Source organism: Streptomyces sp. NPDC032745 (genome assembly GCF_055579465.1).
The window spans coordinates 112713-168355 of the sequence record NZ_JBVING010000003.1 but is presented as its reverse complement, the minus strand read 5'-3'; the positions used below and the strand labels follow the sequence as shown (position 1 = coordinate 168355).

The window sequence follows — 55643 nt, the reverse complement described above, 5'->3', positions numbered from 1 at the left end:
CCGCCGACCGGGGCCTGGAGGTCGGCGACTTCGACAACAGCTGGTACCGGGCCTTCCATGGCGGCTGACCCGAGTCACGCCGACATCCGCACCCTCCGCGCGGCGTACGGGGACGGCAGCCTGCTGCCCTCGGAGCACCTGGCCGCCACCTTCGCGCTGCTGGACCGGTGGGAGCCGCGGATCGGGGCCTTCCTCACCCTGGCCCGCGAGCGCGCCACGGCCGAGGCCGAGGCCGCGGACCGGCTGCTGCACCGGTACGGCAAGGCCGTCTGGGAGGACCGGCCGCTGCTCGGCATGCCCGTCTCGGTCAAGGACCTGACCCCGACGGAGGGAATCCGGACCACCCGCGGCTCCCTGCTGCACGCCGATGCCGTGCCCGACCGGGACGCACCGGCCGTGGCCCGGCTGCGGGCCGCGGGCGCCGTGGTCATCGGCAAGACCAACACCACCGAGGGCGGCTGGAGCGCGGCCGGGGTGAACCGGCTGCAGGGTCCGACGCGCAATCCGTGGGATCCCGCCCGCACCCCCGGCGGCTCCAGCGCCGGTGCGGCCGCCTCGGTGGCCGTGGGCATCGGCGTGGGCGCCACCGGCACCGACGGCGCCGGGTCGATCCGCATCCCCGCGTCGTTCTGCGGGGTCGTCGGGTTCAAGCCATCGCTGGGCCGGATCCCGTACGTGCCGCAGAGCCCGGAGGAGCTGTCCCATCTGGGGCCGCTGACCCGGACGGTGGCCGACGCGGCCCTGCTCACCCAGGTGATGTCCGGCTACGACGCGGGCGATCCGCTGTCCTTCGGGGTCCCCGGCGAGCCGACCGGGGACCCGGAGGCCGCGGCCGGGCGGCTCCCGCGGCTGCGCATCGGCTGGATCCCCTCGCTCGGCGATCCCGCGCCGCACCCCGGCATCGCGGCCGCCGCCCGGCGGGCGGTGGAGGCGCTGGCCGCCCGGGGGCACACGGTCGAGGAGATCCCGCCGCCGTTCGAGGACCCGTACCCGGCGCTGGAGACGATCCTGGCGGGCTGGGAGGCGGTCGCCCACGCGGGCGACCTGGACGAGGTCGCAGACCGCCTCGACCCGGGCCGGCTCGAGGTCATCCGGTACGGGCGCGGGCTGAGCGCCGCCCGGCTGGCCCGGGCGTACGAGGCGCGTGCCGTGCTGCGGGCCCGCAGCCAGGCCCTGATGGAGCGGTACGACCTGCTGGCCATGCCGACCGTGGCCATCGAGCCGTTCGCCGCCGAGCTCCACGAGCCGCCGGACCCGGTGCGCAAGGGCGCCCTGTCCTGGCTGGCGTGGGCGCCCGAGGCCTACACGTTCAACCTGACCGGCCAGCCCGCGGTGTCCGTCCCGGCGGGGCACTCGCCCGGGGGCCTGCCCGTCGGCCTGCAACTGGTGGGCGGGCGCCACGACGACCTGCGGGTCCTGGCCGCCGCGTACCAGCTGGAGCAGGCGCACCCCTGGCACCACCAGTACGCGGCACTCACCGCACAACGCCCGGAAACCGAAGGGGAACCGACATGACGAGGCCCACCACCGCGCGGGAAGCCGGCGAGCGCCGCTACGCCCGCTTCGCCACCGGCAGCGTCGGCTTCGTCGAGCGGCACGGCCTGTGGAACGCGGACCAGCGGGCCGCGGCGGACGCCCTGGAGGAGGACCTGTCGGGGCTCGAGTTCGTCCGGGTCGGCTTCGGCGACCCGCACGGGCTGATGCGCTCCAAGACCCTGACGGTCGAAGCCTTCCGCACGGCGCTGCGCAACGGGATCGACATGAGCCCGGGGCCCTTCGTGTTCGACACCGGGCACGCGGTGGGCGTCGACTTCTTCGCACCCGGCGGCGGCATCGGCATCCCCGAGCTGACCGGCGCCGGCGACTTCCTGATCGTCCCCGACCCGCTCACCTTCAAGGTGCTGCCGTACACCGAGGCGGCCACCGGCTGGGTCATCGCCGACGAGTACCTGCGCGACGGCAGCGCGCACCCGCTCTCCAGCCGCGCCGTCCTGCGCCGCCAGTGCGCCCGCGCCGCCGAGCGCGGCCTGAGTTACGTCGTCGGCCTGGAGGTCGAGTGGTACGTGACCCGGCTGGCCGGTGCCGCGGAGCACGGTCCGGCGGCCGCCTCGGCCACGGCCGCCGCGGCGGTCGGCGGGTTCGGCGTGCAGGGCGAACCGCCCGCCGTCGAACCGGTCAACAGCGGCTACCAGTTCAACCTCGACACCTTCACCGACGGCCTCATGCACGTCATCACCCCGCTGGCGCGCGCCCTGCGCGAGCTCGGCCTGCCGCTGCGCACCGTCGAGCACGAATCGGGGCCGGGGCAGCTGGAGTTCACCTTCAGCCCGATGAACGGCCTCGACGCCGCCGACGCCATGCTGCTGTTCCGTACGGTCGCCAAGCAGATCTGCGCCCGCCTCGGCCACCACGCCTCCTTCATGGCGCTGCCCCGGCTGGAGCGCTTCGACCCGAGCGGCTGGCACCTGCACCAGTCGCTGTTCGACGCGGCGGCCGACCGCAACGCCTTCGTACCGCAGGAGGGCACGGCCCTGCTGTCGGACGAGGGGCTCGGCTACGTCGCCGGACTGCTCGAACACGTCGCGGACATCGCGCTGTTCGCCATCCCGACCGTCAACGGATACCGCCGGCTCGACGAGCAGTTCTCGCTCTCCCCGGACCGGGCCGTGTGGAGCGCCGAGAACCGGGGCGCCCTGGTGCGCGTGCTCGGCGGCCCCGGCGAGGAGTCCACGCACCTCGAGAACCGGCTCGGCGAGCCCTGCGCCAACCCGTACCTCTACCTCGGCTCGCAGCTCGCCGCGGGGCTCGACGGCATCGAGCGGGGGCTGCGGCCGGGCGGTCCCGCACAGGACCCGCACGGCCCCGCGGAGGCGGCCCTGCCGCGCGACCTGGCCGAGGCGGTGGCCGCGATGGAGGGCAGCGCCCTGGCCCGGGAACTGCTGGGCAAGCCGCTCCACGACTGCCTCGCGCAGCTCAAGCGCAGCGAGGTGTCCCGGTTCGGGGACTGGCTGGCCGCATCGGGGCCCGCCGGACCGGGCGAGACCACCGTATGGGAGCACCGTGAGTACTTCGGCGCCTACTGACGCCCGCCCGCCCGGGGACCGCTGGTGGACCGTCTGCATCGTCGGGTCCGGGCCGCGGGGGCTGTCCGTCCTCGAACGGCTCGCGGCCAACGCGGACGAGCTGCTGCCGGCCGGGGTGCGGCTGCGGGTCCACCTCGTGGACCCGCGGCCCGGCAGCGGGCAGGTGTGGCGCTCCGACCAGTCGGAGCTCCTGCTCATGAACACCGTCGCCTCCCAGGTGACCCTCTTCACCGACGACAGCGTGACGATGGACGGCCCCGTGCGGCCCGGCCCCAGCCTGGCCGCATGGGCCGCGGCCGAGGAGGGGCCGGGCCCCGACTCCTATCCCACCCGGGCCCTGTACGGGCGCTACCTGGAGTGGGTGCTGCGCAGCGTGGTCCGGCGGGCCCCGGCGGACATCCGTACGCACGCCGCGCGCGCCGTCAGGCTCGACGCGGACCCGGACGCCCGCGCGGACGGCCGGGACCGGGTGACCCTGGACGACGGCACGGTGCTGTCCGGGCTGGACGCGGTCGTCCTGGCCCAGGGGCACCTGCCGGTCTCCCCGACCCCGGCCGAGGCCGCGTTCGCGCGGTTCGCGGCCCGCCGGGGGCTGTTCTACCTGCCCCCGGGGAACCCGGCCGAGGCCGGGCTGGACGGGATCGGGGCGGGCGAGCCGGTCCTGCTGCGCGGTCTCGGACTCAACTTCTTCGACCACATGTCCCTGCTGACGGAGGGCCGCGGCGGCGCCTTCGAGGCCAAGGACGCCGGGCTGGTCTACCACCGCTCCGGGCACGAGCCCGTGCTGTACGCCGGATCGCGCCGCGGTGTGCCGTACCAGGCCCGCGGGGAGAACCAGAAGGGCGCGCACGGCCGGCACGTCCCCCTCGTCCTGACCCCGGCCGTGCTGGACCGGCTGCGCCGGGGGCCGGGGCCGGCGTTCCGGCGCGACATCTGGCCGCTGGTGTCCCAGGAGGTGGAGACGGTCTACTACGCGGCGCTGCTGCGGGCCGACGGCCGCCCCGGGGCCGCGGCGCGGCTGCTCGCGCTGAGCGCCTCCGGGCCCTGGACCGCGTACGCCCGCGACCGGATGCTCGACGCGCTGGGCGTGGCACCCGGACGGCGCTGGGACTGGGACCGCGTCGCCCGGCCCTGCGCCGACCGCGTCTTCACCGACCGCGCCGAGTTCACCGGCTGGCTGCTGGAACACCTGCGCCGGGACGTCGCCGAGGCGCGTGCGGGCAACGTCGACGGGCCGTACAAGGCCGCCCTCGACGTACTGCGGGACCTGCGCAACGAGGTGCGGCTGCTGGTCGACCACGGGGGGATATCCGGTGCGGACTACCGCGACGAACTGACCGGCTCGTACGGGCCGTTGAACGCCTACCTGTCCATCGGCCCGCCGCCGCGCCGGATCGAGGAGGCGATCGCGCTGATCGAGGCCGGCGTGCTGACCGTGCTCGGCCCCGGAGCGGAGTTCGCCGCGGACGAGGCCACCGGCCGTTTCACGGCCCGCTCGCCGCGGGTGGGCGAAGACGCCGTGCACGCCGGGGCGTTCATCGAGGCGCGGCTGCCGGAACCCGATCTGGTGCGCACCGAGGATCCGCTGCTGGGGTACCTGTACGCGACGGGCCAGTGCACCCCGTACGTGATCGGCGACGAGCGCGGCCCGTACCGGACCGGCGGGATCGCGGTCACGCAGCGCCCGTACCGGATCATCGACGCGGCGGGTGCGCCGCACGAGCGGCGCTTCGCGTACGGGGTGCCCACCGAGGGCGTGCACTGGGTGACGGCCGCCGGGGCGCGGCCGGGCGTCGACTCGGTGATCCTCGGCGACTCCGACGCGATCGCCCGCAGCATCCTCGGCCTCGCCTCCCGGGCCGGCCGCCCTTTCGACACCCTGACGAGGAGCACGTGATGGACGGCCCGAAGAAGTCGCCGGACCGCGGACCCGGCACCGGAGCGGCGGCCGCAGCGGACACCGGCCTGCTCTCGCCCGTCCGGGCCGGTACCGCCACCGAGGCGGCCCTGACCGACAGCGCCTGGGCCCAGGCGATGCTCGACGCGGAGGCCGCCCTGGCCCGGGCACAGTCCCGGCTGGGCACCGTGCCCGCGAAGGCGGCCGAGACCATCACGGCGTGCGCCCGGGCCGAGGCGGTCGACCTGCCCGCGCTGGCCGTACGGGCGCGCGGCGCCGGGAACCCGGTGGTCGCCCTGGTCGAGGAGCTGACGGCGGTGGTCGCGGCCGCCGACCCGGCGGCGGCGGAGTACGTGCACCGCGGCTCCACCAGCCAGGACATCCTCGACACGGGCGCGATGCTGGTCACGGCCCGCACCCTGCGCCTCGTCCGCGCCGAGCTCGACCGGACCGCCGTGGCCCTGGCCCGGCTGGCCGACGAGCACCGGGGCACGCCGGCGGCGGCCCGCACGCTCGGCCAGCACGCCGTCCCCACCACGTTCGGCCTCAAGGCGGCGGGCTGGCTCGTCGCCGTGCTCGACGTACGGCGCCGGGTCGGGGCCCTCCTCGACGGGGGGCTGCCGGTCCAGCTCGGCGGGGCCGCGGGCACCCTCGCGGGCTACCTCGCCTACGCGCAGCAGGCCCCCGCCGAGGGGGACGGCGGCAGCCGGCCCGACAGGGACCCCGCTGCGTACACCGGGGAGCTGATCAGACTCTTCGCCGCCGAGACGGGCCTCGCGGAGCCCGTCCTGCCCTGGCACACCCTGCGCACCCCGATCACCGACACCGGTGCCGTCCTCGCGCACGCCGCGGTGGCGCTCGGCAAGTTCGCCACCGACGTGCAGACCCTGGCCCGCACGGAGCTCGCCGAGGTGGCCGAGCCCGCCGGGGTCGGCCGGGGCGTCTCCTCCGCCATGCCGCAGAAGCGCAACCCGGTGCTCGCAGCGATGATCCGCTCGGCCGCGCTCCAGGTGCCCTCGCTGGTCCTCACGCTGACGCACTGCGCGGCCGCCGCCGAGGACGAGCGGCCCGCCGGTGCCTGGCACGGCGAATGGCAGCCTCTGCGCGAGGCCCTGCGGCTGGTCGGCGGGGCCGCCTGCACGGCGGCTGAGCTGGCCGAGGGGCTGGAGGTGCACCCGGCCCGGATGGAGGCCAACCTGCGGCTCACCGGCGGGGCCGTGGTCACCGAGCGGCTGGCCGCCGTACTGGCCGCCGTGCTCGGCAAGGCCGGCGCCAAGCGGCTGGTGAGCCGGGTGGCCGTGGGCGCCGGGGGTTCCGGGACCGCTGGCGCCGGGGACGCGGACTCCCTCGTGGACAAGCTCCTCGCCGACGCGCCCGAGCTGGCCGGGGAGTTCACCGCCGGCGAGCTGGCGCGTCTGCTCAGTCCGGCCGAGTACACCGGCGCCGCCGAGGCGCTGATCGAGCGTGCCCTCGCGTACCACCGCAGCACGCTCGGCACCACCGCATGACTTCCGTACGGCGACGGCCCGTGGCGGACCTTCCGAAGGGATTTGAACAGTGATCGTTGCGATGGACGGACCCGACGGCGCGGGCAAGAGCACGCAGGTCAAGCGGCTGCAGAGCTGGGCCGAGAGCCAGGGCCTGTCGTTCCGCGTCGTGGGCAAGTGGCAGGTCTTCGCGGAGGCGGAGGTACCGCAGGCCCGCTTCCTGCGCGGCACCACCCTCGACGAACTGCGCGTCTGCATCGCCGAGATGCCGAACCCGGCCCGGATGCTCTTCCTCGGCTGGCTCAACACCCTGGCCGCGGAACGTGCCCGCGCCGCCGAGGCGGACCTCGTCGTCCTCGACGGCTACTGGGTCAAGCACGCCGCCACCGAACTGCTGGCGGGCTGCCCCCAGGCCCTCGTGGACGCGATCGTCGACGCCATGGCCCCGGTGGACACCGTCGTCTTCTTCGACGTCACGCCCGAGGAGGCGCTGCGCCGCAAGAAGGGGGACATCACCCCGTACGAGTGCGGCCGGGACCCGCAGTGCCGCCCGGAGCGTTTCCTGTCCCACCAGGCTGCCACCCGGGAGGTCATGCTCGACTGGGCGGACCGGCGCGGCTGGGACGTCGTACGGGCGAACACGGCCGAGGCCGCGGCGCAGCAGCTGCGCAAGCTCCTCGCGCCCAAGCTGGGAGTCGAGGTCAACCCCCGTCCCGCGGCCGCCGACACCCCGGCCGGACACTGATGCTCCGCGACGGGCAGGGCCTGCGGCGCGGCCTGGCGGCCGCGCTGTTCGTGCGCTACCTCGGGGCGGGCAGCTGGGCACCCCTCCAAGTCCTGTTCTTCGTCCGCTCCGTGGGCCTGTCCACCGGCAACGTCGTCATGGGGCTGACGGCGGCCGGGCTGGCGGGCCTGGTCGCCGGGCCCGTCGTCGGCCGGCTCGCCGACCGGTTCGGGCCGCGCGAGGTGGGAATCGCCGGGCTGGTCGCGCAGGCGGGCGCCGCGGGCGCGCTGCTGCTGGTGGAGGGAATGCCCGGGTTCCTCGTGGTGATCACCCTGATCGCCCTGGGGCGCGGCGCCTTCCCCGCGATCAGCGGGGCGCTGATCGCGTACGTCGGCGGCGAGGACCGGGTCGCGTACCGGGCCCGGATCTACTCCCTGCAGAACCTCGCCATGGTCTCCGGCTCGCTGCTCGGCGGGCTGGCGCTGCAGGCCGACACCCGTACCGCCTATGTGATCGCGATCTGCGCCGACGTCGTCTCGTACCTCGTCGCCGCGCTGCTGGTGGCCCGGCTGCCGCACCTGCCGCCGGTGCCCAGGGACGCCGGGGGCGGCCGGCGCTACGCCCTGGCCGACCGCCCGTTCCTCGCCGTCAGCATGCTCGCGGGGACCCTCGTCATGTTCGACGTCTTCATGACCGTGCTGATGCCGGTGTGGATCGCCGAGTACACGAAGGCGCCGCGCTGGACGGTGTCGCTGGTCTTCGCACTCAGCTGCGCGCTCGTGGTCCTGCTCCAGACCAAGGTCGCCAAGGGGGTCGAGACCCCGCGCGACGGGGCGCTGGCCATGCGGCGCAGCGGTCCGGTCATCGCGCTGGCGATGGGGCTGGTCTTCGCCGCCGCGCACGTCCCGGTGTACGCGGCGATGGGGCTGATCCTGATCGGCACGGCGGCGCTGACCTTCGGGGAGATGCTGTTCACGGCGGGGGAGTACGCGCTGTCGTTCGGGCTGGCCCCCGAGCACGCCCAGGGCGAGTACCAGGGCGTGTTCTCCGTCGGGGTCGGCATCGGCGGGGCCGTGGCGCCGGCCGTGCTGAACGCGCTGTGCCTGAGCGCGGGCCCGCTGGGGTGGGTCGCGCTCGTCGCGATCATGGTCACGGCCGGGGCGGCGGTGCCGCCGGTGGCGGCGATCGCCGAACGCGGCCGGCCCCTGCGGGACAAGGAGCGGGAGCCCAGACCGGCCGGGTGAGCGTCGCGGCCGGCCTGGGCCGTCTTCGGTGGGTACGGCCTTAGGGGGTGTCTTGCCGATCAGGCCGGGCTCGCGGCGTCCGGCACGCACGCTCGCCGCGTTCTCGTCGCTCGCCGACACTCCGCGTCGACTCCCTCCTCGGCCTTGCGATCGCACGCACCGGACGCCGCTCCCTGATCCGGCCCGATCGACAAGACACCCCCTACCGGCCGCGCGCGTCCACCAGCTGCGCCACCCGCGACTCGATCCCCGGGTCGTGGGAGGCGAACTCCGTGCGCCGGGCCTTCTCCTCGGCGCGTACGCGGTCCAGCACCGGCCCGGTCCACGGGGCGTCGAGGACGATGCCCCACAGGGGCCGGAGGCGGGCGGCCCGGGACACCTTGGCCTGGAAGGCGTCGCAGCTCAGGTCCACGGAGCGGTAGCCGTGGGCCGCTGCGTACTGCACCGCCTCGTAGTAGGTGAGGTTGAAGTAGAGCTTGGCCTCGCGGGCGATGGAGTCGTCCAGCCCGTGCGAGCGGGCGTACATGGTGTCGCCCCAGAAGAAGTACTGGGTGAAGCCCACCATCCGGTCGCCCTGGTAGGCCGCCAGGATCCGGCAGTTGTCGTCGAACAGCGTGGCCTGCTGGGCGAAGCGCTCCGACTCGCTCGCGTCGGTGACGGGATGGCCGTAGCGGATCAGGACCTGCGCGGAGAGCGGGCCGAGCAGCTGGTGGCACTCGGAGAGGCGCTTGACCTCGGTACGGCAGCCGGCGTCCGTGTAGCGGCGCATCTCCCGGCGGATGGACGTGAACTGGTGCGAGGTGAACCGCCTGCGGTACCCCTCCAGGCCGTCGGGGTCGACGGGCAGGACCGCGGTCGCGTCCATCATCACCACCTGGTCCCGGGGGCCGAGCAGCGGCAGCAGCCGCTCCACCGACTCGTCGGTGAGGTAGAGCAGGGCGGACAGCCCGCCGTCGGCGGCGCCCAGGGCGCGGAAGCGGTCCAGTACGGTGCGCAGGCCCGCCAGGGCGAGCGGCTCGGCGGTGCCCGGGGCGACGATCACCTCGCTGGTGTAGCCGAGGCGGGTGCCGCCGAGGAGCAGCGGGCGCTCGGGCGTGGCGGGCTCGGCCGCGCCGGGGAACAGGACGGCGGGATCGTAGAAGTGCGGGACCTTGCCGGTGAAGCGGTGGGTGGGCAGGCCGGCGACGTACGAGCCGCCCGAGGAGGCGACCAGGTGGCGGGAGCCGGAGTCGTGCAGCTCCTCGCCGTAGAGCAGCCAGCGGTGGCTCGAGTAGAGGGCGGCGCCACCGGCGAGTGCGTTCCACTCGTCGACGTCCGCGTCGCGTATCGAGGCGAGCTCGACGAGCTCCGGGTCCCGCGGGTCCTGCGTACCGTCGGCCACGCCGTCCGTCCCTGCCGTCACGCTGTGCGTCCTTCCCGATCGTCAACGAATGCGCTGGTCATACAGGTCAGCTTCACCCGGGCGCCCGGTCGAGGATGCGAAAGTCGGCCATTCCTTCGTCGATGCGCAGATAGGCGAGCCGGGCGGCGGTCGCGCCGCGGCAGGCGTACATGCCGGCGGCGGCGGCGGTGAGTTCCTCGGGGTCGGCCTGCGGCTCGGTCTCCAGGTGGTCCGACACGGTCGTCTGGACGAGGTCGGAGTCGGCGTCCACCGCCATGCGCTCGGTCAGCGTGAGCGTGAGGCCGTAGCCGTTCTCCGCTGCCCAGGAGCGCAGTTCGCCGTCGATGACGAGCTCCTGGCCGGCCTGGAGGAGGAGCCCGGTCAGATGGGCCGTGCCGCCCGCGCCCAGGTGCCGGGGCAGTCCGGCGAGGACCCGGCGGCCGATGCTGAACCCGTCCTCGCCGCCTTCGTGGGCGGCCTCCTCGCCCCGGGCGGAGAGGGTCGGCAGGAAGGGGATGTTGGCGATGACGTGGTCGTACGGCTCCACCCCGGCCGGGAGCGGGTCGTACAGGTCGCCGACGAGGACCTCGATCCGGTCGCCCATCCCGTTGATCTCCGCGTTGAGCCGGGCCACTTCGGCCGTCTCGGGCAGCAGTTCCACCAGCGTGGCCCCGGCCCCCCGCTGCGCGGCCACCAGCCCCTGGAAGCCCGGCCCGGAGCAGAGGTCGAGGACGCGGTCCCCGGCCCGGCAGCCGGTGCGCCTGGCCAGGGCGACGGAGTCCCGGCCGAAGTAGTGGCGTACGGGGAAGGGGCTCGGCGGCTCCGCGAAGAGCCACACCCCGGCGGAGCGGAACAGGCTGACGTCGACCAGCCGGACCTCGTCCCCGCGCCGGACGGCGACACCGCTCTCGACCAGGGCCGGCAGCGCCCCGGCGAGGGCGGGAGGCAGCCGGTCGGCCGCCACGGGCTCCCCGAGCAGCAGGAACCCGGCGAGGGCGCGCAGCTCCCCGTCGAGGCCGCGGGCGGCGGCGGCCCACTGGAGGCGGTCCACCGAGTCGCCGGGGAAATCGGCCAGGAACTCGGCCAGTCCGGACCGTTCGAGCGCGGTGACGAACCGCGTCACAGGACGGCCCCGGCCCCGGCCGTGTCCTCGCCGTGTTCCGGGAGCCCGATCCAGGTGCGGAGCATCAGCCGGCCGCCGCCGGCCGGCTCCTCGTCGTCGAACGCGGTCCGGCCGTGCACGATCGACCGGTTGTCGATGAAGATCATCTCGCCGGGTGCCAGCCGCCCGTGCGTCTGCAGATCCCGCCGGTCCAGCAGCGAGTCCAGCAGGTCCAGCGCCTTGACCTGCTCGGGCGTCAACTGCGGTACGTGCGGGTGCCGGTGCCCGATCTCGATGTAGTCCCGCAGGTAGTACATGCGCTCCCGGCCGCCCCTGAACTCCAGGACGGGACGCTCGGTCGTCAGCGGCACCCCCGGGGTGTCGTCCCGGGTGTCGAAGTGGACGGGCAGCCGCAGCGCCGCGAGCTCCTCGGGGTGGGCCCGCAGGATCTCCAGCAGATCGCTCACGTGCACCGTGACCAGTGCTCCGCCGTTGGAGGCCTGCCGGAAGCAGAACAGCGTGAAAATGTCCGGAAGCCGCCCCGGCCGGTGCGCCGCGTCCGTGTGCAGGCTGCCGCCCTGCCGGCTGTCCGAGTAGCGGCCCGTCGCACCCTCGCCGAGCCGCACGCCACGGTCCCGTACGTCCCGCAGCAGGGCTCCCGCACCGTCCTGCGGCAGCAGGTCCCCGGCCAGCCGGGAGACGGCCACCGTGAACCGGCGCGCCTGCTCCTCGGTGAGGTGGTCCAGGCCGCCGAGCACGAAGTACCCGGGCCGGGCGTCGAGGTGGCGCCGTACGTACTGCCGGATGCCCTCCCCGAACTCCCGGTACCAGTCCGTGCGCACGTCGTCCTCCCCGCTCTCGGCGACGGCCGTCGCCAGCGCGCGGTCGACGGGGTGGCGGACGGCCGAGAACGGATCGTTGCTGTTCATTCAGACTCCCAAGGCCTGGCTGCCGAGACGCTCCGGGACCAGTCCCGAACCGCGCAGCCACACGGCTATCTCTTCCGCGCAGTGCGCGACCCCCGAAACCCCGCTGCCCCCGACGGCCCGGAACACCGCCCCGGCGGTCGCGCCGCGGCTGTCCCCGCAGGCCAGGACCTGGGTGACGATGTTGTCGAGCACGACGGGCCTGCGCAGGTCGAGGGCGCAGTTGTACGTCACCCCCGGCTCCGGGGCCAGCTCCAGGGCGGTGATCAGGCCGGGCGCCCCGCCCGCCGCCGGCTCGATGAACAGGCGGGCCTCCAGACAGTGCGTGTCCCGGTCGACGCGGATCCGGCCGGGGGCGGGCACCGCGCCCTGTGCCAGCTCCATCTGGAGGGCCACCACGTCCAGTCCGGTCTGCGCCTCGCACATCCGGTAGGCCAGCGGCAGCCGGCCGTTGACCTCCAGGAAGTAGTGGCCCCGGGCGCCGACGATGAACTCGACCGTCGCCACGCCCCGCAGCCCCATCCCGGTGACGAGCCGGGCCGTGTCCCTGCGCATCCGCTCCAGCAGCTCCGGCGCCACGCCCTGCACCGGGGAGGCCTCCAGCAGCTTCATGCTGCCGTCGACCAGCAGGCTCTCCCGCTCGCCGAGCGGGTGCACGGTCCCGGCGTCGTCGACGGCGACGGTGACTCCGACCACCCGTCCCCGCTCCACGTACCGCTCCGCGTACCAGTCGGTGCCCTCGCCGTCGGCCGGGCCCGCGTGCCCGCCCGGGTCCTCGTCCTCGGCGATCAGGGCGAGTGCCCGCTCCGCCTCGGCCTCCGTCTGCACGATGCGCACGCCGAGGCCGCCGCAGCCGGTGACCGGCTTGAGGATGACGGGCAGCCCGATCTCCTCGACCAGCTCGGATATCGGCCCGTGCCCCGTCGCGTGCGGCAGCACGGGCAGGCCGAGCCGGGCGGCGGTGGCGACCGCGTGGTCCTTGTCGCGGGCCGCCGCGAGCACCTCGGCCGTCGGCCCTATGAAGGCGATCCCGGCCGCGGCGAGCTGCCGGGGCAGCTCCGGATCCTCCGCAAGAGCCCCGTAGCCCGGGTAGACCGCGTCGGCGCCGCAGCGCCGGGCCGCCTCGACGATCCGGCCCACGTGGTCGTACGTCTCCGCGAGCCCGGTGCCCTCGAGGTACTCGCACCCGTCCGCGGCGAGCGTGTGGAGCCGCTGGGGGTCCGACAGGGCGACGACGGCGATCGGTGACCATCCCAGCGTGCGGAAGGTGTCGACGGCCCGGGCCGCGATCGCACCACGGTTGGCGATCAGGACTCTTTTCATGGCCTTCTCTCAGCCTTCTCTCAGTGGTCGGGATGCGGCCGGCCGAGCGCCCGGTAGTGCGTGACCAGCCGCCGCCGGTCGTCGAGCACGTGGAACGCCAGCGCCGGGGCCAGCTCGTAGTCCACGGCGGGCCGGCCCTCGAAGGGCAGCGGGACGGTCGAGGCCACCCCGGGCGCCACCAGCAGCGGAAGGCCCGCGAACGTCGTGGCCGCGGCGACGTGCGCATGACCGCACAGCAGGGCCACGACCTGCGGGTGCCGTTCCAGCACCGCCGCGAGGCGCTCCTCGCCGAACTGCCGGACCCGGTCCACGTACGGGGTGTGCAGGTCGACCGGCGGGTGGTGGAAGCAGACGAAGACGGGCAGTTCGCCGCCCTCGGCGGTCAGCGTCTCGTCGAGCCACCGCAGGGTGAGGTCGCTGAGCAGGCCCTCGTCGCTGCCCGGGATCGTCGAGTCGCACAAGACGAAGACGGCACCGGGCGTGCGGACGACCTGGTTCAGCTCCTGGTCCTGCGGCTCGCCGTCGAGCAGGCCGCTGCGGAACGCACCGCGCTTGTCGTGGTTGCCGGGCAGCATCAGCACCGGGTACGGCAGGTCGAACAGCTTGCGGGCCTGCGCGTACTCGTCCGCCGTCCCGTGGTCGGCGATGTCCCCGGAGACCAGGACGGCGTCGAGGGGACCGGGGAGGTCGCGCAGGTAGTTCATGACGGTCAGCGCGCGCTCCGTGGCGCGCTCCGAGAGGTCCAGGTGCAGATCGCTCACGTGGGCGATGACGGTGTTCACGGCAGGTCGTCCTTCCGGGATGCGGTCGCCGCGGCCTGGAAGCGGGCCCTGACCTCGGCGTTGGTGTGCGCCGACGTTACCCGCGGAGGAGTGGCCCCACCCCTGCCGATGTGCAGGGCCACCAGGTGCGGACCGGGCAGCCCCTCGATCTCGGCCAGATGCGCGGTGACTTCCCCGGCCGTGCGGCAGACCCGTCCCGTGCGGTATCCGGCCGCGAGCGCCAACTCGTCCCAGCGCATGGCCACATCGCGGGTGCGCTGCCCGCCGGTGGAGTCGTACGCGCCGTTGTCGAGCACGAAGTGGGTCAGGTTCGCGGGGCGCCGCTCGCCGACGAGCGCGAGCCCGCCGAGGTGCATCACCGCCGCGCCGTCACCGTCGATGACCACGACCTGCTGGTCGGGGCGGTTCAGGGCCGTGCCCAGGCCGAGACCGATGGCGTGCCCCATGGAGCCCTGCATGTAGAAGTTCCGCGGGTTGTCGACGATCCCGAACAGCTCCCGGCTGATCATGCCGGTGGTGCTGTAGACCAGCGCGTCGCCCACGTGCCCGGCGATGACGGACACCGCTTCCCGCCGGTCCATCTGCGCGTCCGGGGCGGCCGCCGGCACCGGGTGGGCGTCGACGGTCTTCGCCGGTACGAGGACGACGAACGAACGGTTCTCGCGGCGGGCCTCCTCCGCGCGGTCCAGGAGCCCGCCCAGGCTCTCCTCGGCCGGGTCGAGGATGCCGTGGGCGACCCCGACGGACTCCAGTACCCCGATGGTGCCGGCGCCCATGGCCGCGTGGTGCGGCTCGTCGTCCTCGGCTTTCGGCCAGCCCCGCAGGCTGACGAAGAGCAGCAGCGGGATCTCGTACGCCATGGTGAGCGAGGTGAGCGGGTCGAGGAGGTTGCCCAGCCCCGAGTTCTGGGCCAGCACCACGGCCTTGGTCCCGCCCAGCTCGGCGCCGGCGGCCATGGACAGCGCGATCCCCTCGTTGGGCGCCGGTACGTAGCTGCCGCGCTGCTCCAGCAGCGCGAACGGGCCCTTGAGGAAGGAGCACGGCACCCCGCTGAAGAACCCGTACCCCCGGCGGTCCAGCTCCGCGCAGAAGAACTCGGCGCTGATCATGCGCTCCACTCCTCCCACCGGTTGACCTGCGTGAGCCCGAACAGCTCCTTCATCGGGGCGATGGCGTCCTCGACCCCGCCGGTCCCGCCCTGCAGCCGGATCTCCCCGAGGACGTCGCGCATGGCGGAGACCGAGGCGCGCAGCGCGTGGTTGGCGTAGATCACCATCGAGACGCCCGCCGCCTGCGCCTCGGCGAGGTCCCAGTGCGGATACGTGGTCGGTACGACGACCACGGGCGTACGGGCCTGCCAGGCCTGGAGGAACTCCAGGATCTCGGCCGGCGTGGACTCCTTGGAGTGGATCAGGATGGCGTCGGCGCCCGCGTCCGCGTACAGGTGGGCGCGGCGCAGCGCCTCCTCGAGCCCGGCCCCGGCGATGAGCGCCTCGACCCGGGCGACGACGGTGAAGTCCCCGGTGGTGCGGGCCCGTACGGCGGCCTGGATCCGGCCGGCGAACTCGCCTGCGTCCTCGAGGTTCTGGCCGCCGCCGAGGAAGCTGTTCCGCTTGGGGAACACCTTGTCCTCGAGGCAGATGCCGCCGATGTCCGCCGCCTCGAACTGGCGGACCGTACGGACGACGTTGATGTTGCCGCCGAAGCCGGTGTCGCAGTCCGCCAGCAGCGGCAGCGAGGTCGCCTGGTTCACGTGCGAGGAGGCCTCGAGCAGCTCGGACATGGTCAGCAGGCCCAGGTCGGGCAGGGCCCGGGACGCGGAGATCTCGAAACTCGACGCCCACAGGCCGTCGAAGCCCGCCTCCTCGACGAGCAGGGCCGTCAGCGCGTCCCTGGACCCGACGATCCGCGCTATCTCTTTACGCTCCAGCAACTCGCGCAGTCGCGCCGCCTTCGACACTATTCCCCGGCCCTCTGCGCGAAGCGGCCGTGGTTGGTGCCGGCCACGTCCTCCCCGGGCAACTCGAACACGCAGTGCCAGTGGAAGGAGCCGGGCTTGGCGTGCTCGGCGTCGGTGGCGCTGAGCAGCCGGAATCCCGGGTGCAGGCGCAGCAGGTCGGCCGCGTCCACGTACATGTGCGGGTGCACCTTGTCGTCGGCGGCCCCGGGCTGGCGGAAGGTGTTCGGGCTCACCTCGTTGCCGCGCCCGTACTCGCCGTTGCGCTTGGAGAGCATCGTGGACTGGTAGACGCCGCCCGGGCGCAGCACGCGCCGGACCTCGTCGAGCACCCTCGCGAGCCCGGCCTCGTCGTTGTGGTAGACCACGTTGAAGGCGAGGACGTAGTCGAAACTGTCGTCCGCGTACGGAAGTTCGCCGAAGTCGCCGACCTCGAGGCCGACCTGCACCCCGCGTTTGACGCTCTCGTCCCGGGCTGCCTGGACGGCCGCCTCGCTGGCGTCGGTGCCGGAGCTGGTGAACCCCGCCTCCGCGAACCAGAGGGCGTGCCGGCCGACGCCGCAGCCGAGGTCCAGTACGTCCACGGCGCCGAGCTTCTGCAGCCGGGCGGCCTCGTCCACGACCCACGGGTGCGGCCGCGACCAGTCGCCTGTGCGCCCGCTGTCGGTGCGCCAGACCTCGTCCCAGTAGAGATGGGCTGTCATCGGGGTGACCTCACTCGTGATTACTTCCGTACATCCACATCCGGATGCCGATTTCCAATGGGGGGACCGAACCGCGCGGTGCCGGCACCGCGCTTTCAGGCGCTGTCGACGGTCTCCAGCAGGCCCGCCTCGAGCGATCCGTCCAGCAGCGGACGCATCGCGTCGAGCTCACAGCCGGCGGCGGCGAGCGCCTCCGACAGCGGCCGGCGCCCGTCGAATCCACGCAGCAGCCGCAGCCAGTCCGCGTGGGTCAGGTGGTCGATGACGAACCGGATCCCGCCGTCGACCAGGACGTACGAGGTGTTCGCCTCCGCCGCGTCGTCGAGTACGAGCACGCCCTCGGCGAGGCGGAACACCGAGGTGTCCTCGATCCGCACCTGCGGGAACAGCTCCTGGACCTCGGGGCCCTCGAAGTCCGTGACGCGCAGCTCGTACGGGGCGGGCCCGGACGGGGCCCGGCTGCCCGGGACGTCCACGGCCATCAGGTCGAGGATGCCCAGGTTGACCACGCGCAGCAGCAGTTCGACGTGCCCGGAGCTCTGGTCCCGCTCCAGCCTGCGCAGGGCGCGGTGGATGTTCGCGCCGTCGAGGTACTGGGCGGCACGCGGCGAGGACAGGGCCTGCTCCACGAGCTCGTCGCCGTTCCGGGCCAGCATCCGGGTGAAGGTCCGGTGCGTGTGGCGCACGCCCTCGCCCTCGTAGAAGGCGAGCTTGGGCCGGCTGATCACCTCGGCGGGCAGGATGTCCCGTACGGCCTCGCGGATGACCTGCTTGTCCCAGAACAGCCGCTTGCGGTAGGCGCGCGGCACGGTCGCCAGGAGCTCGATGATCCGGTGGTCCAGGAAGGGGACGCGGGCCTCGACGCCGTTGCCGGAGGCGGTGCGGTCCTCGACCCAGAAGTTGTACTGCTGCATGTCCCGGAACTTCCAGGCCAGGTAGGAGCCGTACGGGTCGTCCACCGCGCCGGGGGCGTACGCGCCGACGGCGTCGTCGCTGAGCAGCGGCAGGTCGGTGCCCTCCCACCAGACGGAGACGGAGGACTGCGAGCCCAGGGCCTTGCGGCGGGCCATCGTCCGCAGGTTGCCCTCGAAGTCCTCCCAGTCGCCGCCGCCGGAGAGGGCGACGCTGTAGCCGCCGCTGAACTCGTCGGCGCCGGAGCCGAGCAGGATCGCCTTGAGCTCGGGCCGCTCGGCGCGGGCGAAACGATACATCTCACTCTTGTAGAACTGCTCCGGGCCGCACTGCGGCGTCTCCATCAGCCACAGCAGGCGCCGCCACTCGTCGGGCGAGGGCACGCGGTCGGCCCCGAAGGCCACCTGGTGGTTGGGCAGTCCGAGCAGGTCGGCGGTGGCGCGGGCGTACTGCGCGTCCTTGTTGACGACGGTGGCGCCGGTCAGCGCGGAGAAGGTGTGCAGCCCGGTGTGCGCCGACAGGGCGGTGATGGCCGCGGAGTCGAGGCCGCCGCTGAGGAAGACGCCGATCTCGGCGTCGGCGATCAGACACTCCCGTACGGAGGAGGCGAGCAGGTCGCCCATGCTCTGCACGAAGAAGCTCTCGGGGAGCGCGCCGGCCTCGGCCGGCGCGGGCAGCTCCCAGTACCGGTGCACGCGGGTGGCCCCGCCACGCAGGCTGATGTCGACGATCGCCCCGGACGGCACGTGATCCACGCCCTTGAACCAGCTGACGGGCTCGTCGTCGGTCATCACCGGCGCGGAGCTGAGCCCCTGGTCGGCGAGGGCGCGCGCCCAGTCGAGCTCGCGCGGGCAGTCGGGGTGCGCGAAGAGCGCCTTGACCTCGGAGCCGAAGAGCACGGTGTCGCGGTTGCGGTGGACGAACAGCGGCTTGATGCCGAGCCGGTCGCGGGCGAGCAGCAGCCGCTGCTCGCGCAGGTCGATGACGGCGATGCCGAACATCCCGCGCACGTCGTCGAGAAAGGCAAGCCCCTTCTCGAGATAGAGGTGCAGCAGCACCTCGCAGTCGGACTCACTCCGGAACTTGACCCGCCCCTCGAACCCCTTCCGCAACTCCCGGTAGTTGTAGATCTCGCCGTTCGCCGCGAGGATGACGTTCCCGTCCTCGCTGATGAACGGCTGCCGCCCGCCCTCGGGGTCGATCAGCGCGAGCCGCGTGAAGGACATGCACGCCTGCTCGGTGTGGTGGAACTGCATGTCGTCCGGCCCGCGCGGCCGCAGGGCATGGGCCATGTCGCGGAGAATCGCGTCGGCCGACCCCGCGAGGGCGCTTCCGTCGGTGTGGGCGAATCCTGCAATTCCGCACATATGGCTTCCGATTCCCCTGTGACGTGGTGACTGGAGCGGACATGCCACGCCCCCCGGTCCGGGAGGCGTGGCATGTGGGTCGCTACTAGCGGACAGCGGCGACGATGGTGCCCTGGTCGACCTTCTTGGCCTCCGGCTTGATGTAAACCTTCATTTCTTTCACCTCCGCTCGGCGTCAGTGGTCATTTGCTGTTGAAGAGCATCCACCGCCCCGGTGTTGCCCCGGTGGCGCGAGGGTGGCGCCCAGGCGTCCCGGGCTGCGTGGGTGGCTCGCTGCCCGGCCACAGGGGGGCGGGCCGCACGGTGCTCGCTCAGCACCGCGCAGCCCGCTCCGTTCGTCAGGAGTCGTTGTTACTGGGGTAGACAGGCCTTCACCCCGCCGCGCAGGCCTTGTGTGAAGAAGCCCATTCGCTGAGATGCGTCACCGTGGTCAGCAGGATTTGACCATGGAGTGGTATCGCCGAATTTTTGAAGCGCACTGACGATTTCGTCAGTGTCCCCCGGCTCCCACACGAGGGTGCCGTCGTCGGTGGCGCCTTGGAGCGTCGCGCCGGAAAGGCAATCGGCCTGCAACTCCTTTTCTATGGCCTGCAGGTTTGAATTCAGCCTGGCCTGGATGGCGTGACCCCATTCGTGAGATACGACAAGGTAGACCCACGAGTCGCCGATCATGTTGAACCCCAAGTCCATGATCTGTGCACTCCAAGCGAGGTAATCCCCATCGGGGCAATAGTATGCGTTATATTTATCCGGGTCTTTGTCGTTGCATCGTTGGAAATCTCCGGTTTCTACGTCATAGAAACCCAGGGGGCCGTAGATTTTGGGCGGCTGGTAGGTTTTGGTGAAGAGATCGGGCCAATGTTTTACCCAGAACCCATCGGTGACCTCGATGGCATCGCGGGTCTCCGCGGCCAGGTCAGCATCGATGACGGCCGGTAGGGCTGGTTGCGAGGCGGCACCCCTAGAGGCGAGGGGCACACCCAGCGCCGTGCCGCTGAGGGATGCACACACAAGAAAGGCGATCGAAAAGAGAAGACGCACAAGGCGGCGCATGGCTTCGCCCCTTATCTGCTGCGCTGCACCCGAACTGACCTCTGGTAGTCCGGCGGCAGCTTCAAGAGGTGGCGGCCGACAGGAAAATGCCGACGTGCTGTGACGGTCGTTGCCCCACGATCAACGAGCCGGTGAAACTGTGGGCGGTCCACCCACCCCGGATGCTGCCCAGAAATGGCTGCTATTTCTTTCAGCGTACGCTCGCAACTCTGTGGTGTCCTGGCGAGGATGGTCGTGCGTTTTGTTGTCCGCTCTATCAAAAGGCCGAGGCGGACAAGGGTGATGAGACCGGAAATCCATCGACCAACTCGACTGGATCCGAGAGGAATTTGAGGAACGATGGTTCTGCGGGAGGGAATTGGCGAGCCGCCACGATGCCACGAACGGACCGGAGGTACCGAGGGGCCTGCGAGCTGCGCTACCTGTTCAGCGGGCATGCCGCAGCGAACGGGGCGGCGCGCGGCCCAGGGGCGAAGCCGGTGGACGTCGCGCGCTGCGGGAGTCTCCGCTGGCACGGTCTCCAACGTGCTCAACCGCCCAGGGGCGGTGGCCGAGAGCACGCGGGCCGCAGTCGAGCAGGCCATCGCCGCTCTCGGGTACATCCGGCACTGGTCTTCCAGTGAGAACGCCGCGCACTGGCGCCGGAACGGATTCGCCATGTGGCTCATCCAGCCCGCCGCGACCGGCTGGTGCCCGAAGAAGGCGCCGCAGGAGGCGCGCCCGGTGCCGCTGGTGGTGGAACCCTGGCCGGGCATCCCCGCCCGCGGGCGGGGCGCCGCCGGCCGCGCTGAGGCGTCATGGCTGCCGATCGCGCGCGGCCTCTCGCCGCACGGGTTGCGGCACAGCCACAAGACGATGACGGACGAGCTTCGGACCCCTCCGAAGCTCAAGGACGAGCGGATGGGTCACGAGGACGGTTCGGTCCAGGCCCGCTACCCCACATCACGCCGGAGATGCGGCGAGAGCTTCTCGCAGGCCTGACAGGCATGTGGGAGCAGTCACTCGCCGCGCGTCGGCGGATGTCGCCGGGGTCGCCCGTGGCCGTCCTCGACACCCTGCTGAGCCCCGGTCGCTAGGGGTTTCAGGCGGATCAGGCATGTAGCCCGGTCGGCTCCCGTCACCGTGCGGAGCGTTGTGCGGACTGCTCGACTGGAGGAGTCCCCCTTCCGACCTCACGGGAGCAGCACCGTGGCCATCATCGCCATCATCGAGTTGCCGGGCGTCACCAATGAGCAGTACCAGGTCAACCACGCGAACATCCACGCGGCACCGTGGTGGCCGGCGGCGGGCTTCATCTCCCACGCGGGGGCCCCGGCGGACGGCGGTTGGCTCGTGGTCGACCTCTGGGAGACGAAGGAGGCTCTCGGGGCGTTCATGGAGAAGGCGGCGACGATCTTCGAGGCAAACGGTATGCCGAGGGCCGAGCCGAAGATCTACGAAGCGTCGAACGTGGACATCGGCTAGGCGGGCGCGAGGAGCCGTTTCGGCAGAGGTTTCTCCCGAGAGCCAGGGGAGAAACAGTCAGAGCCGGCGTCCTTGGAAGGACACCGGCTCTGAGCTGGTCTTACGAAGTCGGGGTGGCGGGATTTGAACCCACGACCTCTTCGTCCCGAACGAAGCGCGCTGCCAAGCTGCGCTACACCCCGATCGCCGCCTTGCAGCATTGCTGTCCTGGCGACATCGATTACTTTAGCGGACCCTCGGCCGGAGACGAAATCCGGTTTTCGCGAGGGGCCGGGCGCGGGCCGTCCGCCGTGACCCGCGCCGGGCCCGGCCCGGGCGGCTAGGCCTTCGGGGTCAGGGTCAGGAGGGTGGCTTCCGGGGGGCAGGCGAAGCGGACCGGCGTGTAGCGGTTCGTGCCGCAGCCCGCCGAGACGTGGAGGTAGGCACGCTTGCCGTCCGCCTCGTACGTGGAGAGCCCCTTCACCCGCTTCGTGTCCAGGTCGCAGTTGGTGACGAGCGCCCCGTAGAAGGGGATGCACAGCTGACCGCCGTGCGTGTGCCCGGCCAGGATCAGCGGGTACCGGTCCGCGGTGAAGGACTCGAGGACGCGCAGGTAGGGGGCGTGCACGACGGCCATCGAGAAGTCGGCGTCCGCCTCCGGCCCGCCCGCCACCCGCTCGTAGCGGTCGCGCTTGATGTGCGGGTCGTCCAGGCCGGTGAAGGCCAGTTCCAGGTCGGGCAGTTTCAGGCGCCCGCGCGTGTTGGTGAGGTTCACCCAGCCCGCGGCGTCGAAGGCGTCCCGCATCTCCTCCCACGGGTTGTGCACGGCGCCGACGACCGGCTTGTTGCCGTTCAGCCCGTGCCGCCCCTGGACCTTCTCGATCAGGTAGCGCCCGGGATTGCGCAGCCGCGGCCCGTAGTAGTCGTTCGACCCGAAGACGTACACGCCGGGGAAGGACATCAGCGGGCCCAGGGCGTCCAGTACCTCCGGGACGCCCTCGGTGTCGGAGAGGTTGTCGCCCGTGTTCACGACGAAGTCCGGGCGCAGGCCGGCGAGCGACTGGAGCCAGGCGCGCTTCTTGTGCTGCCCGCGGACCATGTGGATGTCGGAGACCTGGAGTACGCGCAGCGGGCGCATCCCGGCAGGAAGGACCGGCACGGTGATCCGGCGCAGTCGGAACGACCGCGCCTCGAAACCGGCGGCATAGGCCACACCGGCGGCCCCGACCGCCGCGATCGAAGCGGTGACCTTCAGGGGTACTCCGTAACGCGCACGCATGGCCCCATCGTCTCAGACCCGGAAAACCGGCGGGCGCCACTGCCCCTCCACCTGGCAGACTCAGGTCATGACCACGCTCAAGGCCAAGCTCCAGGAAGACCTCACCACCGCCATCAGGGCGCGCGACGAGCTGCACTCGTCCACGCTGCGCCTGACCCTCGCCGCCATCACCAAGGAGGAGGTCGCGGGCAAGGAGGCGCGCGTGCTCTCCGACGACGAGGTCCTCAAGGTGATCGCCAAGGAGGCGAAGAAGCGTCGCGAGGCCGCGGACGCCTTCGCGCAGGGCGGTCGTCCCGAGCAGGCCGCGCGCGAGACGGCGGAGGGCGAGTTCCTCGACACCTACCTGCCCAAGCAGCTCAGCGACGAGGAGCTCGGCGCGATCGTGGCGCAGGCCGTCGAGGAGGCCAAGGCCGCGGGTGCCGAGGGGCCGAGGGCCATGGGCGCCGTCATGAAGATCGTGAACCCGAAGGTGGCCGGGCTGGCGGAGGGCGGCCGCGTCGCCGCCGCCGTCAAGAAGCACCTCGCATAAGCAGGACGGAAGTGACGAGGGCCCCCGCCCGCGCATCGCGCGGGCGGGGGCCCTCCTTCTTGTCCGTGCCGCCTGCGGGCTCCGTGCCGCCTACGGGCCCTCCGGGCCGCCGATCAAGCCCGGTTCCAGGCTGATGTCCGGGAACGGGTTCGTCGGGGTGTTGCCACCCGTCGCGCCGCCCGTGGCCCCGGCTGCCGTCTGGCCGCCGGGGCGGCCGCCGGGCTTGCCGTCGCCGCCCGGCTTGCCGGGCTTCCCCGGCTTGTGCGGGCTCTGGTTCGGGTTCGGGGTGGGACGGCCGCCACCGGCCGGCATCCCGCTCTCCGGAATGGTCACCGTGGTGAAGGGCGGCGCCTCCCGGCCTTCCAGCGCGCCCGAGACCGCCTGCTTCCAGATCGGGCCGGGCAGTCCGCCGCCGTAGACCTTGTCGTAGTACTGGCCGCCGATGGTGATGTTCTCCATCGACACCTGCTTCGAGCCGCCCGAGCCGACCCACGTCGCGCCCGCCATGTTCGGCGTGTACCCGACGAACCAGGCGTTGTAGCGGCTGTCGGTGGTGCCGGTCTTGCCCGCGTTCTGCCGGTCGGTCAGACCCGCGGCGGTACCCGTACCGGAGTCGATCACGCCGAGCAGCAGCGTGTTGACGGTGTCGGCGGTCTTCTCCGCCATCACGCGGTCGCACTGGGACTTCGGCACGGCCAGGGCCTTGCCGTGCGCGTCGGTGATGGACTCCAGGGCGACGGGGGTGCAGTACACGCCGCGGTTGGCGAAGGTCGCGTACGCGTTCGCCATGGTCAGCGGGGACATGCCCTCGGTGCCGAGCGCGATCGCCGGGACCTCGGGGAGCTTCGTGCCGTCGGCCGGGATCACGCCGAGCTTGGTGGTCATCTCGGTCACGGGGCAGAGCCCGAGGGCGTTGTCGGAGATCATCTCCACGAAGTACGTGTTGACCGACTTGGCCATCGCGTCCCTCATGCCGTACGGGCCGACCTCGGACTCCGACTCGTTCTCGACCCGGTCGTGCGAGGTGTTGACCCAGGGCTTGTCGCCGCAGGTCTGCACCGGGCTCGGGTACTCCATGTCGTGCGGGGACTGGTACGTCTTGCCCGCCGACACGCCCCGCTCCAGGGCCGCCGCCGCGACGAACGGCTTGAAGGTCGAGCCGGTCGGGAAGCCGAAGTTCGATCCGCCCATCCGCTTGTCCACGGAGAAGTTGATCTGCGTCTCGTTCTTGCCGAAGCCGTACGGCTTGGACTGGCCCATGGCGAGCACCCGGCCGGTGCCCGGCTGCACCAGGGTGACGGCCGTGGCGACCTTGTCGTCCTGGTTGACGTGGTCCTTGATCGACTCGTTGACGGACTCCTGCGACTGCGGGTCCAGCGTCGTACGCACGGTCAGGCCGCCCTGGTTCCAGAGCTTGGCCCGCTCCTCGCGGGTCTTGCCGAACACCGGGTCGGTCAGGAACGTGTTGCGGACGTAGTCGCAGAAGAAGCCCGCGCCCTTGACCGCGGTGATGCAGCCGTTCTTCGGCCGCGTCACCTTCAGCGTCACCGGCTTCTTCTTCGCCTCGTCCGCCTCGGCCTGCGAGACGTCCTTCATGTCGGCCATCCGCTGGAGGACGACGTTCCGGCGCTTCGTCGCCTCCTGCGCGTCGTTCACCGGGTCGAACCGGCTCGGCGACTGCACGACGCCCGCCAGCAGCGCCGACTCGTCCAGGGTCAGGTCCTTGGCCGGCTTGCTGAAGTAGCGCTGAGCGGCGGATTCGATTCCGTATGCCTGCTGGCCGAAGTAAGTGATGTTGAGGTAGTTCTCGAGGATCTTCTTCTTCCCGAGCTCCTCCTCGACCTGGATCGAGTACTTCAGCTCGCGGATCTTGCGGCCCAGGCTCTTCTCCTGGGCCTCGCGCACCTTGGTCTCGTCGTCGCCGGCCTCTTCGACGAACACGTTCTTCACGTACTGCTGCGTCAGCGTCGACGCGCCCTGCGCGGCTCCGCCCTCCTGCGCGTTGCGGTTGACCGCGCGCAGGATGCCCTTCAGGTCGATCGCGCCGTGCTCGTAGAAACGCGAGTCCTCGATCGCGACGATCGCCTTCTGCATGTACGGGGAGATGGCCGTGAGGGGCACCACCTGCCGGTCTCGTGAATAGACCGTGGCGATCAAGCCACCCTCGGCGTCCAGAATCGTCGTGCGCTGGCTCAGCGGCGGTGTCTTGAGATTGGCCGGGATCTCGTCGAATCCCTCGACCGTGCCCTTGGCGGCGAGCCCCAGGGCGCCTGCGCCCGGGATCGCGATGCCGGCCAGCACAACTCCGGCGAGAACGGACACCCCGAGGAACTTGGCGGCCTGCTGTGGCCCCGTGAGCCCGGCGCCCGAGCGCTTCTTTCCCATAGAGGGCAGCCTACGTTCTCATTCGCCGGACACGCGCGAATGCCTTGGCCTAAGCTGTCCCCAACTGTCACAGCAGTGTGGTGCGACATCAACCCCTCGGCTTGATTTTCACCCTTCCCGAATGGGGTGGACTTACGTCCGAATCTCGCCCCTCACCCTGACGGTCGCTCGTCCATGGTCCGCCGATTCCACCCGAATTGCCGGAATGGTCGGGCATGTCGCCGGATCACTCCGTCGGGTGATCTGCCGCTTACCCATAGTCCGTTCGGACCATTCAAGATTGGGCCCGTCGGGGGTGTTGCACTGTCCCCGCCTTCCGTAACGTCCTCAACTGGCAGCGGTGAATATGCCGCTACCGCCGTGGGGGAGCCTCGATTCGGGAGAGGACGGCGCCGGGATGGGCTGGGTTACCGACTGGAGTGCGCAGGCAGCCTGCCGCACTACCGATCCGGATGAACTGTTCGTTCAAGGAGCGGCACAGAACAGGGCCAAGGCGGTGTGCACCGGATGTCCGGTGCGGACCGAGTGCCTGGCCGACGCGCTCGACAATCGTGTCGAGTTCGGAGTATGGGGCGGAATGACCGAGCGGGAGCGTCGCGCATTGCTGCGCCGGCGTCCCACCGTCACCTCGTGGCGACGGCTGCTCGAAACCGCCCGCACCGAGTACGAGCGCAGTACAGGCATCCTCACCGTGGATGTCGATGCGGAGATCGACGTTCCGTACGAGACGTACGCGGCAGCCGGGTAGACCTACCCGCGCGGTCCCGCGTACGAATGCCCCCTCACCCGGAGGCAGTCGTCGTACGAACGCCTACGCTCCGGCCGGAACCCCGGCCGCGAGTTGCTCTCCGATGGCCCGCAGCCCGGCGAGGTCGTGCACATCGCCGGGCAGGGCGGCCACCTCGGCCACCGCCACCTCGGGGTGCAGCGAGGTGAAGCGATCGCGTGTGCGCTGTTCGCGCGCGATCACCTGCATCCGTTCCGCGTGCAGGCGCAACAGTCCTGCGGTGATCTCGTCCACGCCGGCATCGGCGTCGGGGTCGGCTTCGGGGTCTGAGTCTGCGTGGGCATGGGCGTCGGCACGGGTATCGGCATCGGGGGAGCCGGTCTCGGTCCCGCTCCCGGGAGTTTCCCTGGCGTCGGCGGCCTCCGCGGCCGAGTCACGAAGTCCAGCTTTCCCGGACTCCTGATCGACAATGCCGCCTTCTTCAAGATTCTCTGCGGCGGCCAACGCCCGCTCTGCGGACAGCTGGTCGGCACCGCTGCCGTGCACCCGGTTCAGTACGAGCCCGGCCAGCGGCATCTGCTCCGCGGCCAGCCGCTCCACGAAGTACGCCGCCTCCCGCAGCGCGTCCGGCTCGGGCGCCGCGACCACCAGGAAGGCCGTGCCCGGAGCCTGCAGCAGACGGAACGTCGCGTCCGCGCGGGTGCGGAAACCGCCGAACATCGTGTCCATCGCCGCCACGAACGTCTGCACGTCCTTCAGCAGCGAGGCACCCATCAGCTTGCTGAGCGTGCCGGTCATCAGGGACATGCCGACGTTGAGGAACTTCATCCCCGCCCGGCCGCCCACCTTCGCCGGAGCCATCAGCACCCGGATGAACTTCCCGTCCAGGAAGGACCCCAGCCGCTTCGGTGCGTCGAGGAAGTCCAGCGCGGACCGGCTCGGCGGGGTGTCCACGACGATCAGGTCCCAGTCGTCCCGGGCCCGCAGCTGGCCCAGCTTCTCCATCGCCATGTACTCCTGCGTGCCCGCGAACCCGGCCGACAGGGACTGGTAGAAGGGGTTGGCGAGGATGGCCTCCGCCCGCTCGGCGTCCGCATGACCCTCGACGATCTCGTCGAAGGTCCGCTTCATGTCGAGCATCATGGCGTGCAGTTCGCCGCCGTCGACCCCCTTCACCTTGCGCGGGGTGTTGTCCAGCGAGTCGATCCCCATCGACTGGGCGAGCCGCCGCGCCGGGTCGATGGTCAGCACGACCACCTTCCGCCCGCGCTCCGCCGCCCGTACGCCCAGGGCCGCGGCGGTGGTCGTCTTGCCGACCCCGCCCGCACCGCAGCAGACGATGATCCGCGTCCCGGGGTCGTCCAGCAGCCGGTCCACGGCCAGCCGCGGCGGAGTGTCCATGCCGATGCCCCCCTTCATGCCCGCGCTCACGGTCGTACCCGTGCCCGTGCCCGTGCCCGTACCCGTACCCGTGCCCGTGCCCATACGCGTGGTGGCCCCGCTCATTCCTCGCCCGCCTGCTTCCGCAGCTCCGAGGCCAGCTCGTACAGCCCGGCCAGATCCATCCCCGCGCCGAGCAGGGGGAGTTCGTACGTCGGCACGTCCAGCTGCCCCAGTACGGTGCGCTGCGCGCGCTCCAGCTCCACCCGGCTCGCGTGCTCGGCGGCCTGCGCGAGCAGCGGGTCCACCAGCCGCTCCGCGAGCCCGCCGCGGCGCGCGCCGCCCAGACCCGCCCGGGACAGGGCCTTGGCCACGTCCGCGCGGCGCTCGCCGGCGGCGGCGCGCAGGGCGTCCTCGTCCAGGTGGTGCGGGCGCACCATGTTGACCACGACCCGCCCCACGGGCAGTCCGGCCTCCTCGAGTTCGGCGATCCCGTCCGCGGTCTCCTGCACGGGCATCTCCTCGAGCAGCGTGACCAGGTGGACGGCCGTCTCGGGGGACTTGAGCACCTTCATGACGGCCTGCGCCTGGTTGTGGATCGGCCCGAACCGGGCCAGCCCCGCCACCTCGTCGTTGACGTTCAGGAAGCGGGTGATCCGCCCGGTCGGCGGGGCGTCCATGATCACGTGGTCGTAGACGTACCGGCCGGCCTTGTCCTTGCGCCGGACGGCCTCGCACGCCTTGCCCGTCAGCAGTACGTCCCGCAGCCCGGGCGCGATGGTCGTCGCGAAGTCGATGGCGCCGAGCTTCTTGAGGGCGCGGCCGGCGGAGCCGAGCTTGTAGAACATCTGGAGGTAGTCCAGCAGGGCCCGCTCGGCATCGATGGCCAGGGCGAACACCTCCCCGCCGCCCGAGGCCACGGCGATCTTCCGCTCCTCGTACGGGAGCGCCTCCGCCCCGAAGAGCTGCGCGATCCCCTGCCTGCCCTCGACCTCCACCAGAAGCGTCCGCCCGCCCTCGCGCGCGAGGGCGAGCGCGAGTGCCGCGGCGACCGTGGTCTTTCCGGTTCCGCCCTTGCCGCTGACCACCTGGAGCCTGCTCACAGCGTCTGAGCCTAACCACTCGCCCCTCGGGCTGTGCATGAGCCTCCCCCAACCTTCGGCCGGGCGGACCCCTGGCCTGTCAGGCGTTACGCTCGCCTCCATGACCAAGAAGTTCGAATACGCGACGGTCCCGCTGCTGGTCCACGCCACCAAGCAGATCCTGGACACCTGGGGCGAGGACGGCTGGGAGCTCGTCCAGGTCGTACCCGGCCCGAACAACCCCGAGCAGCTCGTGGCCTACCTCAAGCGGGAGAAGGCATGAGCGGCGCTGTCGAGGCGAAGCTGGCCGAGCTCGGCCTGACCCTGCCCGAGGTCGTCCCGCCGCTGGCCACGTACCAGCCGGCCGTGCGGTCGGGCGCGTACGTGTTCACCGCGGGGCAGCTCCCGATGGTCAAGGGCAGCCTGTCGCTCACCGGCAAGGTCGGTGCGGAGGTCTCCGCGGAGCAGGCCAAGGAGCTGGCCGCGACCTGCGCGCTGAACGCCCTGGCCGCGGTGAAGTCCGTGATCGGCGACCTCGACAAGATCGCGCGTGTCGTGAAGGTCGTCGGCTTCATCGCCTCGGCCCCGGACTTCACGGGCCAGCCGGGCGTGCTGAACGGTGCGAGCGAGCTGCTGGGTGCGGTGCTCGGCGAGAAGGGCGTCCACGCCCGCAGCGCCGTCGGCGTGGCGGTGCTCCCGCTGGACGCCCCGGTCGAGGTCGAGATCCAGGTGGAGCTCGTTCCCGGAGCCTGACCCGTACGACTTCCCGTGCAGCCCCCGCCGACTCCCGGCGGGGGCTGCACGCGTTTCCGGGTGCTCGGTTGCGGGCCCGGTCGGGCGGGACGCGGCTCGGGCAGGGGAGTGGGCCTCGAACATCGGGCCGGATGGCCGTAGCATCCCGCCATGCCCAACGGTGAGCAGGGACAGCAGCAGACACCCGGAGTTTCCGGTGCGCACGGCGCCACCCCCGCCGGGGGCCAGTGGTACCCGCCCGAGTGGCCCGACCGGATCCGCGCACTCATGGACGGCTCCCTCACCCCGGTGGAGCCCAGACGCGCCGCCACCGTCATGCTGCTCCGCGACGCCCCCGACGGCCCCGTCGTGCACATGCTGCGCCGCAAGGCCTCCATGGCCTTCGCGGGCGGCGCGTACGCCTACCCCGGCGGCGGGGTCGACCCCCGCGACGAGGACCACCTCGTCGGCTGGGCCGGCCCGAGCCGGGAGGAGTGGGCCGCCCGCCTCGCCACCGACCCCCGGACCGCCCAGGCCATCGTCTGCGGCGCCGTCCGCGAGACCTTCGAGGAGGCGGGCGTCCTGCTCGCCGGCGAGACCGCCGACACGGTCGTCGGCGACACCACCGGCGACGACTGGGAGGCCGACCGTGCGGCCCTCGTCGCCCGCGAGCTGTCCTTCGCCGAGTTCCTCGACCGCCGCGGCCTGCGGCTGCGCTCCGACCTGCTCGGTGCCTGGGCCCGCTGGATCACCCCGGAGTTCGAGCCCCGCCGCTACGACACCTGGTTCTTCGTCGCCGCCCTCCCGGAGGGCCAGCGCACCCGCAACGCCTCCACCGAGGCCGACCGGACCGTCTGGATCCGCCCCGCGGACGCCGCCGACGGCTACGACAAGGGCGAGCTGCTGATGATGCCGCCCACCATCTCCACCCTGCGCTCCCTCGAGCCGTACGGGAGCGCGGCCGAGGCCCTCACGGCGGCCGCCGCCCAGGATCTGACGCCTGTGCTCGCCCGGGCCTCGCTGGAGAACGGCGAAGTGGTGCTCAGCTGGCCGGGCCACGACGAGTTCACCAAGCGCGTCCGCCCCGGAGGTACCCCGTGACGAATGCTGCCGCTCTTCCCGGACAGCCCCGCGGAACCGTCACCTCAGGGCCCGCCACCGCCCGCGCGGTCAACATCCTGGCCCCCAACGCCTCGGCGATGACCCTGGACGGCACCAATACCTGGCTCGTCTCGGAACCCGGCTCCACGGAAGCCGTCGTCATCGATCCCGGCCCCCTCGACGACGTCCACCTGCGCGCGGTCGTGGAGACCGCAGAGCAGGCGGGCAAGCGGATCGCCCTGACCCTCCTCACCCACGGCCATCCCGACCACGCCGAGGGTGCGGGCCGGTTCGCCGAGCTCACCGGTACCAAGGTCCGCGCCCTGGACCCCGCGCTGCGCCTCGGGGACGAGGGGCTGGCCGCCGGTGACGTGGTCCGGACGGGCGGGCTGGAGCTGCGCGTCGTCCCGACCCCCGGCCACACCGCCGACTCGCTCAGTTTCCACCTGCCCGCCGACCGGGCCGTCCTGACCGGCGACACGATCCTCGGCCGCGGCACCACCGTCGTCGCGCACCCCGACGGCCGCCTCGGCGACTACCTGGACTCCCTGCGCCGGCTGCGCTCGCTGACGGTCGACGACGGCGTGCACACGGTGCTCCCGGGGCACGGACCGGTCCTGGACGACGCGCAGGGCGCGGTGGAGTTCTACCTGGCCCACCGCGCGCACCGGCTCGCCCAGGTCGAGACCGCGGTGGAGAACGGCTTCGTCACCCCCGAGGCGGTCGTCGCCCAGGTCTACGCGGACGTGGACCGTTCGCTGTGGCCGGCGGCGGAATGGTCCGTGCGCGCGCAGCTCGAGTACCTTCAAGATCACGGACTGATCCCGGGAGGGCCCGAATGACCACGCTGTTCTTGCTGCTCGCGCTCATCGCCACGGCCTCGTGGATCACTTCGACGGTGACCCTGCGCATGAAGGCCCTCGAACGGCGCTCGGAGCGCCTGGAGCGGCGGCTGGGGCTGGTCCTGGACCACTTCGGCATAGAGGAGCCGGAGCCGGCCGGGCTGGACGAGGTACGGGCGCTGGTGCGCGACGGCCGCACGGTCGAGGCCATCCGCGTCTACCGGCGGATCACCGGGGCGGGCCTGCTCGAGGCGAAGCAGGCGGTCGAGGCCCTGACGGCCGTCTGAGCCCGCCTTCAGCGGGGCGTCTTGGTGCCGTGCCGGGCCGTGTACTCGTCCGCGAGCCACGGGCCGAGGTCTTCCAGGTACGCGTGCAGCACGGCCGGGTCCTCGGCCGGATCCAGCGCCACCGCGGCCGCGGCCCGCATCTGCGCGGCGCGCTCCGGGTAGTACCGCCCGAAGATCTCCGCGGACTCGGCGAGATCGCTCGTCCAGCCGCCCCACCGGGGCATCACGAGGGTGAACCCGGTGCGCACCAGGTGCCGCGAGAAGTGCCGGCTGAGCCTGCGGTACTCGGCGGGGGCCGACGCGGCTTCCAGCCGGGCCCGCCAGCGGGGTAGTACGGCGGCCAGGTCGCCGTTGGTCTCACGGGCGAGCAGGCTGTCCGGGCGGTAGCGCGGGAGGTGCTCGGCCAGGTCCGCGCCGAGCAGCGGGGTGCACAGGCAGGCGAGGAACCAGCCCAGGTCGTCCCGTTCCTGCTCGCTCAGCAGGGTGTTCTTGCCGTAGAGCAGGATGCCGACGCCGTCGATCTCGGCGAAGTCCTGGTCGAGCCCGCGCGCCAGCACCTCGGCGGTGTCCCGGTCCTCGTCGGCGGCTTCGTGGTGCAGGGCGAGCAGCAGGTCGAGGTCGGAGCGTCCCGGGCGGGCCGTCCCGCGCGGCACGGACCCGTACAGGTACGCGCTGTGCAGCCGCTGCCCGTACGCCTCGCCGATCCGCTCGCGCGCCGCGGCGACGACCGGCCCGAAGGCGCCCTGGACCCGGCCGAGCGACCCCTCGCGCTCGAAGTACCCGTCCGCATCCAGCCCTCTGCGCTCCATGGCCCACCTTCCTCGTCCAGCCCCGCCGGCGTTCGAGGCGCGGGGTTCGGGGCGGACCCCCGACACGCCCGGCGCGGCCGGGGCCCGCTCGCGCACCGGCGCCGTACCCGGAAACGGCGGAGGGGCCCCGCCCGACCGGGCAGGACCCCTCCGCGCGAAGCCGAAGGCGTCAGCGGGACCGCTTCGCGAGGCGCTCCACGTCCAGCAGGATCACCGCGCGCGCCTCCAGGCGGAGCCAGCCGCGGCCCGCGAAGTCGGCCAGGGCCTTGTTCACGGTCTCGCGCGAGGCGCCGACGAGCTGTGCGAGCTCCTCCTGCGTCAGGTCGTGCACCACGTGGATGCCCTCCTCCGACTGCACGCCGAACCGGCGCGACAGGTCGAGGAGCGCCCGCGCCACACGGCCCGGGACATCGGAGAAGACCAGGTCGGACATCTGGTCGTTGGTCTTGCGCAGGCGCCGTGCCACCGCACGCAGCAGCGCGGTCGCGACCTCGGGCCGGGCGTTGAGCCACGGCTGCAGGTCGCCGTGGCCGAGGCCGAGCAGCTTGACCTCGGTCAGGGCGGTGGCGGTGGCGGTGCGCGGGCCGGGGTCGAAGAGCGACAGCTCGCCGATCAGCTCACCGGGGCCGAGGACGGCCAGCATGTTCTCGCGGCCGTCGGGGGAGGTGCGGTGCAGCTTCACCTTGCCCTCGGTCACTACATACAGCCGGTCGCCGGGGTCGCCCTCGTGGAACAGGGCGTCACCGCGTGCGAGGGTCACCTCGCCCATGGAGGCGCGGAGCTCCGCGGCCTGCTCGTCATCGAGCGCCGCGAAGAGCGGGGCGCGCCGCAGAACGTCGTCCACGAGTCTCTCTCCTATGTCGACCAGCTCAGGGGACCGTGCTCCCCATTTTGCCGGACGGCTCAAACAGTGCGATCAATCACAAGGATGCCGGACGTACGGGCGTGCTGTGCGGCGAGAGGCCAATCAGAGTGGTGTTACCTGAGGTCCAGGCGGGTGTCAGCGCCCGGCCTTAGGCTGGCCGGGTGTCCAATAAGCCGGTGAGAGCACAGGCCAAGGGGTCCGCAGGAGTGACGGACGCCCCCGATTCAGCTGTGGGCGAACAAGCCCCCAAGAAGGTGTCCGGGAAGCCCCGGAAGGCCCCGCCGAGCCCCCAGGGCAAAGCTTCGGCCAAGAAAACGGAATCGCGCCTGGCGATGGTGCGCCGGGCCCGCCGCATCAACCGTGAGCTGGCCGAGCTCTACCCGTACGCCCATCCCGAGCTCGACTTCCGGAATCCCTTCGAGCTGCTGGTCGCCACGGTGCTCTCCGCCCAGACCACCGACCTGCGCGTGAACCAGACGACCCCGGCCCTGTTCGCCGCCTACCCGACTCCCGAGGACATGGCCGCGGCCGTTCCCGAGGATCTGGAGGAGCTCATCCGGCCGACCGGGTTCTTCCGGGCCAAGTCGCGGTCCCTCCTCGGCCTCTCGCAGGCCCTGCGGGACAACTTCGGCGGTGAGGTCCCGGGCCGGATCGAGGACCTCGTGACGCTGCCCGGAGTCGGCCGGAAGACGGCCAACGTGGTGCTCGGCAATGCGTTCGGCGTCCCGGGGATCACCGTGGACACCCACTTCGGCCGGCTGGTCCGCCGCTGGAAGTGGACCGAGCAGGAGGACCCGGAGAAGGTCGAGGCGGAGATCTGCGCGATCTTCCCGAAGAGCGAGTGGACGATGCTCTCGCACCGCGTCGTCTTCCACGGCCGCCGGATCTGCCACGCCCGCAAGCCCGCCTGCGGCGCCTGCCCGATCGCCCCGCTCTGCCCGGCGTACGGGGAGGGCGAGACCGACCCGGAGAAGGCGAAGAAGCTGCTCAAGTACGAGAAGGGCGGACAGCCCGGCCAGCGGCTGAGCCCGCCGCCGGACTACCCGGGCCTGCCGGCCCTGCCGCTGGGCGGCGGCCAGGCGGCCTCCACCGCCTCCTGAGCAAAGGGCGCGAGCACGCGGCACGAGCACGCAGTACGAGCACGCATCACGGCCGTGGGCCGCCGCACAGCGGCCCGCGGAGGAACGAATCCGGCCCGGGGCTGCGTTGTCCCCGTATCGGGACGGCGACGGTGTCGGCAACGGCAGGGAGCAGGGGTGCCTATGACGCGCGGAGCGCGGGACGACAGCAGCGTGGCCCAGGCGGCCGCGCCGCCGCAGCAGGGCAAGCACGGCACGACGCCGGGCGCGTCGCAGGCCGCGCCGCGGGGCAACCGGTACGAGGACCACGGCGCCCCGCGCGTGAGCAGCCAGGGGCTGCCCGGCTGGCTCGATCCCGTCGTGGAGGCCGCGCGGACGGTCCGGCCGACCCAGCTCAGCCGTTTCCTGCCGCCCGAGGACGGCCGGGGCCGCCAGTCCGCGGTGCTGATCCTGTTCGGCGAGGGCCCGCGCGGCCCCGAGCTGCTGCTCATGGAGCGCGCCGGGAGCCTGCGCTCGCATCCCGGCCAGCCCTCGTTCCCCGGCGGCGCCCTCGATCCGGAGGACGGCGATCCGCATGCCGCCGGCCCGCTGCGCGCCGCCCTGCGCGAGGCCGAGGAGGAGACCGGGCTCGACCCCGCCGGCGTCCAGCTCTTCGGTGTCCTGCCGCGGCTGTACATCCCGGTCAGCGAGTTCGTCGTGACCCCGGTGCTCGGCTGGTGGCGCGATCCCAGCCCGGTCGGCGCCGTGGACCCGGCCGAGACCGCCCGCGTCTTCACGGTTCCCGTGGCCGATCTCACGGATCCCGATCATCGGGTCACGGCCGTCCACCCGAGCGGCCACCTGGGCCCCGCTTTCACCGTCGAATCGGCTCTGGTCTGGGGCTTTACCGCCGGAGTGATCGACCGGCTGCTGCATTTCGCGGGGTGGGAGCGCCCATGGGACCGGTCCAGGCAGGTCCCGCTCGACTGGCGCGCATGAGACGGTGACCCTCGTGAACGTGCTGGACATCCTGTTGCTGGTCGCCGCCGTCTGGTTTGCGATCGTCGGCTACCGCCAGGGGTTCGTCGTCGGCATCCTGTCGGTGATCGGCTTCCTCGGCGGTGGTCTCATCGCCGTGTCCCTGCTCCCGCTGATCTGGGACCGGGTGACCGACAACGGCACCCAGGTGTCCACCACGGTCGTCGTGATCGCCGTGGTCGTGATCATCGTCTGTGCCTCGATCGGGCAGGCCTTCACCACCCATCTGGGCAACCGGCTGCGCCGCCACATCACGTGGTCGCCGGCCCGCGTGGTCGACGCGACCGGCGGGGCCCTGGTCAACGTCGTCGCGATGCTGCTGGTGGCGTGGCTGATCGGCTCGGCGCTCGCCGGGACGTCACTTCCCACGCTGGGCAAGGAAGTCCGCAATTCCAAGGTGCTGCTGGGCGTCTCGCGGGTGCTGCCCGCGCAGGCCAACACCTGGTTCTCGGACTTCAGCTCCACCCTTGCGCGCAGCGGCTTCCCGCAGGTGTTCAGCCCGTTCTCCAACGAGCCGATCACCGAGGTGAAGGCGCCCGACCCCGCGCTCGCCCGCAGCCCCGTCGCCGAGGCGGCCAAGCGCTCGATCGTGAAGGTCGTCGGTACCGCGCCGAGCTGCAGCAAGGTGCTGGAGGGCACCGGCTTCGTCTTCGCGCCCGGCAAGGTGATGACCAACGCGCATGTCGTCGGCGGGGTCGGCGAGCCGACCGTGCAGATCGGCGGCGAGGGCAAGCTCTACGACGGCAAGGTCGTGCTCTACGACTGGGAGCGCGACATCGCCGTCCTGGACGTGCCCAAGCTGAAGGCGCCCGCGCTGGAGTTCACCGACAAGGACGCGGCGAGCAGCAGCGACGCGATCGTCGCCGGCTTCCCGGAGAACGGCTCGTACGACGTCCGCGCGGCGCGCGTCCGCGGCCGGATCAACGCCAACGGCCCGGACATCTACCACCGCGGCACCGTCCGGCGCGACGTCTACTCGCTGTACGCGACGGTCCGCCAGGGCAACTCCGGCGGCCCGCTGCTCACGCCCGACGGCAAGGTGTACGGGGTCGTCTTCGCGAAGTCGCTCGACGACCCGAACACCGGGTACGCGCTGACGGCGGACGAGGTCCGCGACGACATCCGGATCGGCAAGGTCTCCGACCGGCGGGTCGACAGCCAGGGCTGCGCCCTCTGATCCGTACGGGCACCTTGCCCGTACGGAAGGGGCGCCGCGCCCGGCTACGTCCGTGGATGCCGCAGGCGGGCCGAGACCCAGCGGGCCCGGCGGCGCAGGATGCGTGGGATCCCGAGGCGGGGGTCGTGGCCGTCCCGGCCCGGCCTCCCGTGTGCGCCCGGCGTCGCTGCCGGGCGGCGTTCGCGTGCGGTGTCACCGTAGTCGTGCGTCCAGCCCATACAACGAGCTGTGCCCGGGCCCCAAGGTCCGTAACCCCGTCCGGGGCGGCCAATTGGCCTATGCGCCAGGCAATTGAATGGTCGTAAGACAGTCGTACCGGCTGCCGTGTTGACGGTCGGTCAGACGCTCAGCGGTCCGGCTCGGGGTCCTTGAGCCAGTTCACCAGCTCGGTCGAGAACGCGGCGGGATCCTCCTCGTGGGGGAAGTGCCCGAGGCCGTCGAACAGCCGCCACCGGTACGGGGCTTCGACGTACTCCCCGGAGCCGGCCGCGCTCCGGGTCCGCATCACCGGGTCGAGCGAGCCGTGCAGATGCAGCGTCGGTACCCGCACCGGCCGCTTCATCCGGCGGTTGAACTGGAGCCCGTCCGGCCGCGCCATCGACCGCATCATCCAGCGGTACGGCTCGATCGAGCAGTGCGCGGTGGACGGGATGCACATCGCCCGCCGGTACACGTCGAGGTCCTCCGGATCGGGGGGCACGGGCCCGGACCAGTCCCGGATCAGCTCCCCCACGAGCGCCCCGTCGTCGGCGACCAGCTGCCGCTCGGGGATGAACGGCCGCTGGAAGCCCCAGATGTGCGAACTGGCCCGGGTCTGCCCGAAGTCGGACAGCATCGCCGAGCGCCAGCGCCGCGGGTGCGGCATCGAGGAGACCACGAGCCGGCGCACCAGCTTGGGCCGCATCACGGCCGCGGTCCAGGCGAGGTAGCCGCCCAAGTCGTGTCCCACGAGGGCGGCGTCCGGCTCGCCGAGGGACCGTACGACCCCGGTGATGTCGAGCGCCAGGTTCGCGGGGTCGTAGCCGCGCGGGGTGCGGTCGCTGCCGCCCACCCCGCGCAGGTCCATCGCGACCGCCCGGTACCCGGCGTCGGCGAGCGCGGTCAGCTGGTGCCGCCACGTCCACCAGAACTGCGGGAAGCCGTGCAGCAGCAGCACCAGCGGTCCGTCGCCGAGCTCGGCGACGTGGAACCGGGCCCCGTTGGCCGCGACGTCCCGGTGGGTCACCGCCCTCCCGCCGGGCACATCGATCCGGACCGCCGTCGCGGCGGTGGGCGGAGTGCTGGAGTCCGGTGAGGGCGCTGTCATGAGGACGAGCGTGCCACACCCACGGCCTGGTCACTCACCGACCGCGGGTGCGGCTTGACGGTCCCGACGAGTGCCGCGGTCTGCTTGACGGAGGCGATGGTCTTCTCCGGCGGCTTGACCTTCTTGAACTTCGACATGGCGATCAGCGCCAGCAGGCCCGCGAGCAGCAGGAACGCCACGCCGACGATGAGGAAGGACCATGCGAGCCCGAGCCCGAGGTTGTGGATCCCGTACGCCGCGGCGAAGCTCAGCACGGGCAGGGAGAACAGGGCGAACACTCCTGCGATCCCGATGGCGGTGCCGCCGACGCCCACGCGCTTGACGTCCTGGCGGATCTCCGCCTTGGCGAGGGCGATCTCGTCGTGCACCAGGGCGGACATCTCGGCGGTGGCCGAGGCGACCAGCTGGCCGAGTGTGCGCTCGGCTCCTTGCGCCCCTTGGTCCACTGCGCTCATCGCTCTCTCCCTCTGTCATCTGCCGTCGTCTGACGTCGTCTGCTGGCGACGCCGTGGGCGGTGGCTGTCCTGCGCCCGTCACAGCGTCAGTTCAGATCATGCCGGACGGTCGCCCTCGGCGCTGGACCCGGTGGCCGCTTCGACCGCGGCGGCCGCGGCGGTCTCGGCCTTGCGCCGGTGCTCCGCGGCCTTCTCCTCGTAGATCTTCGCCATCCGCAGGTGGTACTCCGGCTTGTCCTGCTCGTAGATGTCCGGGATGCCGTCGAGGTCCTCGTCGCGCTCCTCGTCCTCGGTGAGCGTCCGGTACGTGCGGTTGCGCAGCTTGAGCATCACGCCCGCGACGACGGCGGCGATGAGGGAGCCGAACAGGACGGCGGCCTTGACCTCGTCGGTGAGGGTCTGGTCGTCGGTGAAGGCGAGTTCGCCGATGAGGAGCGAGACGGTGAAGCCGATGCCGGCGAGGGAGGCCACGGCGAGTACGTCCGGCCAGGCCAGGTCCTCGTTGAGCTCCGCCCGGGTGAAGCGGGCGGCCAGCCAGGTGCCGCCGAAGATGCCCACGGCCTTGCCGACGACCAGGCCGAGGACGACGCCGAGGGTCTCGGCCCGGGTGAAGACCTGGGCGATCGCATGGTCGGAGAGCGAGACCCCGGCGGAGAACAGCGCGAAGAGCGGGACGGCGAGGCCGGCCGAGACGGGCCGGACCAGGTGCTCGATGTGCTCGCCGGGGGACGTGCTCTCGCCTTCCTTGCGGGAGCAGCGGAGCATCAGGCCCATGGCGACGCCGGCGATGGTGGCGTGGACGCCGCTGTTGTACATCAGGCCCCAGATGACCAGGGCGAGCGGGATGTAGACGTACCAGCCGCGGACGCCCTTGCGGAGCAGGAACCAGAAGAGGACCAGGCCCACGACCGCGCCGCCGAGGGCCGGGAAGTCGATCTCGCTGGTGAAGAACACCGCGATGATCATGATGGCGAAGAGGTCGTCGACGACCGCGAGGGTCAGCAGGAAGGCGCGCAGGGCGGACGGCAGCGAGGTGCCGATGACCGCGAGGACCGCGAGGGCGAAGGCGATGTCGGTGGCGGTCGGGACCGCCCAGCCGTTCATCGAGCCGCCGCCGATGGTGTTGACCAGTACGTAGACCAGTGCGGGTACGGCCATGCCGCAGACGGCGGCGATCACCGGGAGGGCGGCGGCCTTGGGGTCGCGCAGATCGCCCGCGACGAGCTCGCGCTTGAGCTCGATGCCGGCGACGAAGAAGAAGATGGCGAGCAGGCCGTCGGCCGCCCAGTGCTGGAGCGAGAGGTCCAGGCCGAGGGCGGCGGGGCCGATGTGGAAGTCGAGGACGCTGGCGTAGCTGTCCGAGAGGGCGGGGATGTTCGCCCAGAGCAGGGCGGCGATGGCGGCCACGAGGAGGAGCACGCCGCCGACGGTCTCGGCGCGCAGGGCGTCGGCCACGAAACGCCGCTCGGGCAGCGAGAGCATGCCGAGGAACTTGCGGCTGTGGCGGTCGGTGGGGCTGGGCGCGGCCACGAGGGGACACCTCCGGGGTGGGTTGGACGGCATGGCGAAGCTCGTTGCCGACCAGACTTCCCGGCGCACCCTGAGAGATTGAGTACGTCAAATATTGACGTTTCTCCTACTTTACAGGGTCCGCGCCGTCGTATCCGGTGATCTTCACCTTAAACGGGCGGAGGGTGTCCGGCGCGCCATGCGCCGGACACCCTCCGCCACCCGGGACCGGGCCCGTCAGTCCTCGCTGGAAGCGCTGGGCAGCTTGTTCTGGATCAGGTCCATGACCGAGGAGTCCGCGAGCGTGGTGACGTCGCCGACCGCCCGGTTCTCGGCGACATCGCGCAGCAGACGCCGCATGATCTTGCCGGAGCGGGTCTTCGGCAGCTCCTGCACCGGCAGGATCCGCTTCGGCTTGGCGATCGGGCCGAGCGTGGCGCCCACGTGGTCGCGCAGTTCGGAGACCAGGCCGTTGGTCTCCGAGGCGCTGCCGCGCAGGATCACGAAGGCCACGATGGCCTGGCCGGTCGTCTCGTCGGCCGCGCCCACGACGGCCGCCTCGGCGACCGACGGGTGGGAGACGAGCGCCGACTCGACCTCGGTGGTCGAGATGTTGTGGCCGGACACCAGCATCACGTCGTCCACCCGGCCCAGCAGCCAGATGTCGCCGTCCTCGTCCTTCTTGGCGCCGTCGCCCGCGAAGTACTTGCCCTCGAAGCGGGACCAGTAGGTGTCGATGAACCGCTGGTCGTCGCCCCAGATGGTGCGCAGCATCGACGGCCACGGCTGGGTGAGGACCAGGTAGCCGCCACCGCCGTTCGGGACCTCGTGGCCCTCGTCGTCCACCACCGTGGCGCCGATCCCGGGCAGCGCGCGCTGCGCCGAGCCGGGCTTGGTCTCGGTGACACCGGGCAGCGGGGAGATCATCATCGCGCCGGTCTCGGTCTGCCACCAGGTGTCCACGATCGGGCAGCGGTCGCCGCCGATGTGCTTGCGGTACCAGATCCAGGCCTCGGGGTTGATCGGCTCGCCGACCGAGCCCAGCACGCGCAGGCTCGACAGGTCGAACTTCGCGGGGATGTCGTCGCCCCACTTCATGAACGTACGGATCGCCGTGGGCGCGGTGTACAGGATGGTGACGCCGTACTTCTGCACGACCTCCCAGAACCGGCCCTGGTGCGGGGTGTCCGGCGTGCCCTCGTACATCACCTGGGTGGCGCCGTTGGCGAGGGGCCCGTAGACGATGTACGAGTGCCCGGTCACCCAGCCGATGTCGGCGGTGCACCAGTAGACGTCGGTCTCCGGCTTGAGGTCGAAGACCGCGTGGTGCGTGTACGCGGCCTGCGTGAGGTAGCCGCCGGAGGTGTGCAGGATGCCCTTGGGCTTACCCGTGGTCCCCGAGGTGTAGAGGATGAACAGCGGGTGCTCGGCGTCGAAGGCCTGCGGGGTGTGCTCGGCGGACTGGCGTCCGACGATCTCGTGCCACCAGACGTCGCGGCCCTCGGTGAAGGCGGTGTCCTGGCCGGTGCGCTGCACGACGAGCACGTGCTCGACCTGAGGGCACTTGGCGACGGCCTCGTCGATGGCGGGCTTGAGGGCGCTGGGCTTGCCGCGGCGGTAGCCGCCGTCGGCGGTGATGACCAGCTTGGCGTCGGCGTCCTGGATGCGGGAGGCCACGGCGTCGGCGGAGAAGCCGCCGAAGACCACCGAGTGCGCGGCGCCGACGCGGGCGCACGCGAGCATCGCGACGACGGCCTCGGGGATCATCGGCAGGTAGACCGCGACCCGGTCACCGGCCTGGACGCCCAGTTCGGTCAGGGCGTTGGCGGCCTTGGAGACCTCGTCCTTGAGCTCGGCGTAGGTGATCGCGCGGCTGTCGCCGGGCTCGCCCTCGAAGTGGATGGCGACGCGCTCGCCGTTGCCGGCCTCGACATGGCGGTCCACGCAGTTGTACGCGACGTTCAGCTTGCCGTCGGCGAACCACTTGGCGAAGGGCGGGTTGGTCCAGTCGAGCGTCTCGGTCGGCTCGACGTCCCAGGTCAGGCGACGGGCCTGGGCGGCCCAGAAACCCAGCCGGTCCGCCTCGGCCTCGGTGTACGCAGCCCGTGTCACATTGGCGGCGGCGGCCAGATCGGCAGGCGGTGCGAACCGCCGCTCCTCCTTGAGCAGATTGGCCAGGCTTTCATTGCTCACGACATCTCCCTTTCCCAGGGTGTCCGTTGTGTCCCCGGGCATAGCTCATCAGTCGGCGGCCCTGGTGACAAGGGGTAGCCGGAAATTGGTTTAGACCTATAGCACGGCCGGGCCCGTGCCGGCCCACGCGCAGAGTGGCCCCTTCCCGCTGCAGGGTGCGGAAAGGGGCCACTCTGTGGCACGGACACCGGAGGGTATCGGTTCAGCCGCGCCCTTGATCCGGATCGGCCGGTGACGGCGATTCGGTCACTGTTCGGTCATCATTCAGACGTGTAGTCCGACGCTGTCGAACACCCGGCAGTCGAAGAAGTCCTCGCCTTCGGACAGCAGGTACGCCTGCGCCTCGCCCACGTGGAAGTACATCCCGTGCAGCTCCAGCGTGCCCTCCGCGAGCCGCCGGGCCACCGATTCGTGCGCCCGCAGGTGCTCCAGCTGCTGCACCACGTTGGTCAGGCACAGCTGCTCCACGGCATCCGCCGGGAGCCGGCCCGCGATCCGGGCCCAGGCGTGGTGGCGGCTCGCCATCCGCTCCAGGCTGGGCAGCCCGTGCCGCAGCCACCGGCGCAGGGGGGTCATCGGGGCCCCGGGCGTGGAGTTCAGCAGCGCCTGCATGGCCCCGCATCCGGAGTGCCCGCACACCGTGATGCTGTCCACCTGGAGGACGTCCACGGCGTACTCGATGGCCGCCGCGACCGAATCGTCCGTGGCCTCGGCGCCCGGCAGGGGGACCAGATTGCCGACGTTGCGGACCGTGAACAGGTCGCCGGGTCCGCTGGCCGTGATCATGCTGGTCACCAGGCGGGAGTCCGCGCAGGTCAGGAAGAGCTGCGAGGGACGCTGCCCCTCCCGGGCCAGCCGGGCCAGCTCGTCGCGGACGCGCGGCGCGGTGTCCCGCTGGAAGGCGCTGATCCCGCTGGCCAGCCGGCCGGCGCCCGGGCGGCGCGGGGCCGGTGTCTCCGCAGCCGCCAGCACCTCCGCCGCGTCGGGTGCCACGGCCGCGCCGGGGATCGTACGCCCGCCGTCCGGCCGGTGGTCGCAGTGGTTCGTCCAGGGGGTCCAGGGGCGGCAGCAGTGGTGCCCGCCACGTGGAGACCTCTCGACGCGGTCCGGCCGGTCGGAGCGGTCCGCCTTCTCGGCGTGATCCGGAGCGCGATCCGCCTGGGCGGCGAGATCCGGCCGGTTCGCCCCGGCCGACCGCGTGGTGGAGCGGCCGGTGACCTCCAGCGAGCCCCCGTGCACCAGATGGGAGTCCTGCCAGTCCTGGAGCGTCTCGTACGCCGCGTGGTCCATGAACGAGCCGTCCAGCTCGACCACCACGCGCCCACCGGGCGGGATCTGGTTCAGCACCCGGCTCAGCCGCGGCACCGCGAGGAAGGTCAACTGCCCACGCGCCCACACCCGGTGGACCCCGCCCTGCACCTCGACCGTGATCCGGGTCCGGGCCAGCCGGTGCAGAGCCATCGCGACGGCCACGGCGATGCCGATGGCGACGCCCGCCAGCACACCGCCGAGGACCACCGCCGCGATCGTCGTCGCGTAGACCAGGATCTCGCGGTGCCGGGTGACCGTACGCAGATGGGTGGCGTTCACCATCTGCACGCCCAGCGCCATCACCAGGGCCGCCAGTGCGGCGAGCGGGATCAGGTCGAGGACCGGGACGAGCAGCCCGGCCGCGAGCAGGATCCAGAGCCCGTGCAGCATGACCGACCGCCGGGTGGCGGCCCCGGACTTGACGTTCGCCGTGCTGCGGACCGCCCCGCCCGCGACGGGCAGCCCGCCCAGCGCTCCGGAGAGGATGTTCGCCGCGCCCTGGCCGCGCAGCTCCCGGTCGAGGTCGGCACGCGGCGGCCGGTTGCCCGTACGCCGCTGGGAGGCGATCAGCTTGTCGGTGGCGACCGCGGACAGCAGGGATTCCACGCTGCCGACCAGGGTGACCGTCAGGACGGCCGCGATGATGCCGAGAACGGGGCCCTCGGGCAGCCCGGGCAGGGCGTGGCTGCTCCAGGACGGCAGGTCCACCCGGGGCAGGGTGAGCCCGGCCAGCGCGGCGAACGCCGTGGCCGTGGCGACGGCGGCGAGCGCGGCCGGCACCTTGCGCAGGGCGAGCCCCACCCGCCCGGGCAGCCGCGGCCAGCCGAGCAGGACGACCAGGGTCACGGCGCTGACGCCGAGCGCCGCCGGGTGCAGATGGGCCAACTGGCCCGGCAGCCCCTCGACGTTGGCGACGGCGGAGCTCTGCGGGGTGCCGCCGAGGACGATGTGCAGCTGGGCCAGCGCGATCGTGACGCCGACGCCCGCGAGCATGCCGTGCACGATGGCCGGGCTGACCATGAGCGCGGACCGGGCGGTACGCAGCGCGGCGAGCCCGAGCTGGCAGCAGCCGGCGAGCACGGTGATGGCACAGGTGGTGCGCCACCCGTAGTGCTGGATCAACTCGGCGGTGACGACGGTCAGTCCGGTCGCGGGCCCGCTCACCTGGAGCGGGGTGCCGCCCAGGCGTCCGGCCACGATCCCGCCGACGGCCGCGGCCACCAGGCCCGCCTGGAGCGGGGCGCCGGTGGCCAGGGCGATGCCGAGGGAGAGCGGCAGGGCGATCAGGAAGACGGTCAGGGAGGCGGAGAGATCGGCGTGGAAGTCGGCGCGGTGGCCCCGGCGGGGTGCGCCGCCGGCCTTGCTGCCGGTCGTACTGCAGGCCTTGTCGCCGGCGTTGCTGCCGGTCGTGCCGTCGGGCGTGCCGCATGGCTTGCCGTCGGGCGTGCTGTCGGTCGTGCTGTCGAGCTCTTCGGCGGCGGGCAGGGGGGAGGTGGCTGTCATAGGTCCCGTCTCCTCTACGGAGGGATGAAGCGGCGGGAGTCTCAACACTCAGTAAATGAAAGGTAATGGAGAGTAAAGGATCGTGGGAGGTAATGGGGGCAAACAGCCTACGAAATAGCACTCAAGGGTGATTAAGCATTTTGTACGGCTTGTCACATCATCTTCACGGCGGACCGCATGGGACGTTGCGGCGCGGAAGACCCGCAATGGAACCGCGAGGAGAGGTGGGCGGATGATCGCCGCCACGAAGAAGATCGCCGGCGGCCTGGTCGCCACGGCGCTGGCGCTGGGCGTCGCCGGGTGCAGCACCTCGGAACCCGCCAAACCCCCGTCGCCCGGGGGCCCGAACGCCAAGAAGGGCGCCGCCGCCCCGGAGGCCGCCCCCGGCAGCGTCAACCGGCTCATCGGCGACGGCTCGACCGCGTACACGGGTGCGCAGCCGAACGTGCAGAAGCCGCAGAAGCTGAAGCCCGGTGAGAAGCCGCCGCAGTTCGTGGTGTTCTCGTGGGACGGGGCCGGCGAGGACAGTCAGAAGCTCTTCTCGCACTTCCGCGAGGTCGGCAAGAAGTACAACGCCCGGATGACGTACTTCCTCAGCGGCGTGTACATGCTCCCGGAGGAGAAACGTTCCCTCTACACGGCCCCGCAGCACGAGTCCGGGCGCTCCGACATCGGCTTCGGCGATCCCCAGGGCATCAAGGACACGGCCACCCAGGTCCGCGCGGCCTGGCTCGAGGGCAACGAGATCGGCACCCACTTCAACGGCCACTTCTGCGGCCCCGACGGCGGCGTCGGCACCTGGTCCGTGCCGGAGTGGAAGAGCGAGATCAACCAGGCCAAGGCGTTCGTCAAGAACTGGAAGACCAACACGCCGGACCTGAAGGGCATGGACCCGCTCCCGTTCAACTACGACAAGGAGCTCATCGGCGCCCGGACCCCGTGCCTCGAAGGCCAGAAGAACTTCATGCTGGCGGCCAAGGACATGGGTTTCCGCTACGACTCCAGCGGCATCAGCAAGCAGATCTGGCCGAAGAAGACGGACGGGCTCTGGGACGTCCCGCTCCAGCTGGTGCCCATGCCCGGTCGCGCCTTCGACACCCTGAGCATGGACTACAACTACCTGGTCAACCAGTCCGGCACGACCACCCAGGGCGATCCCTCGCAGCACGCGTACTGGGGCGAGCAGATGCGTGAAGGCCTCCAGCAGGCCTTCGACCGGGTCTACCAGGGCAACCGCGCGCCGCTGATCATCGGCAACCACTTCGAGTCCTGGAACGGCGGCACGTACATGAAGGCCGTCGAGGACTCGATCCAGTCGATGTGCACGCAGAAGGAGGTCCGCTGCGTGCCGTTCCGCGAGCTGGTCGACTGGCTGGACGCGCAGGACCCGAAGGTCCTGGAGTGGATGCGCGGCCTCGACGTCGGCGAGGCACCCAAGGAGGGCTGGACGAAGTTCCTGACGGCGGGGCCGCCGGCCAAGCCGGCCGCCCCCGCCGGGGTCAAGCCGGCTGCGGAGCCGGCTGAAGAGGGTGCGGACGAGGACTGACGAGGTCCGGGGCCGCCGGCGCACGGTCGGCGGTCTCCCGCAGGACGAAATCGGGGTCGATCTGGGCGGCCAGGTCGACCCCGGTCTTGGCGTTGCCCCAGCTCTCCGCGTTCCGCAGGTGGAAGTGGACCATCTGCTCGGTGTACCGCTCCCAGTCGCGGTGGGCGTACGAGTCGTCGGCCGCGTCCTGGAGGGCCTGCAGGGCCAGCCGGTTGCTCGCCTCGAGCAGCTCGAACGCCGCCGGCCGGCCCTTCTCCATCGCCCGCACCCAGTCGGAGTGCCCGACGGTGACGAGCAGGTCCTCTCCGACCTCGTCCTGGAGGAACTCGATGTCGTCCGTGCCCTGCACCTTGTTGCCGATGACCTTGAGCGCGACCCCGAAGTCCCGGGCGTACTCCTTGTACTGGCGGTAGACCGAGACGCCCTTGCGGGTCGGCTCGGCGACCAGGAAGGTCACGTCGAAGCGGGTGAACATGCCCGAGGCGAAGGAGTCCGAGCCGGCGGTCATGTCGACCACGACGTACTCGTCCGGGCCGTCGACCAGGTGGTTGAGGCAGAGCTCGACCGCCCCGACCTTGGAGTGGTAGCAGGCGACGCCCAGGTCCGCCTCGGTGAACGGCCCGGTGGCCATCAGCCGTACGGGCTCCCCGTCGAGCAGCAGCGTGCGCGCGCAGGCCTCGTACACCGGGTTGTCCTCGGTGACCCGCAGCAGGCGCGATCCGGCACCGGGCGGAGTGGTCTTGATCATTGTGTCGGCGGAGGCGATGCGCGGGTTGGCCCCCCGCAGGTACTCCTTGATCAGGGGCAGGTGCGCGCCCAGGGCGGGCAGCGCGGCTGCCTCGTCCTCGCCCAGCCCGAGCGCGGCGCCCAGGTGCTGGTTGATGTCGGCGTCCACCGCGACGACGGGGGCCTCATTGGCTGCGAGGTGGCGGATGAAGAGGGAGGACAGGGTCGTCTTGCCGCTGCCGCCCTTTCCCACGAAAGCGATCTTCATGTTCACCAAGCGTAGTCTGTCGGTCGCTTTCCGTGGCGCTTGTAAGTGAAGAAGACCACTCCAAGGAGGGGTCGGTGGCGAGCAGGTCCAGTGCGTAGGCTCCTTACTTATGAGTAGCGCTTCTGACCCGCTGGCCGCCCTGGGTTCGCTCCCGGGCGTCGCCGAATCCGTGGATTCCGTACGCAAGGCAGTGGACCGCGTCTACGGGCACCGGGTGATGCGCCGGCGCAGCGGGGAGATCACATCCGAGGCCGCGCTGCGCGGGGCCCGTGGGAGTGCGGCGCTGTCCGGGGCGGACTGGGCGCTGGAAGAGGTGCGCCGCCGGACCGACTTCGGGGCGGAGGCCGAGGCGCGCACGGTGGGCGCCGCGCTGCGGCTGACGGCGGAGGCCGGGCAGCTGCTGAGCATCTGGCGCCAGTCGCCGCTGCGGGTGCTGGCGCGCCTGCACCTGGTGGCGTCGGGGTCTACGGCCGAGGGTGACGTGGTGGGCCGCCCGCGCCTGGCGGGCGAGCCGGTGGACGAGCCCCTGATCGGCCTTCCGCTCCCGAGCGCGGAGGAGGTGGCGGGCCGCCTGGACGGCCTGTCCCGGCTGATCATCGCGGGCGGCTCGGCTCCGGCGCTGGTCACGTCGGCGGTGGTGCACGGCGAACTGCTGGCGCTGCGTCCGTTCGGCTCGTACAACGGGCTGGTCGCGCGGGCGGCGGAGCGGATCGTGCTGATCAACAGCGGTCTGGACCCGAAGGCGATCTGCCCGGCGGAGGTCGGCCACGCGGAACAGGGGCGCGACGCGTACCTGGCGGCCTTCGAGGGCTACGTCTCCGGGACCGCGGAGGGAATGGCGGCCTGGATCGCGCACTGCGGCCGCGCGATCGAGCTCGGCGTCCGCGAGTCGACGGCGGTCTGCGAGGCCCTGCAGCGCGGCGCGGCGTAAAGGCTGCGCACACAGGGTTGCGGCGACACCGTCTTGCTCTGGTGTCGCCGCTGGCATTTACGCCCAGTTACCAAGCGTCCTCGAAAGTTGCCCATCAGGTCGGGGACTTTGCCCGTCACCTGGTGCGGCTGGCCCGTAATCGACGGGTCGACGTCGCGTGGGTGCTCGGCGTTCATGCTTCGGTCCGTGGGCCTTACTGCGTTTTAAAGATGATCCTCTCGGATGTTCTTTGGTCTCGCGGGCCGTTGACTCCTTTGTACTCCGCTTCGGTGACAAGCGGAACCCCTACCCACTTTTTTTACTTTCCAGGACGTCTCGGAATGAACCGGACACCCCGCATCTCCGCAGCTCAACGGCCTGAAGCCACGCCTGCCCACCCGCCTGCCCACCCCCGGCGGGGCGGCATGTCCGGCCCCGCCGGCATTTGAGCCGCGGGGGGTCCGGGGCGGGTCCCTGGGGCCTTTGGGCCGGCAGTTCGGTCCATCGGCGGAAGCACGGCCGAGCTGCCGATTAGGGCGCGGGTCCTGGCGTGGCTCTGGGGCCTTTGGGCCGGGTCGGCGATCAGGGCGTGGGTCTGGGCGGGCCCCTGGGGTCTTTTGCGTCGAGCTGGCGATTAGGGCGCGGGTCCGGGCGTGGCGCTGGGGGGCGTCGGGTCGGCGATCAGGGCGTCGGTCTGGGCGTGGCCCTGGGGTCTTTGGGCCGAGCCGGCGATTGGGCGTCGGTCCGGGCGTGGCGCTGGGGTCTTTGGGCCGAGCCGGCGATTGGGCGTCGGTCCGTGTGGAGCCCCGGGTTTTTCCAGCCCGCCCGGCGTTTGAGGGCCGGGTCCGGGCGGAGTCCGGTGAACGGGAGAAGGGCGGGGCGAGGAGAGAGCCCCGCGCAGCGGCGGCACGCAGCGGCAGCATGCAACGGCGCGCCGCCCGGCGGGAACCGGGCCTCCGCCCGGCGGGAACCGGCCCCCGCCCGGCGGGAACCGGTCGCCACCGGCGGGGTCCGGCCGTCCGGCGGGGTCCGGCGGGGTCCGGCGGGAACCCGGCCGCCCGCCGGGATCGGGGCGGCGGCCCGGGACTCGCTCAGGCAGACGCGGCGGCCCCGGGCCCGGTCAGGCAGACGCGGTGGCAGCCAGAGCACTCGCCCGCCGCCGACTGGCGTACCAGACCAGCCCGGCGGTAGCCGCAGCCGCACCCACCGCCGCCGCAGCGACCAGCGCCGGCCGCGCAGGCATCGACAGCCCGGGCAGCCGCTGCTTCAAGCGCACCGGCCGGTTGAACACCAGCACCGGCCACTCCCGCGCCACCGCCTCCTTGCGCAGCGCCCGGTCGGGATTGACCGCGTGCGGATGCCCGACCGCCTCCAGCATCGGGATGTCCGTCACCGAGTCGCTGTACGCGTAGCACCGCGAGAGGTCGTATCCCTCGGACTCCGCGAGCTCCCGTACGGCCTCGGCCTTGGTGGGTCCGTAGGCGTAGTACTCGATCTCGCCGGTGAAGCAGCCGTCCTCGCCGATGACCATGCGCGTGGCGACGACCCGGTCCGCACCGAGCATCGCGCCGATCGGCTCGACGACTTCCGCGCCTGACGTCGACACGATCACCACGTCGCGGCCCGCGGTGTGGTGCGCCTCGATCAGGGAAGCGGCCTCGTCGTAGATCAGCGGGTCGATGAGGTCGTGCAGGGTCTCGGCGACGATCTCCCGCACCTGCTGGACGTTCCACCCCTTGCAGAGGGAGGACAGGTACTCACGCATCCGCTCCATCTGATCGTGGTCGGCGCCGCCGACCAGGTAGATGAACTGGGTATACGCAGTGCGCAGCACGGCTCGCCGGTTGATCAGGCCGCCCTGGTAGAAGGACTTGCTGAACGTCAGAGTGCTTGACTTCGCAATGACCGTCTTGTCCAGGTCGAAGAAGGCTGCGGTGCGGGGCGACGAGTGCGGCAAGGGCTGGATTTCCACGCCCCGAGCATATGCGCCCACCATTCGGCGTAAGGTGTGGCGCGTGGGTTTGCCTGAGAAGGCTCTCGGGTACACCATGGAAGTCACGGATCGTTCGCGACCGTGCTAACCCGGTCTGGCTCCTCCCCCCCCGAGTCGGACCGTGGGGACGACCCCCGCTCTCCCCCCCGGCGGGGGTCGTCGCATGTCCGGACGCGGTTCGCGTCCCTGCCTTCGGCCCCAAGTGACCATTCCTGCAGCCCTCCTTCTTCGGCGGGCCCTGCGTGGCGAAGGCCCTCACCCCCTCAGACGCGTGACGCTGCGTAGTCGTTCCGCCGCGCTCTGGAACTCACCTGTTGGGGTGATGGGGTTATTCACAGGGCGACTGTTGTCCACAGTTTTGGGGCAAGATCCACTTCTTTTTCCGGATCGCTGCACGGTGATTCCAGCCGCGAAGTCCGCGGTGCTGGGATTTGCAGTGAGAAGGGGGCGGAGATCGTGGCTGGATCGAAGTCGTGTGAAGTGCCGGAGCGCGTGGAAGCAGGCGAAATCAGGCCATTGGGCGCTCCGGGCGGGCTGGTGCCCGCCGGCGGACGGCCGCTGATCATCACCGAGGACCCGCTGCTGCTCGACGATCTGCTGCGGCTGTGCGCGGCTGCGGGCGCAGAGCCGCATGTGCACCATGCGGTGCCGGAGCAAAGCGGAGGGGGTGGTGGCGGAAGCGGCGGGCGGGGTGAAAGCGGTTCCGGGGACGCCGCGGAGGCGCGCGGAAGCGTCGGATGGGAGTCCGCACCGCTCGTGCTCGTCGGGGACGATGCCGCGTGCCGGGTGCGCGGTGCTCCGCGCCGTGGTGGGGTGCTGCTCGTCGGCCGGGATCTGGACGACCCCCTCGTATGGCAGCGGGCGGTGGAGATCGGCGCTGAGGAGGTCCTCCGCCTGCCCGACGCGGAGAGCCGACTCGTCGACCGCATCGCCGATGTGGTGGAAGGGGCCGGGAAACCCGCCCTCGCCGTCGGGGTGATCGGCGGCAGCGGCGGGGCCGGGGCCTCCACCCTCGCGTGCGCACTCGCCCTGCGGGCCGCCCGCGCCGGGGAGCGGACCATCCTCATCGACGGGGACCCTCTCGGCGGCGGCATGGATGTGCTGCTCGGCGGCGAGAGCGCCGAAGGGCTGCGCTGGCCGGACTTCGCGGGCTCGCGGGGCCGGGTGGGCGCCGGCGCGCTGGAGGAGTCCCTGCCGGAGCTGCATGCGCTCAGGGTGCTCAGCTGGGACCGCGGGGACCGGGTGGTGGTCCCGCCCGCGGCGATGCGCTCCGTGCTGGCCGCCGCGCGCCGCCGGGGCGGGGTCGTGGTGGTCGACCTGCCCCGTCGGGTGGACGAGGCCGTGGCCGAGGCGCTGGCTCAGCTGGACCTGGTGCTGATGGTGGTGCCGGGCGAGTTGCGGGCCGTGGCCGCTGCGGGGCGGGTCGCGGCCGGGGTGCGGATGGTGGCCCGGGATGTCCGCGTGGTCGTACGGGGCCGCTGTCCGGGCGGGCTCGATGCGGAGTCGGTGGCCGGGCTGCTGGGGGTGCCGCTGGCCGGCGAAGTGCCGGTCGAGGTGGGGCTGCCGGGGCGGGTCGCCGAGGGGGAACCGCCGGGCGGGCAGGGGCGGGGCGCGCTGGCCCGGTTCTGCGACGGCTTCTGGCGGCGGGCGCTCGGCCCCGCCCAGGGGGTGGCGGTATGAGCGCCGTGCTCCTGGACGCGGTGCGGCAGCGGCTCGCCGAGAGCGGGGCGGAGCCGACCCCGGCCCGGGTGGCGGCGGCCCTGCGGGCGCAGGGCCGGCTGCTCGGGGATGCGGAAGTGCTGGGTGTGGCGGCCGAGTTGCGGTCCGAACTGGTCGGGGCCGGCCCGCTGGAGGCGCTGCTCGCCGACCCGGAGGTCACCGATGTCCTGGTGGCCGCCCCGGACCGGGTGTGGGTGGACCGTGGCGGCGGGCTGGAGCTGACCGGGGTGACGTTCGCCGACGCCGATGCCGTGCGCAGGCTCGCCCAGCGGCTGGCCGCCGTCGCGGGCCGGCGCCTGGACGACGCCCGGCCCTGGGTGGACGCCCGGATGCCGGACGGCACTCGGCTGCATGCCGTGCTGCCGCCGGTGGCGGTCGGCTCGGCCTGCCTGTCGCTGCGGGTGGTGCGGCCGCGGGCGTTCACGCTGGAGGAGCTGGTCGAGGCGGGCACGCTGCCGCCCGGCGGTCAGTCGCTGCTCCGGGACATGGTCGAGGCCCGGCTGTCGTTCCTCGTCTCCGGCGGGACCGGCACCGGCAAGACCACCCTGCTCAGCGCCCTGTTGGGGCTGGTCGGCCCCGGCGAGCGGATCGTCCTTGCGGAGGACTCGGCCGAGCTGCGGCCCGACCATCCGCATGTGGTGCGGCTGGAGACCCGACCGGCCAACCAGGAGGGGGCGGGCCTGGTCACGCTGGCGGATCTGGTCCGGCAGGCGCTGCGGATGAGGCCGGACCGGCTCGTCGTCGGCGAGGTCCGGGGCGCCGAAGTGGCCGATCTCCTGGCGGCTTTGAACACCGGCCACGAAGGAGGCTGTGGCACGGTCCACGCAAATGCAGCCGCGCATGTCCCGGCCCGGCTGGAGGCGCTCGGGACGACCGCCGGGCTCGACCGGGCCGCCCTGCACAGCCAGTTGGCGGCCGCGCTGACCCTGGTGGTCCATCTGGTCCGGGACCGGGCCGGGCGGCGCCGGGTAGCCGAGGTGCATGTGCTGGAGCGGGACGCCGCCGGGCTGGTGGTCACCGTGCCGGCGCTGCGCTGGTCCGCCCGGGGGTTCGCGCGGGAGCGGGGCTGGGAGCGGCTGCGCCCGCTGCTGCGGGGTGCGCGGTGAACGGCGTGGCCGCGGTGCCGGTGCCACTGTTCGCCGGGGCGCTGTGCGCCGGGACGGCCGCCTGGGCCCTCGCCGGAGGAGACCGGATGTCCCGGCGGGCCCGGGTGGTACTGGCCGGGGGCGGGCCCGTGGTGCCCCACGGTCCGCTGCGCCGCGAGCGGCTGCTCATCGCCGTACGGGTGCGGGCCGCTCGGTGGCGGGAGTGGTCCTGCCTCGGGGCCGGGCTCGTGGTCGCGCTGCTGGGCGGGTCGGTGATCCCGCTCGTGGTGGGCGCGGCCGCGGTGCCGCTGGTGCGCCGGTGGCTGCTGGTCCGGCAGCGGGAGCGGGAACGCAGTGCACGGGCCGCCGAGGTGATCGCGCTGTGCGGGGCCGCGGTGGGCGAGCTCCGGTCGGGGGCCCAGCCCGGGCAGGCGCTGACGGCGGCGATGCGGCGGACGGCCGCGGGCCCCGGCGGTCCGGGCGCAGCCGAGGCGGGGGTGCTGGCCGCCGCGGCGTTCGGCGGCGACGTTCCGACGGCGCTGCGGCAGGCGTCACGGGAGCCCGGCGCGGAAGGGCTGGCCGGGATGGCCGCCTGCTGGCGGATCTCAGTGGACGGAGGTGCGGGGCTCGCCGCCGGACTGGACCGGCTGGAGGGGGCGTTGCGGGCCGAGCGGGACCGGCAGGAGTCGCTGCGGGCCCAGCTTGCGGGGGCCAGATCGACGACGGCGGTGCTCGCCCTGCTGCCGCTGGTCGGCCTGCTGATCGGCACCGGGCTCGGGGCGGATCCGCTCCGCGTGCTGCTGCACACCCCGGTCGGGTGGGGCTGCCTGCTGGCGGGCGGGGTGCTGGAGGCGCTGGGGCTGCTCTGGTGCCGGCGGATCGTACGGGCGGGGGAGCGGTGATGGCGGGCTTCGCGATCCACAGGCTGGGGACGGCGTTGTGCGTCGCGGCGGCGGTGCTGTGCACGGCCTCGGCGGTGGTGGCGCAGGTCCGGGCGCGGGCAGCCCGGCACAGGATCGCCGCGCTGCTGTCGGCGAAGCCTGAGCGACGGGCGCCGGTGTTCGGGTCCGCGATACGGGCGGCGGTGGCCGCATGGGCAGGCCCAACCGGGGCGCTGCTGGCGGCCTGGGTGCTGATCGGCGGGGTACTGGGAGTGCTGGTCGGCTGCGGGGCGGCGATCGGGGTGTGGCACTGGCTGCGGCGGACGCCGCCGCCGGCCGGGGTGGATCCCCGTGAGGTGGAGCGTCAGCTGCCTTTTGCAGCAGATCTGTTGGCCGCCTGTCTGGCGGCCGGTGCGGCGCCGGTGGAGGCCGCGGAGGTGGTGGGCGAGTCGCTGGGCGGCCCGGTGGGCGAGCGGCTGGCGCTGGCCGGGGCGGAGCTCCGGCTCGGCGGCGAACCGGGGGGCGCGTGGGGGAGGTTGGCGGAGATACCGGGCGCCCGGGCGCTCGCGGAATGCCTGGAGCGGGCAGCCCGGACGGGGGCTCCGGCCGCGGAGCCGGTCTCCCGCCTGGCCACGGCCCTCCGGGAGGACCGGGCCCGGCAGGCCGGAGCCCGCGCCCAGCGGGCTGCGGTGCTCGTCACCGCTCCGGTGGGGCTGTGTTTCCTCCCCGCGTTCCTCGCGGTCGGAGTGGCCCCGGTGGTGATCGGAATGGCCTCCGGTCTCCTCTCGGGCACTTGAAGTCACTGCATGAACTCAGGCCTCAACTCCGGGCCTGAAATCACAACTGAGATCACGTCGAGAACGAAAATCAACGGGAGGTCGTCATGAGGATCATCTGGTTGCGCCTGCGGTCCGTGCTGAGCGGTCGGGCGAACGACGCGGGGATGTCCACTTCCGAATACGCCATGGGCACGATCGCGGCGTGTGCATTCGCGGCCGTTCTGTACAAGGTGGTGACGAGCGAGGTGGTCTCCACGGCACTTCAGTCGACCATCGGAAAGGCGCTCGATGTGCCGTTCTGAGGAAAAGCGCCGGCGACCGGGCGACCGGGGATATGTGACGGCGGAGGCCGCCGTGGTGATCCCCGCGCTGGTGCTGTTCGCGGCCCTGCTGGTTTGGGCGCTGATGGCGGCGGCCGCGCAGATCCGGTGTGTGGACGCGGCCCGGGCCGGAGCCCGGGCGGCGGCCCGGTCGGAGCCGCCGGGCGTGGCGGTGGCCGCGGCCCGGGCGGCCGCCCCGCCGGGGGCGGAGGTCGGAGTGGAGCGAGAGGGGGACCTGTGGCGGGTCCGGGTGGCGGCGCCGGCGCCGGGCCCGGGCGGGTTGCCGGTGCGGCTCGGGGCGCAGGCGGTGGCTCTGGCCGAAGACAGCGTGGGGCCGCCGCCATGAGCCGGGACAGGGGTTCGGCGACGGTGTGGGCGGCGCTGGTGGCCACGGCGCTGGGGGCGGTGTTCGGCGGCGTGCTGCTGCTCGGCCAGGCCGTCGTCGCCCGGCATCGCGCGGCGG

Annotated in this window: 50 protein-coding genes, 1 tRNA gene and 1 pseudogene (2 of these 52 cut by a window edge); 28 read left to right on the top strand and 24 right to left on the bottom strand. The window is 72.3% G+C overall.

Going from position 1 to position 55643, the window contains the following annotated elements:
• The 7 genes in view from ACZ5WG_RS08570 to ACZ5WG_RS08540 are tightly spaced (at most 49 nt apart) and all read left to right on the top strand, a layout consistent with a single transcriptional unit that may run on beyond the window.
• Positions 1-68, top strand: the 3' portion of a protein-coding gene (locus ACZ5WG_RS08570; protein WP_468721654.1) for a hypothetical protein. It extends 1717 nt beyond the left edge of the window; the window shows 68 of its 1785 coding nt (coding positions 1718-1785); its start codon lies off the left edge, out of view; it ends in the stop codon at positions 66-68.
• Positions 58-1515 carry an amidase gene (locus tag ACZ5WG_RS08565; RefSeq protein ID WP_468721652.1) on the top strand — a complete coding sequence of 486 codons (1458 nt, stop codon included), beginning with the start codon at positions 58-60 and terminating at the stop codon, positions 1513-1515. Before ACZ5WG_RS08570 ends, ACZ5WG_RS08565 begins: the two co-directional genes overlap by 11 nt.
• A complete protein-coding gene (locus tag ACZ5WG_RS08560) occupies positions 1512-3083 on the top strand; it encodes a glutamine synthetase family protein (protein ID WP_468721650.1) in 1572 nt (523 codons plus the stop codon). Before ACZ5WG_RS08565 ends, ACZ5WG_RS08560 begins: the two co-directional genes overlap by 4 nt.
• On the top strand, positions 3061-4980 hold the full coding sequence (locus ACZ5WG_RS08555) for an FAD/NAD(P)-binding protein (RefSeq protein WP_468721648.1): 1920 nt from the start codon (positions 3061-3063) through the stop codon (positions 4978-4980). Before ACZ5WG_RS08560 ends, ACZ5WG_RS08555 begins: the two co-directional genes overlap by 23 nt.
• Positions 4980-6488 (top strand): nitrosuccinate lyase, encoded by a 1509-nt coding sequence (locus tag ACZ5WG_RS08550; RefSeq protein WP_468721646.1) that lies wholly within the window; start codon positions 4980-4982, stop codon positions 6486-6488. The genes ACZ5WG_RS08555 and ACZ5WG_RS08550 overlap by 1 nt, the downstream gene beginning before the upstream one ends.
• Positions 6489-6537: 49 nt before the next feature.
• Positions 6538-7212 (top strand): thymidylate kinase, encoded by a 675-nt coding sequence (locus ACZ5WG_RS08545; RefSeq protein ID WP_468721645.1) that lies wholly within the window; start codon positions 6538-6540, stop codon positions 7210-7212.
• The gene (locus ACZ5WG_RS08540; protein ID WP_468721643.1) at positions 7212-8435 is read left to right on the top strand and encodes an MFS transporter; all 1224 of its coding nucleotides are present in this window, start codon (positions 7212-7214) and stop codon (positions 8433-8435) included. The genes ACZ5WG_RS08545 and ACZ5WG_RS08540 overlap by 1 nt, the downstream gene beginning before the upstream one ends.
• Positions 8436-8637: 202 nt before the next feature.
• Here the strand turns inward: ACZ5WG_RS08540 and ACZ5WG_RS08535 are convergent, their stop codons facing one another.
• The 10 genes from ACZ5WG_RS08535 to ACZ5WG_RS08490 form a co-directional block, all read right to left on the bottom strand.
• Entirely contained in the window at positions 8638-9837 is a 1200-nt protein-coding gene (locus tag ACZ5WG_RS08535; protein WP_468721642.1) for a GNAT family N-acetyltransferase, read from the bottom strand.
• 52 nt (positions 9838-9889) lie between these two features.
• Entirely contained in the window at positions 9890-10939 is a 1050-nt protein-coding gene (locus tag ACZ5WG_RS08530; RefSeq protein ID WP_468721641.1) for a methyltransferase, read from the bottom strand.
• Entirely contained in the window at positions 10936-11847 is a 912-nt protein-coding gene (locus ACZ5WG_RS08525) for a TauD/TfdA family dioxygenase (RefSeq protein ID WP_468721640.1), read from the bottom strand. Before ACZ5WG_RS08525 ends, ACZ5WG_RS08530 begins: the two co-directional genes overlap by 4 nt.
• Complete coding sequence (locus ACZ5WG_RS08520) at positions 11848-13167, bottom strand: biotin carboxylase N-terminal domain-containing protein (protein WP_468721639.1); 1320 nt, start codon at positions 13165-13167, stop codon at positions 11848-11850.
• Between the two features lie 20 nt (positions 13168-13187).
• Complete coding sequence (locus ACZ5WG_RS08515) at positions 13188-13949, bottom strand: metallophosphoesterase (RefSeq protein ID WP_468721638.1); 762 nt, start codon at positions 13947-13949, stop codon at positions 13188-13190.
• Entirely contained in the window at positions 13946-15058 is a 1113-nt protein-coding gene (gene aepY / locus ACZ5WG_RS08510) for a phosphonopyruvate decarboxylase (protein ID WP_468721637.1), read from the bottom strand. The genes ACZ5WG_RS08515 and aepY overlap by 4 nt, the downstream gene beginning before the upstream one ends.
• Complete coding sequence (locus ACZ5WG_RS08505; RefSeq protein WP_468721636.1) at positions 15055-15909, bottom strand: isocitrate lyase/phosphoenolpyruvate mutase family protein; 855 nt, start codon at positions 15907-15909, stop codon at positions 15055-15057. Before ACZ5WG_RS08505 ends, aepY begins: the two co-directional genes overlap by 4 nt.
• The gene (locus tag ACZ5WG_RS08500) at positions 15909-16610 is read right to left on the bottom strand and encodes a class I SAM-dependent methyltransferase (protein ID WP_468721635.1); all 702 of its coding nucleotides are present in this window, start codon (positions 16608-16610) and stop codon (positions 15909-15911) included. The genes ACZ5WG_RS08505 and ACZ5WG_RS08500 overlap by 1 nt, the downstream gene beginning before the upstream one ends.
• A gap of 95 nt (positions 16611-16705) precedes the next feature.
• On the bottom strand, positions 16706-18889 hold the full coding sequence (gene asnB / locus ACZ5WG_RS08495; RefSeq protein ID WP_468721634.1) for an asparagine synthase (glutamine-hydrolyzing): 2184 nt from the start codon (positions 18887-18889) through the stop codon (positions 16706-16708).
• 351 nt (positions 18890-19240) lie between these two features.
• Positions 19241-19942 carry a neutral zinc metallopeptidase gene (locus ACZ5WG_RS08490; protein WP_468721633.1) on the bottom strand — a complete coding sequence of 234 codons (702 nt, stop codon included), beginning with the start codon at positions 19940-19942 and terminating at the stop codon, positions 19241-19243.
• A 419-nt stretch (positions 19943-20361) separates the two neighbouring features.
• Between ACZ5WG_RS08490 and ACZ5WG_RS08485 the strand changes: the two are divergent.
• Together ACZ5WG_RS08485 and ACZ5WG_RS08480 are read left to right on the top strand one after the other, a co-directional pair.
• Positions 20362-21018: pseudogene (locus ACZ5WG_RS08485) on the top strand (LacI family DNA-binding transcriptional regulator); the annotation flags it as partial.
• A 112-nt stretch (positions 21019-21130) separates the two neighbouring features.
• Positions 21131-21406 (top strand): hypothetical protein, encoded by a 276-nt coding sequence (locus tag ACZ5WG_RS08480; protein WP_468721632.1) that lies wholly within the window; start codon positions 21131-21133, stop codon positions 21404-21406.
• A 108-nt stretch (positions 21407-21514) separates the two neighbouring features.
• Here the strand turns inward: ACZ5WG_RS08480 and ACZ5WG_RS08475 are convergent.
• Positions 21515-21588: transfer RNA gene (locus ACZ5WG_RS08475), tRNA-Pro, on the bottom strand.
• Positions 21589-21725: 137 nt separating this feature from the next.
• On the bottom strand, positions 21726-22664 hold the full coding sequence (locus ACZ5WG_RS08470) for a metallophosphoesterase (protein WP_389412853.1): 939 nt from the start codon (positions 22662-22664) through the stop codon (positions 21726-21728).
• A 67-nt stretch (positions 22665-22731) separates the two neighbouring features.
• Between ACZ5WG_RS08470 and ACZ5WG_RS08465 the strand changes: the two genes are divergently transcribed.
• On the top strand, positions 22732-23193 hold the full coding sequence (locus ACZ5WG_RS08465) for a GatB/YqeY domain-containing protein (protein WP_030299274.1): 462 nt from the start codon (positions 22732-22734) through the stop codon (positions 23191-23193).
• A 90-nt stretch (positions 23194-23283) separates the two neighbouring features.
• Here the strand turns inward: ACZ5WG_RS08465 and ACZ5WG_RS08460 are convergent, their stop codons facing one another.
• Positions 23284-25578 (bottom strand): transglycosylase domain-containing protein, encoded by a 2295-nt coding sequence (locus tag ACZ5WG_RS08460; RefSeq protein WP_468721630.1) that lies wholly within the window; start codon positions 25576-25578, stop codon positions 23284-23286.
• A gap of 397 nt (positions 25579-25975) precedes the next feature.
• Between ACZ5WG_RS08460 and ACZ5WG_RS08455 the strand changes: the two genes are divergently transcribed.
• The gene (locus ACZ5WG_RS08455; protein WP_030299276.1) at positions 25976-26326 is read left to right on the top strand and encodes a WhiB family transcriptional regulator; all 351 of its coding nucleotides are present in this window, start codon (positions 25976-25978) and stop codon (positions 26324-26326) included.
• 63 nt (positions 26327-26389) lie between these two features.
• On the opposite strand, the gene bagB is transcribed toward ACZ5WG_RS08455, so the two are convergent.
• Both bagB and bagA read right to left on the bottom strand, forming a co-directional pair.
• On the bottom strand, positions 26390-27724 hold the full coding sequence (bagB, locus tag ACZ5WG_RS08450) for an ATPase BagB (protein WP_468722266.1): 1335 nt from the start codon (positions 27722-27724) through the stop codon (positions 26390-26392).
• A gap of 83 nt (positions 27725-27807) precedes the next feature.
• A complete protein-coding gene (gene bagA, locus ACZ5WG_RS08445) occupies positions 27808-28788 on the bottom strand; it encodes an ATPase BagA (protein WP_468721629.1) in 981 nt (326 codons plus the stop codon).
• 100 nt (positions 28789-28888) lie between these two features.
• Between bagA and ACZ5WG_RS08440 the strand changes: the two genes are divergently transcribed.
• The 5 genes from ACZ5WG_RS08440 to ACZ5WG_RS08420 all read left to right on the top strand — a co-directional run bounded on the left by ACZ5WG_RS08440 (position 28889) and on the right by ACZ5WG_RS08420 (position 31729).
• Positions 28889-29050, top strand: a complete 162-nt coding sequence (locus tag ACZ5WG_RS08440) for a DUF4177 domain-containing protein (RefSeq protein ID WP_007264966.1) — start codon at positions 28889-28891, stop codon at positions 29048-29050.
• The gene (locus tag ACZ5WG_RS08435) at positions 29047-29520 is read left to right on the top strand and encodes a RidA family protein (RefSeq protein WP_468721628.1); all 474 of its coding nucleotides are present in this window, start codon (positions 29047-29049) and stop codon (positions 29518-29520) included. Before ACZ5WG_RS08440 ends, ACZ5WG_RS08435 begins: the two co-directional genes overlap by 4 nt.
• Positions 29521-29787: 267 nt before the next feature.
• Entirely contained in the window at positions 29788-30600 is an 813-nt protein-coding gene (locus ACZ5WG_RS08430; RefSeq protein ID WP_468722264.1) for an NUDIX hydrolase, read from the top strand.
• Complete coding sequence (locus ACZ5WG_RS08425) at positions 30597-31442, top strand: MBL fold metallo-hydrolase (RefSeq protein ID WP_468721627.1); 846 nt, start codon at positions 30597-30599, stop codon at positions 31440-31442. The genes ACZ5WG_RS08430 and ACZ5WG_RS08425 overlap by 4 nt, the downstream gene beginning before the upstream one ends.
• Positions 31439-31729 carry a hypothetical protein gene (locus tag ACZ5WG_RS08420; protein WP_468721626.1) on the top strand — a complete coding sequence of 97 codons (291 nt, stop codon included), beginning with the start codon at positions 31439-31441 and terminating at the stop codon, positions 31727-31729. The genes ACZ5WG_RS08425 and ACZ5WG_RS08420 overlap by 4 nt, the downstream gene beginning before the upstream one ends.
• An 8-nt stretch (positions 31730-31737) precedes the next feature.
• On the opposite strand, the gene ACZ5WG_RS08415 is transcribed toward ACZ5WG_RS08420, so the two are convergent.
• Both ACZ5WG_RS08415 and ACZ5WG_RS08410 read right to left on the bottom strand, forming a co-directional pair.
• A complete protein-coding gene (locus tag ACZ5WG_RS08415) occupies positions 31738-32538 on the bottom strand; it encodes a nucleotidyltransferase domain-containing protein (RefSeq protein ID WP_468721624.1) in 801 nt (266 codons plus the stop codon).
• Between the two features lie 169 nt (positions 32539-32707).
• Positions 32708-33382, bottom strand: coding sequence for a Crp/Fnr family transcriptional regulator (locus ACZ5WG_RS08410; protein WP_003981529.1), 675 nt, complete (start codon positions 33380-33382; stop codon positions 32708-32710).
• A gap of 353 nt (positions 33383-33735) precedes the next feature.
• Between ACZ5WG_RS08410 and nth the strand changes: the two genes are divergently transcribed.
• From nth to ACZ5WG_RS08395, 3 genes are all read left to right on the top strand, one after another.
• Positions 33736-34503 carry an endonuclease III gene (nth, locus tag ACZ5WG_RS08405; RefSeq protein ID WP_389590642.1) on the top strand — a complete coding sequence of 256 codons (768 nt, stop codon included), beginning with the start codon at positions 33736-33738 and terminating at the stop codon, positions 34501-34503.
• Positions 34504-34665: 162 nt separating this feature from the next.
• Positions 34666-35460, top strand: coding sequence for an NUDIX hydrolase (locus ACZ5WG_RS08400; RefSeq protein ID WP_468721622.1), 795 nt, complete (start codon positions 34666-34668; stop codon positions 35458-35460).
• A 13-nt stretch (positions 35461-35473) separates the two neighbouring features.
• Positions 35474-36676, top strand: a complete 1203-nt coding sequence (locus ACZ5WG_RS08395; RefSeq protein ID WP_030299293.1) for a MarP family serine protease — start codon at positions 35474-35476, stop codon at positions 36674-36676.
• A gap of 346 nt (positions 36677-37022) precedes the next feature.
• On the opposite strand, the gene ACZ5WG_RS08390 is transcribed toward ACZ5WG_RS08395, so the two are convergent.
• From ACZ5WG_RS08390 to ACZ5WG_RS08370, 5 genes are all read right to left on the bottom strand, one after another.
• On the bottom strand, positions 37023-37982 hold the full coding sequence (locus ACZ5WG_RS08390; protein WP_468721620.1) for an alpha/beta fold hydrolase: 960 nt from the start codon (positions 37980-37982) through the stop codon (positions 37023-37025).
• Positions 37979-38437: a phage holin family protein gene (locus ACZ5WG_RS08385; RefSeq protein WP_468721619.1), complete on the bottom strand. Its 459-nt coding sequence runs from the start codon at positions 38435-38437 to the stop codon at positions 37979-37981. Before ACZ5WG_RS08385 ends, ACZ5WG_RS08390 begins: the two co-directional genes overlap by 4 nt.
• A gap of 96 nt (positions 38438-38533) precedes the next feature.
• Positions 38534-40000 (bottom strand): Na+/H+ antiporter NhaA, encoded by a 1467-nt coding sequence (nhaA, locus tag ACZ5WG_RS08380; RefSeq protein WP_468721617.1) that lies wholly within the window; start codon positions 39998-40000, stop codon positions 38534-38536.
• A 183-nt stretch (positions 40001-40183) separates the two neighbouring features.
• Positions 40184-42181, bottom strand: coding sequence for an acetate--CoA ligase (acs, locus tag ACZ5WG_RS08375; RefSeq protein ID WP_468721616.1), 1998 nt, complete (start codon positions 42179-42181; stop codon positions 40184-40186).
• Positions 42182-42403: 222 nt separating this feature from the next.
• Positions 42404-44953, bottom strand: coding sequence for a SulP family inorganic anion transporter (locus tag ACZ5WG_RS08370; protein ID WP_468721615.1), 2550 nt, complete (start codon positions 44951-44953; stop codon positions 42404-42406).
• Positions 44954-45185: 232 nt separating this feature from the next.
• Between ACZ5WG_RS08370 and ACZ5WG_RS08365 the strand changes: the two genes are divergently transcribed.
• Positions 45186-46499 carry a polysaccharide deacetylase family protein gene (locus ACZ5WG_RS08365; protein WP_468721613.1) on the top strand — a complete coding sequence of 438 codons (1314 nt, stop codon included), beginning with the start codon at positions 45186-45188 and terminating at the stop codon, positions 46497-46499.
• Here the strand turns inward: ACZ5WG_RS08365 and ACZ5WG_RS08360 are convergent.
• Entirely contained in the window at positions 46453-47493 is a 1041-nt protein-coding gene (locus tag ACZ5WG_RS08360) for an ATP-binding protein (RefSeq protein WP_468721612.1), read from the bottom strand. The genes ACZ5WG_RS08365 and ACZ5WG_RS08360 overlap by 47 nt on opposite strands.
• Before the next feature lie 109 nt (positions 47494-47602).
• Between ACZ5WG_RS08360 and ACZ5WG_RS08355 the strand changes: the two genes are divergently transcribed.
• The gene (locus tag ACZ5WG_RS08355) at positions 47603-48424 is read left to right on the top strand and encodes a Fic family protein (protein ID WP_468721611.1); all 822 of its coding nucleotides are present in this window, start codon (positions 47603-47605) and stop codon (positions 48422-48424) included.
• Between the two features lie 1099 nt (positions 48425-49523).
• On the opposite strand, the gene ACZ5WG_RS08350 is transcribed toward ACZ5WG_RS08355, so the two are convergent.
• Positions 49524-50360, bottom strand: a complete 837-nt coding sequence (locus ACZ5WG_RS08350; RefSeq protein WP_468722262.1) for an HAD family hydrolase — start codon at positions 50358-50360, stop codon at positions 49524-49526.
• Between the two features lie 543 nt (positions 50361-50903).
• Here ACZ5WG_RS08350 and ssd point away from each other — a divergent pair.
• The 7 genes from ssd to ACZ5WG_RS08315 form a co-directional block, all read left to right on the top strand.
• Positions 50904-52076, top strand: coding sequence for a septum site-determining protein Ssd (gene ssd / locus ACZ5WG_RS08345; RefSeq protein WP_468722261.1), 1173 nt, complete (start codon positions 50904-50906; stop codon positions 52074-52076).
• A complete protein-coding gene (locus ACZ5WG_RS08340; protein WP_468721609.1) occupies positions 52073-53221 on the top strand; it encodes a TadA family conjugal transfer-associated ATPase in 1149 nt (382 codons plus the stop codon). Before ssd ends, ACZ5WG_RS08340 begins: the two co-directional genes overlap by 4 nt.
• A gap of 86 nt (positions 53222-53307) precedes the next feature.
• The gene (locus ACZ5WG_RS08335; RefSeq protein WP_468722260.1) at positions 53308-54102 is read left to right on the top strand and encodes a type II secretion system F family protein; all 795 of its coding nucleotides are present in this window, start codon (positions 53308-53310) and stop codon (positions 54100-54102) included.
• On the top strand, positions 54102-54878 hold the full coding sequence (locus ACZ5WG_RS08330) for a type II secretion system F family protein (protein ID WP_468721608.1): 777 nt from the start codon (positions 54102-54104) through the stop codon (positions 54876-54878). The genes ACZ5WG_RS08335 and ACZ5WG_RS08330 overlap by 1 nt, the downstream gene beginning before the upstream one ends.
• 86 nt (positions 54879-54964) lie before the next feature.
• Positions 54965-55162 (top strand): DUF4244 domain-containing protein, encoded by a 198-nt coding sequence (locus ACZ5WG_RS08325; RefSeq protein WP_468721607.1) that lies wholly within the window; start codon positions 54965-54967, stop codon positions 55160-55162.
• Complete coding sequence (locus ACZ5WG_RS08320; protein WP_468721605.1) at positions 55149-55526, top strand: TadE family type IV pilus minor pilin; 378 nt, start codon at positions 55149-55151, stop codon at positions 55524-55526. The genes ACZ5WG_RS08325 and ACZ5WG_RS08320 overlap by 14 nt, the downstream gene beginning before the upstream one ends.
• Positions 55523-55643 carry the beginning of an Rv3654c family TadE-like protein gene (locus ACZ5WG_RS08315; protein ID WP_468721604.1) on the top strand. Its footprint extends 221 nt past the window's final position, so only the first 121 of its 342 coding nucleotides appear in the window; its start codon is at positions 55523-55525; the stop codon falls past the right edge of the window. Before ACZ5WG_RS08320 ends, ACZ5WG_RS08315 begins: the two co-directional genes overlap by 4 nt.

What these genes read in the sequence shown, in the direction of transcription:
- ACZ5WG_RS08565 (WP_468721652.1), top strand. Translation starts at nt 58, where the DNA reads ATGGCGGCTGACCCGAGTCACGCCGACATCCGCACCCTCCGCGCGGCG.
- ACZ5WG_RS08560 (WP_468721650.1), top strand. Translation starts at nt 1,512, where the DNA reads ATGACGAGGCCCACCACCGCGCGGGAAGCCGGCGAGCGCCGCTACGCC.
- ACZ5WG_RS08550 (WP_468721646.1), top strand. Translation starts at nt 4,980, where the DNA reads ATGGACGGCCCGAAGAAGTCGCCGGACCGCGGACCCGGCACCGGAGCG.
- ACZ5WG_RS08540 (WP_468721643.1), top strand. Translation starts at nt 7,212, where the DNA reads ATGCTCCGCGACGGGCAGGGCCTGCGGCGCGGCCTGGCGGCCGCGCTG.
- ACZ5WG_RS08525 (WP_468721640.1), bottom strand. Translation starts at nt 11,847, where the DNA reads ATGAACAGCAACGATCCGTTCTCGGCCGTCCGCCACCCCGTCGACCGC.
- ACZ5WG_RS08520 (WP_468721639.1), bottom strand. Translation starts at nt 13,167, where the DNA reads ATGAAAAGAGTCCTGATCGCCAACCGTGGTGCGATCGCGGCCCGGGCC.
- aepY (WP_468721637.1), bottom strand. Translation starts at nt 15,058, where the DNA reads ATGATCAGCGCCGAGTTCTTCTGCGCGGAGCTGGACCGCCGGGGGTAC.
- ACZ5WG_RS08500 (WP_468721635.1), bottom strand. Translation starts at nt 16,610, where the DNA reads ATGACAGCCCATCTCTACTGGGACGAGGTCTGGCGCACCGACAGCGGG.
- asnB (WP_468721634.1), bottom strand. Translation starts at nt 18,889, where the DNA reads ATGTGCGGAATTGCAGGATTCGCCCACACCGACGGAAGCGCCCTCGCG.
- ACZ5WG_RS08490 (WP_468721633.1), bottom strand. Translation starts at nt 19,942, where the DNA reads ATGCGCCGCCTTGTGCGTCTTCTCTTTTCGATCGCCTTTCTTGTGTGT.
- ACZ5WG_RS08470 (WP_389412853.1), bottom strand. Translation starts at nt 22,664, where the DNA reads ATGCGTGCGCGTTACGGAGTACCCCTGAAGGTCACCGCTTCGATCGCG.
- ACZ5WG_RS08465 (WP_030299274.1), top strand. Translation starts at nt 22,732, where the DNA reads ATGACCACGCTCAAGGCCAAGCTCCAGGAAGACCTCACCACCGCCATC.
- ACZ5WG_RS08460 (WP_468721630.1), bottom strand. Translation starts at nt 25,578, where the DNA reads ATGGGAAAGAAGCGCTCGGGCGCCGGGCTCACGGGGCCACAGCAGGCC.
- ACZ5WG_RS08455 (WP_030299276.1), top strand. Translation starts at nt 25,976, where the DNA reads ATGGGCTGGGTTACCGACTGGAGTGCGCAGGCAGCCTGCCGCACTACC.
- bagB (WP_468722266.1), bottom strand. Translation starts at nt 27,724, where the DNA reads ATGAAGGGGGGCATCGGCATGGACACTCCGCCGCGGCTGGCCGTGGAC.
- ACZ5WG_RS08440 (WP_007264966.1), top strand. Translation starts at nt 28,889, where the DNA reads ATGACCAAGAAGTTCGAATACGCGACGGTCCCGCTGCTGGTCCACGCC.
- ACZ5WG_RS08435 (WP_468721628.1), top strand. Translation starts at nt 29,047, where the DNA reads ATGAGCGGCGCTGTCGAGGCGAAGCTGGCCGAGCTCGGCCTGACCCTG.
- ACZ5WG_RS08430 (WP_468722264.1), top strand. Translation starts at nt 29,788, where the DNA reads ATGGACGGCTCCCTCACCCCGGTGGAGCCCAGACGCGCCGCCACCGTC.
- ACZ5WG_RS08420 (WP_468721626.1), top strand. Translation starts at nt 31,439, where the DNA reads ATGACCACGCTGTTCTTGCTGCTCGCGCTCATCGCCACGGCCTCGTGG.
- ACZ5WG_RS08415 (WP_468721624.1), bottom strand. Translation starts at nt 32,538, where the DNA reads ATGGAGCGCAGAGGGCTGGATGCGGACGGGTACTTCGAGCGCGAGGGG.
- nth (WP_389590642.1), top strand. Translation starts at nt 33,736, where the DNA reads ATGGTGCGCCGGGCCCGCCGCATCAACCGTGAGCTGGCCGAGCTCTAC.
- ACZ5WG_RS08400 (WP_468721622.1), top strand. Translation starts at nt 34,666, where the DNA reads ATGACGCGCGGAGCGCGGGACGACAGCAGCGTGGCCCAGGCGGCCGCG.
- ACZ5WG_RS08390 (WP_468721620.1), bottom strand. Translation starts at nt 37,982, where the DNA reads ATGACAGCGCCCTCACCGGACTCCAGCACTCCGCCCACCGCCGCGACG.
- ACZ5WG_RS08385 (WP_468721619.1), bottom strand. Translation starts at nt 38,437, where the DNA reads ATGAGCGCAGTGGACCAAGGGGCGCAAGGAGCCGAGCGCACACTCGGC.
- nhaA (WP_468721617.1), bottom strand. Translation starts at nt 40,000, where the DNA reads ATGCCGTCCAACCCACCCCGGAGGTGTCCCCTCGTGGCCGCGCCCAGC.
- acs (WP_468721616.1), bottom strand. Translation starts at nt 42,181, where the DNA reads ATGCCCGGGGACACAACGGACACCCTGGGAAAGGGAGATGTCGTGAGC.
- ACZ5WG_RS08370 (WP_468721615.1), bottom strand. Translation starts at nt 44,953, where the DNA reads ATGACAGCCACCTCCCCCCTGCCCGCCGCCGAAGAGCTCGACAGCACG.
- ACZ5WG_RS08365 (WP_468721613.1), top strand. Translation starts at nt 45,186, where the DNA reads ATGATCGCCGCCACGAAGAAGATCGCCGGCGGCCTGGTCGCCACGGCG.
- ACZ5WG_RS08360 (WP_468721612.1), bottom strand. Translation starts at nt 47,493, where the DNA reads ATGAAGATCGCTTTCGTGGGAAAGGGCGGCAGCGGCAAGACGACCCTG.
- ACZ5WG_RS08355 (WP_468721611.1), top strand. Translation starts at nt 47,603, where the DNA reads ATGAGTAGCGCTTCTGACCCGCTGGCCGCCCTGGGTTCGCTCCCGGGC.
- ACZ5WG_RS08340 (WP_468721609.1), top strand. Translation starts at nt 52,073, where the DNA reads ATGAGCGCCGTGCTCCTGGACGCGGTGCGGCAGCGGCTCGCCGAGAGC.
- ACZ5WG_RS08335 (WP_468722260.1), top strand. Translation starts at nt 53,308, where the DNA reads ATGTCCCGGCGGGCCCGGGTGGTACTGGCCGGGGGCGGGCCCGTGGTG.
- ACZ5WG_RS08330 (WP_468721608.1), top strand. Translation starts at nt 54,102, where the DNA reads ATGGCGGGCTTCGCGATCCACAGGCTGGGGACGGCGTTGTGCGTCGCG.
- ACZ5WG_RS08325 (WP_468721607.1), top strand. Translation starts at nt 54,965, where the DNA reads ATGAGGATCATCTGGTTGCGCCTGCGGTCCGTGCTGAGCGGTCGGGCG.
- ACZ5WG_RS08320 (WP_468721605.1), top strand. Translation starts at nt 55,149, where the DNA reads ATGTGCCGTTCTGAGGAAAAGCGCCGGCGACCGGGCGACCGGGGATAT.